Raw genomic sequence first — 56583 nt, forward strand, 5'->3', positions numbered from 1 at the left:
TGGCGGGTTCTTCGACCCGCCCCCGCCCTTTCCCGGCGAGATCCTGACCAGGAGGTGATGGGCGATGCCCATCTACGAATACGAGTGCCCGGTCTGTGGCATCCGCTTCGAGCGCCAGCAGCGGTTCACGGATCCTCCTGTGGAGACATGCCCGGAGGGCCATCCGGGCGTGCGCCGCGTGCTCTCCCCTGCCGGGATCATCTTCAAGGGCGATGGCTGGTATATCACCGAGAGCCGCAAGTCCTGTTCCTCCAGTTCCTCGACTACGGAGGGCGCTTCCTCTGAAAAATCCGACGAGTGAGCCCCTCCGCCCGGACAGCGGGCGGGTGTTATACTGGGGCTAGATATCTTTCCCCGGGAGCCGGATGGATGCGCGGCGTGTTCCGAAGGGTGGGATGGTGGGGCCTGGGGCTGATGCTGGCTTGCAGCGCGCGGGCCGGGACGCTGCCTCCGCCCACGCCGACGATGCCGCCCCCCCTGGCCGTGGGGACCCCGGCGCGGGCGCCGGCGGCGGCCCCGACGCCTTCCCCCCCTCCGCCCTCGCCGACGCCCGCGGAGGCGGCCCCCTTCCCGCCGGATGTCAACCCGCTCACCGGCCTGAAGGTCCCCGACCCCTCGGCCCTGAATCGGCGGCCCCTGGCCATCAAGATCTCCAACTATCCCCCCGTGGTCCGCCCCCAGTCCGGTGTGGATCGGGCCGACCTGGTTTTCGAGCACTACGCCGAGGGCGGGGCGACCCGCTTCACCGCCGTCTTCCTGGGCCAGGACGCCGAGCCGGTGGGCTCCGTGCGCAGCGCCCGGCTGATCGATCTGGAGATCTCGGCGATGTATCAAGCCATCCTGGCCTACTCGGGAGCCAGCGAGGGGGTGAAGGCGCGGATCCGGGCCTCGGACATCTTCCGGTGGGCGCTCAGCCCCGACTTCGGCCTCGGGGCGCCCGCCTTCTGGCGGATCCCCCGGGAGGGCCTGTCCTTGGAGCACACGCTGTTCACCAGCACGCGACGCCTGTGGGAGGAGGCCGCCCGTCGAGGCCTGAACGACCGGCCCCGCTTGCAGGGGATGCGCTTCGCCGAGGCGCCGCCGGCGGGCGGGCGCCCGGTCTCCACGCTGGTCATCCCCTACCGGGTGGAGCCGGTGACCTGGCGCTACGATGCCGCCTCCGGGCGGTGGCGGCGCTGGACGGCAGGACAGCCCCATCGGGACGCCCTCACCGGGCGGCAACTGTCGGCCGCCAACGTCGTGGTCGTCTACGCCCACCACCAGACCACGGACATCCTGGAGGACCGGCTGGGGAACTATTCCATCGAGATCCAGATCTGGGGAAGCGGGCCGGCTCAGATCTTCCGGGACGGCCAGGGGTTTGACGGGCAGTGGCGCCGGCCGCGGCGGGAGGCGATGCTCACCTTCTACGACAGCCAGGGCCACCCCATACCCCTGAAGCCTGGGAACACATGGTTCGAGGTGGTTCCCCTGGAGATGGCCATCGAGGCCCGATAGACACCATGGACGCCCGGACGGCGATGCGCAAGGCGCTGATCCGGATGGCCCTCCGCCGCAGCCGCCCCGGGGGGGGGAGCCGTTGGGACCTGATGGCAGCGCGGAGGCCCTCCGTGGACGAACTCCCCGATCTCCCATCCATCCTGGATCCGCTCCCATGGGCGGTGGTGGGAGCGATGGCCGCTCGCTACTATATGCCGGAACGGGCCACCCGGGACCTGGATGTGGCGGTGCGCGCCGCCGACGGCCTGGAGGCCCGCCGCCGGCTGCAGGCGGCCGGATTCCATTACGCCGGGGAGCTGCTCATCCTGGGATCCTCATGGCGGGCCCCCGGAGGCCTCGCGCTGGATGTGCTGGAGCTGGAGGCGGAGTGGGCGGAGGCGGCCCTGGCGGAGGCCCAGCGGAGCCGGGAGGCCACCGGCTGGCCGATCCTGCCGTTGCCTTATCTGGTCCTGATGAAGTTCGAAGCCGGGCGCTTGCAGGATCTGGCCGATATCGCCCGGATGCTGGGCCAGGCCACCGAGGCCCAGATGCAGGCCGTCCGGGAGGTCTTCCAGCGGTATCGCCCCCAGGACCTGGAGGATCTGGAGAGCCTCCGTCTCCTGGGACGGCTGGAGCGTGGGGAGTTTGGATCGTGAGGGGATGGGCCGATGGTGCTCACCGAGCGGCTGACGGTCTCGACCGGAGGGAAGGATGAGGTGGTGGATCTGACGGAGCCGGTGGCGGAGCGGGTGGCTCGCTGCGGGCTGAGGGCCGGCATCGTCACCGTCTTCGTCCCCGGATCCACCGCCGGCCTGACGACCATGGAGTTCGAGCCGGGGGCGGTGGCAGACCTGCAGCGCTGGTTCGCGGAGATGGTCCCGGCCGACCGCCCGTATCGCCACAACCTGCGCTGGGGGGACCAAAACGGCCATTCCCACCTGCGGGCCTCCCTCATCGGTCCATCCCTGACGATCCCCTTTCGGGACGGCCGGCTGCTGCTGGGGACCTGGCAGCAGATCGTGCTGATCGATTTCGACGTCCGCCCCCGCCGGCGGGAGATCCTCCTGCAGATCATCGGGGAATGAGGCGTGGCCCGCCCCGGGGGCCTCCCAGACCCTTGGCGCCGACGAGGAGGCAGCATGCGGACGTGGCAGGTGATCGAGGGGGACGGGGCGTTGGATCCGCGGCGGGTTCGGGAGTGGGTGGACGTGCGGATGCAGATCGACCCGGACCTGGTGCGCGGGGTGCTGGTCCGCTTCATCCGGGATGAGATCACCAAGTTCGGCATGCGGCGGGCGGTGATCGGCCTCTCCGGCGGGGTGGATTCCTCGCTGACGTGTTTCCTGGCCGCCGAGGCCCTGGGGCCGGAGAACGTGTTGGCAGTGCGCATGCCCTACCGGACGTCCTCCCCCGACAGCCTGCTCCATGCCCATCTGGTGATCGAACAACTGGGGGTGCCCTCAGAGACGGTGGAGATCACCCCTATGGTGGAGCCCCTCTTCGAGCGGTTCCCGGACATGGACCAGCGGCGCCGGGGCAACGTGATGGCCCGCATGCGCATGATTATCCTCTACGACCTCTCCGCCGCCTGGGGCGGGATGGTGGTGGGGACCAGCAACAAGACCGAGATCCTGCTGGGATACTTCACCCTCTACGGCGATGGGGCCTACGCCCTGGCCCCTCTGGGGGACCTTTATAAAAATCAGGTCCGTCAGTTGGCGCGGGCCGTCGGCGTCCCGGAGGAGATCGTCCGGAAGCTCCCCACGGCCGACCTGTGGTTGGGACAGACGGACGAGGGGGAACTGGGCGTCACCTACGACGAGGCCGATCGCATCCTCTATCTGCTGGTCGAGGAGCGCATGACCCCGGAGCAGGTCATCGCCCTGGGCTTCGACGGGGAGACCGTCCGCCGCCTGTGGGGCATGGTCCGTGAGACCCAGTTCAAGCGGCGGACGCCGATCATCGCCAAGTTGACCTCGCGGACGGTGGGGATCGACTTCCGGTATCTGCGGGACTGGGGACATTGATGCGGGTGATCTCCGGCTCGGCCAAGGGCCGCCGGCTGAAGAGCCTCCCGGGCGCCGGCACCCGACCCATCGCGGATCGGGTCAAGACAGCGCTTTTCGACATCCTGGGGGCTTCCGTCGTGGGGGCCCGGGTGCTGGATCTTTTCGCCGGCACCGGGAGCGTGGGCATCGAGGCCCTGAGCCGGGGGGCGGCGGAGGCTGTGTTCGTGGAGAAGGACCCACGGGCGGTCCGGGTCCTGCGGGAGAACCTGCAGCGGACCGACTTGGCGGACCGGGCGCGGGTGGTGCGGGGGGATGTCTTTGTTTTCCTGCGCTCGGGCCGGGTCGAGCCGTTCGACCTGATCTACGTGGCGCCCCCGCAGTATCGGGGATGGTGGCGGCGGACCCTGGAGGCCCTGGATGCGCAGCCGGGGTGGCTGGCTCCGGAGGGGCGGATCGTGGTCCAGATCCACCCCCGGGAGTTCGAAGCCCTGTCCCTGAGCCAACTGGCCCTGGCGGACCGCCGGGATTACGGGAGCACCGTGTTGTGTTTCTATCGCCGGAAAGAAGAGGGGTAGAGCCGATGCCCCGCACCGGGATCGCCGATCTGCCGCTCCACACCGGCCGGGCGCCCCGCTGGCTCTTCGCGCTGAACATGGTGGCGGCGGAAGCGGAGGACGCTCGCCAGGCGGTCGCCGCCCTGGCCCGGGAGAAGAGCTCCGACGCCTGCCGGCCCGCCACGAGATCCTGATCCGCGACATCCATCCGGAGCGCCTGGCCTCGATCCTGGTGCAGACCGACGAGGCCCAGCTGGACTCCTTCGCAGCCCTCCTGGGCCTGCCGGCGGTCGGGGACAAGACGATCCGCGCCTTGGCCCTCCTCTCTTCTACGGGACCCCGCCCGTTTCGCCTTCGCCCCCGGGGGGAAGGATCGCCATCCGTTCCCCGTGGACCGCGCCCTCTGCGATCGGTCGATTGGCTGGACGCGCACGGAACGCTTACAATCGAAGCGGAGACCCCGGATGGGGAGAGGGAAGATGCCCCGGCTGAACCACATCGCCATTGTCGTGGAGGATCTGGAGGCAGCCGTGCCGTTTTTCCGGGATCTGCTGGGGCTGCCTCTGAAGCGGATCGCCGAGGTGCCGGCGGAGGCGGTGCGCGTGGCCTTCTTCCCCACAGAGGGAGGGGAGATCGAGTTGGTCCAGCCCACCACGCCAGACTCGGGGGTCGCCCGCTTCCTCGCCCGCCGGGGGCCCGGCCTCCACCACCTCTGCGTGGAGGTGGAGGACCTCGAGGGCATCATGGGGCGGCTTCGGGAGGCCGGCGTGCCCCTGATCCACGAGGCACCGCTCGTGGGATCCGACGGCACCCGGTATGCCTTCATCCATCCGAAGGGCGCCTTCGGGGTCCTGATCGAACTTTACGAACGGCCAGGCCGCGCTTAGGGGCGGCCATGCGGGTGGTCTTCGACGGCCGGGTGATCAATGATCGCTTCCCGGGCATCGGCCGCTATGCTTACCGCTTGCTGGAAGCCCTGATCCAAACGGGCGGGGAGGACCTGGAGCTGACGGTGCTCTACACCCCCACCCTCCCGAACCGGCGGTGGGCGCTGGAGACCCTGGCCTCCCCCCGCGTCCGGCTGGTCCCCCTGAGGGCTCCCCCTTTCTCCCTGGCGGAGCACGTGGTGGTCCCACGGGCGATCCCGCGGGATCCGGCGGTCATCGTGCACGGGCTCCATTACGCGATGCCGTTGGGGCTGCTGGCCCACCCCGCCCCGGTGATCCTGACCCTCTACGATCTCACCCCGCTGCGCGTCCCCGAGGGGTGGTCGCCGCTCCAGCGGGGGGTGTATCGCCTCTGGCACCGCATCGCGCTGCGCCACGCCCGGGCGCTGATGGTCGTCTCCAAGGCCGCGCGGGACGACCTGCGGCGGGCCTTCGGGGATCTGAGGGGCCCCATCGCCGTGGTCCCCGGCGCCGCCGATCCGGCGTTCTTCCCCCGCCCGCGGGAGGCGGTGCGGGCGGTCCTGGCCCGCTATGCCCTGTGCGCGCCGTATCTCCTCTATGTCGGGATCAACAAGCCCTCGAAAAACCTGGGGCGGCTGCTGGAGGCGTGGCGAGCGATCCGGGGAGGGCTGGCCGAGGAGGGAAGGTTGCCGGATCTGGTCCTGGCAGGGCCGATGGATCCCCGCTATCCCCTGGAGGCGGACGAGGGGGTGCGGATCCTGGGGATGGTTCCCGAGGAGGATCTCCCGGCCCTCTACACGGGGGCGCGGCTCACGGTCCTGCCCTCCTTGTGGGAAGGGTTCGGCCTGCCGATCCTGGAGGCCATGGCCTGCGGGACGCCGGTGGCCTGTTCGGATCTCCCACCGCTGCGGGAGGTGGCCGGGGATCTGGCGGCCTTCTTCAACCCGCGGGACGTGGCGGACATGGCCCGGACCCTCCGGGCGGCATGGGTCCGCGCAGGCCAGGACCCCGACTGGCGCGCGGCAGTCCAACACCACGCCCGCCGCTTCTCATGGGGGGAGTCCGCCCGGCGGGCCCTGGATCTTTACCGGCAGGCCCTGGCGACGGATGCCGCCCTCAGGCGGAGGAAGGGCGCGGGCGCCGCCGGCCCGGACGAAGAGGGGTCCGATAGGGCGGCAGGTCCAGGGTGATGACCGTCACCCGGGCCTCGTCGCTCAGGCGGGCGACCAGGCGGGCGTCCAGGTTCTCCGGCGGGGTGGCCGTGGTGATCACGGTGGGCGCCGCCGCCAGGTAACGGTAGTTGAGCAACTGATACAGTTTCTCCCGGGCCCACGGCGTGGCGCTCTCCGTGCCCAGGTCGTCCAGAACCAGGAGGGGGGCCAGTTTCACCTCGTCGAAGCGCCGGTCGTAGGGCTGGTCGCTGCGCGGATGAAAGGCCGCCCGCAGCCAGTCCAAAAGGTCCGGGACCACCACGAAGAGGGCGGGGATCCCGCGGGCGGCGACGGCGTTGGCGATGGCGGCGGCCAGATGGGTCTTGCCGGACCCGTAGTGTCCGGCCAGGACCAGCCAGCCATGGGGATCCTCGGCGAAGGCCCGGGCGATGGCCACCGCCTCTCGTAAGTTCTCCCGCTCGCGCGGGAGGAGCTCCGGCCGGTCCCGGAAGGTCTCGAAGGTCATCTCCCGCAGCAGGGGGAGGATGTTCAGTTCCGGGCCCCCTGGCCGCCCCCCGCGCCGAAAGTCCGGCGCCAGGATGGTCACGATCTCCACCAGGCGAGCGTCCTGAAGGCGGGAGCGCAGACGGGGCTCGAAGGCCTCCAACGGGAGGTTGGTGGTGATCACGGTGGGGCGGCGGGCGTTGTAGCGCCAGTCCAGCAACTGGAACAGTTTCTCCTGAGCCCACGGTGTGCTCTGCTGGGCCCCCAGGTCGTCCAGGATCAGGACGGGGGCTTCCCGCAGCGCCCAGAACCGCTCCGCATAGGAGGTCTCGGCGTCGGGGGAGAAGGCCGCCCGCAGTTCATCGAGGAGGTCGGGGACGTTGACGAAGCGGACCGGGACGCCCCGCTCCAGCAGGCGATGGGCGATGGCAGCGGCCAGGTGGGTCTTGCCGCATCCGGTTCCCCCGCGCAGCACCAGCCACCCCTGGGGGTCCTCGGCGAAGGCCCGGGCCCGCTCATAGGCCCGCCGCAAGGTCCGGGCCTGGTCATGGCTCAGGCCGATCCCGTCGGGCAGGAAGGTCTCGAAGCGCTTGTCCTGAAGCACCTGCAGAGGGCCGACGGCCAGCGCCCGTTCCCGCTGGGCCGCTGGGCACCCGCAGGGGACGGCGCGGCCGAAGAGGGGATGCTCCGGGGGCACGTCGTAGGAGATATAGCCCAGGCCCCCGCAGATCGGGCAGGCTTCCGCCTCCGGCTCCGGGCCCCTCGGGGTGCCCTCAGGGCGCTCCCTGTCGCCGGAGCCTTTTCCAAGATTCGACAACATGTCGCCGATGGGCTTCATCGGTGCCTCCAGTCTCTCGGCCCTCCGTCGCCCAGCGTTCCAGGATCCGGCGGACGTAGGACCAGCGCCGGACGTTGCGGGAGACGGCGATCCGGATGGCCTCCTCGATCCACTCCGCCGGGTAGGTCCGCGCTGCCTCCTCCAGTTCCTGGGCGATCAGGGGGGTGAGCAGCCCGATGTTCTGCTCGTAGAGGGCGAACAGGTTGGGGCGGTCGGCGACCAGGACCGCCGACTCCCCCAGGTCCAGGCGGGCCGGGCGCCCCCCTTGCCGGATCGCCTCATAGGCCAGGCGGCCGCGGGGGGTGTTCAGCAGATAGAGGTCATCCTCCTGTCCCTCCTCCACCACGCGGATGTGGAGGAGGGTGCCCCGGGCCACCGCCCGGTGGAGCCCCTCCCGGATCTCCTGGACCGAGAGGGCCGCCCGTAGGGCCGGATCGGCCTCCAGTTCCGAGCGCCGCACGATCCGCAGGCTCCCCGTCTTGCGGGTCAGGTGATAAAAACAGGCGAGGGTCACCCGCAGCTCCCCGGGATGGTCGATGCGGGGGAGCAGCTCGGTGAAAAAAGTCTCCGGGATCGGGACGGTTCGGGTTTTCCCGGACGGGAAACCCAGGAAGGACGGCTCTTTCTCCGCGGGCATCTTCCCCTCAGATCGCTTGCTTCTGCAGGTTCATGAACTGGGCCCGGTCGGCCCGGAAATACAGTTCCACCGTCCCCATAGGTCCGTGGCGGTGCTTGGCCACGATCAACTCGGCGATGTTCCGCTTCTCGGTGTCCGGGTTATACAGTTCGTCCCGGTAGATGAAGATCACCACGTCCGCGTCCTGCTCGATGCTGCCGCTCTCCCGCAGATCGGCCAGGATCGGCCGCTTGTCGTGGCGCTGCTCGACGGCCCGGGAGAGCTGGGAGGCGGCGACGACCGGGATGTTCAATTCGCGCGCCAGGCTCTTGAGGGCGCGGGAGATGTAAGAGATCTCTTGGACACGGTTCTCCGCCCGGATGTCGGCAGTCATCAGTTGCAGGTAATCGACGATGAGGAGGTCCAGGCCGTGCTCCGCGTAAAGACGACGGGCTTTGGTGCGCAGTTGCAGGGCCGAGATGGCCGGTGTGTCGTCGATCCAGATAGGCAGTTCAGAGAGGGTGCTGACCGCGTGGACGAAGCGAGGCCACTCGTCCTCCTTCAGGTCCCCCATGCGCAGCCGCTGGCCCTCGATGCCCGTCTCCTGGGAGACCAGGCGGTGGACGACTTGCTCGGCCGACATCTCGAGGGAGAAGATGGCCACGCGCTGGCGGTAGCGTTTGGCTGCGTTCAGGGCGAAGGAAAGCAACAGCGAGGTCTTTCCCATCCCAGGCCGCGCCGCCACGATCACCAGGTCCGAGCGCCCCAACCCTCCCAGCAGACGGTCCAGATCGCGGAACCCGGTGGGGATCCCCAGGGGCTCCCCCCGGTGCTCGTAGAGGTACTCGATGTGTTCGTAGTAGGTTCGCAGGAGGTCCCGGATGGATGAGATCTCGTGGGCGAGGCGGCGCTGGGCGACGGCGAAAAGCGTCGCCTCCGCCCGGTCCAGAAGCTCGTCGACCTCGCTTTGGGAGTCCTCGTAGGCCATGCGGGCGATCTGGGAGGCGGCCTCCAGCAGGCGCCGGCGGATGGCATCCCGCTCCACCAGACGCGCGTAGTCCATGGCGTGGACGGCCGCCGGGACGCGGGCGGCCAGGCCGATGAGGAAACTGCGCCCTCCGACCTCCTGCAGGCGGCCCTGGCCTTCGAGTTCGTCGGCCACCGTCACCGGGTCGATGGCCTCCCGGCGGCCGACGAGGGCGAGATACGCCTCCCAGATCCAGCGGTGCTTCTCGAGGAAAAAGTCCTCGGGCCGGAGCACGGTCGCCAGGGTGTAGATCAGTTCCGGATCCAGGAGCACGGCGCCCAGGACGGCCTCCTCGGCCTCCAGGTTGTGGGGCGCCAGCGGGATCCGTTCCGTGCGTTCCACTTCCACCATCCGGTCATCTTCCTCGATGGATCAGAGGACCGATGCCAGACCCGGCGCCCCCGTGGGGGCGCCGCGCCCTGCGCTCCGATCCAGCCGGGAGGGAGGCCTCGGGGATGGGAGGCGCAGGCCTGCCGAAGGTGAGACATGAGGGCCGCCGGCGAGTCGGGGGAGAGGGTCCCTCACTCCTCGCCGGATTCGCCCAGGTCGTCCAGATCCAGGGACTCGATGAGATCGCGGAAAGGGGAGCGCTCCAGTTTCTCCTCGGGGCTCTCCAGCTCCTCGGCCTCGATCTCCTCCTCCCGCGGGTTCACCCCGGCCCGCTCCATGACGTCCTCGTCGACGTAGATGGGGACCTTGGCCCGCACGGCAAGGGCGATGGCGTCGCTGGGCCGGGAATCGATCTCCAGGCGGCGGGAGTCCATCTGGATGACGATGCAGGCGTAGAAGGTGTCGTTCCGTAGGTCGTTGACGACCACGTAGAGGATGGTGCCCCCCATCTCGGCGATGACGTTCTTGAGCAGGTCGTGGGTCAGGGGCCGGGCGACCTCGATCTGTTGCAGCTCGATGTTGATGGCCTCGGCCTCGTAGGGGCCGATCCAGATGGGCAGGTAGCGCTCGCTCTCCCGCTCCCGGAGGATGAGCACCCGGTGCTGGGACATCAGGCTGGCGCGGATGCTGTCGATCTCCACCTCGATCATCAGAGCCTCCCCCCTTCTCGTTCCGCCGGCGCTATCCTTCGTTCGCCCTGATTATACCACGGACCGCCCCAGCCGACCGGGCAACCCGCCGCGGGGAGGATCCCTGGCGACGGGGTGCGCCCCCTTTCAGCCGGGCTCCCCCTCCGGTATAACGGGGAGGGGAACCATCACCCGGGGGAGGAAGCCGATGTCGGTCCTGTGGCTGGATGGGGAGCATTTGCGTCTGGAGGACGTGGTAGCGGTGGCCCGGGAGGGACGGCCGGTGGACTTGACCCCGGAGGCCTGGGGGCGGGTCCGGCGCAGCCGCGAGGCGGTGGAGCGGCTGCTGGCCCGGGGCGCGGTGGTGTATGGGGTGACCACCGGCTTCGGGCACCTGCGGAACATCCGGATCTCGCCGGAGCAGGCCTCGGCCCTCCAGCACAATCTGCTGCAAAGCCACGCCGCGGGGGTCGGGCCGGCGCTCCCCGAGGAGCAGGTGCGGGCGATGATGCTGGCCCGCCTGAACACCCTGGCCCGGGGCCATTCGGGGGTCCGCCCCCAGGTCCTCCGGCTGCTGATCGAGATGCTCAACCGGGGTGTCCACCCGGTGGTGCCCGCCCAGGGCTCCCTGGGGGCCAGCGGGGATCTGGCCCCCCTGGCCCATCTCGCGCTGCCCATGATCGGCCTGGGGGAGGCCGTGGTGGACGGCCATCGGCGGCCGGGGGCGGAGGCGCTGGCCGCCGTGGGGCTGCAGCCGCTTTGCCTCGAGGCCAAGGAGGGCCTGGCGCTGATCAACGGCACCGCCTTCATGGCCGGGGTGGGGGCCCTGGTAACCTACGACGCGGAGGTCCTGGTGCAGACCGCCGATGTGGTCGGCGCGCTGACCTTGGAGGCCTTGGAAGGCTCTCCCGTCCCCTTTGATGAGCGCCTGCACCGGGTCCGGCCGCATCCGCGGCAGATGGACTGCGCTGCTTTCCTGCGACGGCTGCTGGAGGGGAGCGAGTTCCTGGGCGACCCACGGAGCCCCTCGCAGGTTCAGGACGCCTACTCCCTGCGCTGCATGCCCCAGGTGCACGGCGCGGTCCGGGACGTGGTGGCCTACGCGCGGTGGGCCTTGGAGATCGAACTGAACAGCGCCACGGACAACCCGCTGATCTTCTGGGAGGAAGGCCAGGCGGAGCCGGAGGTGCTCTCGGGCGGGAATTTCCACGGGGAGCTCATCGCCCTGGCCATGGACTACCTGGCCATCGGGCTGACGGAGCTGGCCAACATCTCGGAGCGGCGGCTGAACCGGTTGCTGGACCCCGCGGCGAACGAGGGCCGTTACCCGCCCTTCCTGGCCCTGGAGCCGGGCCTGAACTCGGGCTTTATGCTGGTCCAGTATACGGCAGCGGCCCTGGCCTCGGAGAACAAGGTGCTGGCCCATCCGGCCAGCGCCGACACCATCCCCTCTTCGGCCAACACCGAGGACCACGTGAGCATGGGGGCGACAGCGGTCCGCCACGCCGAGATGGTGTTGCGCAACACCCAACGGGTGGTGGCGGCGGAACTGTTCGCCGCCGGACAGGCCATCGACCTGCGACGGCGCCAGGCGGGGCGGCCCCTGCGGCTGGGGACGGGCACAGCGGCAGCCTACACCGTGCTCCGGTGCCACGTGCCCTTCCTGGAGGCCGACACGGCGATGGCCCCCTGGATGGAGACGGCCTGGCGCCTGGTGGCCGAGGGCGCCATCCTCCGCGCTGTGCGGGAGGCTCTGGGGGAGAGATAAGCCGCAGCGCTCAAGACCCCGCCCGCCGGATGGCGATCCGCCACACGGGAGCGGCCGCGGGGGCGGGGAGGGCAGGGGCAGCGGGGCGGACCCCGACCACCCACAGGATCTCGTCGCGGCCGCTCACCAGCAACGGCCAGCGGTCCCGCCAGACCCGCGGGATCTTCTGGTTGATCATAAACGTCTTCAGCCGCACCGGGCCGGGCATCCCGGCCGGATGGAAGCGATCCCCTGCCCGGCGCGGGCGGAGGGCCAAGCCGCCTTCCGCCGCTCCCGGATCCAGATACAGGGTCCACGGATCCGCGTGCGCCAGCCGTTGGGGATCCCAGCGGGGCAGCTCCTCCCAGATCACCGCCCATCGGCCGTCCGGCCATGGCGTCTCCCCCGGGCGCAGCGCCAGGGGCCCCTGGAGGAGGGGGAGATCCGGCTCCGGCCAGACCGCCTCCGCCCGGGCCACGATCAGGCCCTCATAGGCCACCGCGACGACCAAGCCCTCGGGCCAGGTCGCCTGCCCCCCGGTCATCCGATCCGCTGCCAGGCGGATGGCCTCCTCCACATGGGCGAATCCCAAGTCCCGCAGCCGATGGGCCAGCCGGAAGGCGGCCTCCCGCAAGGCCATCCGCCGCAGGCTCAGCGGCAGGGCCGACCAGCGGCCCAGGTCGAACACGATACGGTCAGGCTCCTCCACGGCCACCACTGTCGGCCAGACCTGCTGCAGCGTCTGCTCCAAAAACGCATAGTCGGCGGCGAGGACCTCCGCCATGCGCCACCAGACCGCCCGCAGGCGGGGGTTCAGCCGCTCCAGGAAGGGCAACACCTCATGGCGCAGCCGGTTGCGAAAGAGGGTCTGGTCGATGTTGGAGCGGTCGAAGCGCGGGGTGAGCCCCTTCGCCTGCAGGTAGGCCTCGATCTCCCGGCGCCAGACCCCCAGCAACGGGCGGACCAACCACAGGTCCGGAGGAGGGCGGCGGAGCAGGCCGTGGAATTCCGTCAGCCGCATGCGGGGGCGCATCCCTCGCAGCCCGGCCAGGCCGCTCCCCCGCACCAGATGCATCAATACCGTCTCCACCTGGTCATCCGCCTGGTGGGCGACGGCGATGGTGCGGCTGCCGACGGCCTCCGCCACCCCCGCCAGGAAGGTGTAGCGGGCCTGGCGGGCCGCCTCTTCCAGGGAAAGCCCTTCGCGGGCGGCCAGCGTCCGGACGTCCTCCTGCCCGATGGTGCAGGGAAGGCCCCACGCCGCCGCCAGCCGGGCCACGAAGGCGGCGTCGGCGTCGGCCTCCGGGCCCCGCAGGCCGTGGTGCAGATGGGCCACGTGGAGGGCGATCCCCAGTTCGGGGGCGAGGTCCCGCAGCACATCCAGCAGACACAGCGAATCCGGACCTCCGGAGACGCCCACCACCACGGTCTCGCCGGGCGGGAACAGGCCGTCGCGGCGGGCGGCCTCCTGCACCGCCCGCCGGACGGCTGCGATGGCACGCTTCCCAGAGGACATGGCCGTCACCGCTCGGCCGGGGCTCAGGCCCCGCCCACCTCGGACAGGAACGCGCGGACGGCCTCGTTGAAGGCATCGGGGGCCTCCAGGTTGGCCAGATGGCCCGCCCGCGGGATCTGGACCAGCCGGGCCCCGGGGATCCCTGCGGCCATCTCCTGGGCCACCTCCGGCGGGGTGACGACGTCCTCTTCCCCGACGAGGATCCGGGTGGGCACCCGGATCGTGGGCAGCAGCGCGGTCCGATCGGGCCGCTCGGCCATGGCCTGAAGGGCTCCGATGAGCCCGACAGCCGGGTTGGCCATCATCTTGCGCCGCAGAGCCTCCACCAGATCCGGGCGCTCCCGCTGGGTGGTCGCCCCGAGCAGCCGCGGGAGGAAGGCCTCCACGGCGGCCCGGGGTCCCTCTTGTCGGATCCGGTCGATCAGCGCGTAGCGGTTGGCCCGGGCCTCCGGCGTGTCCGCCTGGTGGCGGGTGTCGGCCAGGATCAGCCCGCGGACCCGCTCGGGATAGGCGGCGTAGAAGGCGAAGGCGATGTAGCCGCCCATGGAGAGGCCGGCCAGCACTGCCCGCTCGATCCCCAGCGCGTCCATCAGGCCCCGCAGATCGGCCGCGAACTGTTCCATGGTGTAGGGCCCCTCCGGCGCGCTGCTCCCTCCAAACCCCCGCAGGTCCACCGTGATCGATCGGACGCCGTCGGCCAGGGCCCGGACCTGGGGATCCCACAGCCAGCGGCCCAGCGGGAAGCCGTGGATCCAGAGGACCGGGACGCCCTGCCCGTAGACGTCGTAAACCAGCCGGATCCCATCCACCCGCGCGAACGGCATGGTCACCTCCTGGGGTGCTTGGATCGGCCTGGGAGAATTTTATCCCGGTGCAGATCGCGCCTCCATCGGGCTACGGCAGCCCCTCGATGGGGACGGGCAGTTCGATGTGATCCTTCCCATCGTCGGCGCGGACCCGCTGCATGGTGTCCGGATCGTAGAGGACGACCCAGAGCCGGCCGGGGCCGCGCAGGGGCTCGCGGAAGGCCACCGAATGGACGTCCTCGATGTATTCGTCCTTCACCCACGTCACGGTGGGGGCCGCCCCGTCGGCCGGCGGCCGGTCGTCCTGGCCTACCAGCCGGCCCTCCGCGTTCAGCACCTGGACGGAGACCACGTAAGAGCGCGCGATGGGATCCTCGTTCAAGGCCCGCCAGACCAGCCGCACGGTCAGCCCTTCGCCGGGCCGGAGGGCCGTCCGATCGACGCTCACGCCCACCAGTTCGGCCAGGCCGGGGAAGCGTCGGCCCACCGGGAGGTCGACGGTGGGGGCTTCGAACCGGCGCGGGCGCCCGGCGATCTCGATGGTCCCCAGAGAGACCGCAGGGCCGTCGCCCCAACCCAAGCGCACCTCGGCCGGCCCCGGCGGCGTCTGGGGAGGCAGCCGGACCGCCCGGCGGTCCAGGATCGGCACCCCGACGGGCCATTCGGCGGGCGGGTAGCGTCCGTAACCGGGATCGCCGCTCTGGGCACCCAGGATCTCGTCTCCCCGTCGGACGATCAGGCGAAGGGGCCGGTTCGGAAGCCCGGCGGAGGTCGCTTCCAGCAGCAGGGCCACCCGCAGGGACTCCCCGGGGGCCAGGCGGGGATTCTGAAACTGGAAGCCCAGCAGCCGCAGGCCCTCCCCCAGCGGAACCGGATCGGCCAGCCGGGGGAAGCCCCCCAGCGTGCCATAGGGATCTAGGGCCGCCCGGGGCGGGAGGACCTGCACGGGGCCCAGGACCAGGACGCGCCCGCCTGGGTTCTTCGCTGCATCGAGGAGGTCCAGGCCCCGCAGATCCGGCTCACGATACAGCGTCACGGTCAGGGTGTAAGGACCCGGCGGGGTTCCCAGGGGGACCGGCACCACGAAATACGTCGTGGTCTCCTCGCCGGGGGCCCAGCGGGCGGTGTAGCGGTGGAGATCGTTCATCAGCATCCAGTCCATGCCGCTCACCCGCTCCCCCGCGGGGTCCAGCAGGGCCACCGCCGCCTTCAAGTTCTCCCCGATGGGGGCCGGCATCCGCCAGCGCAGCGCCACCGGGATCCCCTCTCCGGCGTAGGCCGTGGTCTCGGTGAAGGTCCCTGTCAGCCAGAGGCGGTCCCCGAAGTTGGCCTCCGCCGGGGAGAGGGAAGGCATGGCCACCGGTCGTTCCAGGGCATAGACCCAGAGGGTGTAGCCGTTGAACTCGCGGCGCTCCAGCAGGCGCCCGGCACGCTCGAGCAGGAAGGGGATGAAGCGCTTGTCGTCGGTCACCGAGCGGAACCAGTGCAGGAGGAACACGCGGCGCTTGCCGGCCGTCACCCTCTGGAGCTCGGCCAGGCCTTCGGCCTCCCGGCCCCGCATTTTGACCCCCTGGATCGGGGCTGGTCCGGTGTAATACTGCTGCAGGGTGTATTCCTCCGAATCCACCACGATAGCGTCTTCGGCGGTGGTGGCGCCGTTCAGGTAGGCGGCCACCCCGCGCACGTCCTCCCGGAAGAAAGCGGGGTCGTAGTAGACGATCCAGAGCCCCTGCAGATCGGTGGCGCCGAGGGTCACGAGCAGGGCGATGGCCATGGCCCGGCCGAGGCGGGCCGACCAGAGGTCGGCCGCCAGCGCGGCGGTGGTGAGCAGCAGGGCGGGCGTTAGCATCAGGATGTAGCGGGGGTGGACGATGGGCTTCCACCGGGTGATCCCGAAGACCAGAAGCAACGGCAGGGCGAAGGCCGAGAGCCAGAGGAGGGGGAAGGCGATCCCCCGTCCGCGGCGGCGCCAGGCCCGGAGGCCGGCCCCGAGCAAGGCGAAGGCGAAGGCCGCCCCGTAGGCGCTGGAGGCCGTCACGAACCCCGGCCGGGGCGGCGGCTCCCCGGTCTTCCCCAGGACCTCCCGGATGCCGATGTTGAAGAAGTGCCAGGTGAGGGCGAGGAACTCGGGGAAGGTGGGGAAGGTGGCCCGCTCGTCGCTGTGCTGGCCCGTCTGCCGGTAGGCGGGGGGCAGCCACGGCCCGTAGGCCAGGACCACCAGGGCCTGGGTGAGAAGCCAGGCCCGGCGGTTGGGGCGGCGCTGCGCGGCGGGCTGGCGCTGGAGCAGGACGAAAGCGGCGATGTTGAGGAAGGCCACGGCCACCACGGAGAAATAGTGGGTATACAGCATCGCTGCCTCCACCAGCCCCATGGCCGCGAGGGTGCCGGGCGGCCACGTCGGGCGCCGCATCAGGCGGCCCAGGAGGGCCAGGGCGGCCAGATATTCCAGGGCGAAGAGGGTATACATCCGGGTCTCCTGGGCGTAATACACATAGGCCGGGGCCAGGACCGCCAGCCCGGCCGCCAGCAGCCCGACCGCGGGGCCGACGCCCTGTCGGCCGACCCGGTAGAGCAGGGGGAGGAGGAGGAGGCCGAAGATCGTGGATAGGAACCGGGAGGTGAACTCTGTGTAGCCTGCGAGGGATCCCCAGAGGGAGAGCAGGATGTAGTAGAGGGGAGGATGGATGTCCACCGCGGTCATGCGGATGGCGGTGAGGATCCCGTGGCGGGCCAGATAAGTGCTATACCCCTCATCCCACCACCAGCTCTGGACAGCGATGCGGTGGAGGCGGAGGGCGAAGGCCATGAGGATCAGGCCCAGCAACAGCCCTTCCCGACGACGGATGCCTCCCATCGGCGTGCCTTGACCTCCTTCCGGTCGTTCCCTCGGGGCGCTGGCCGGGAGGGAGCCCCCGCTGGTCTGGGCTTGGTTTTCGGCCCTTCCGTCCCGGAGGGCCAGCCCCCCAGGTCGGTCCCTGCCGGACTTTCTTCCTATGCCGCAGGGCCGCACCATCGATCATGATAAGTTTCAAGCCAAATATTTTGAATCAAGGGAAGGCCGATGACGTCCACCATACTGGTGATCGAAGATGAAGAGGGAATCGCCCAGCTGTTGCAGCGGCTGCTGGAGGGGGCCGGATATCGGGTGCTGGTGGCCCTGGACGGGGAGACCGGCTACCGGATGGTGTTGGAGGAGCGGCCGGATCTGGTGCTCCTGGACATTATGCTGCCCGGTATAGACGGCTGGGAGGTCTGCCGGCGGATCCGGCAGGTCTCCACGGTCCCGATCCTCATGCTGACGGCCAAGACGATGACCAGCGATGTGGTCTATGGGCTGGAGCTGGGGGCCGACGATTACGTCACCAAGCCCTTCGAGAAGGATGTTCTGCTAGCCCGGATCCGGGCGCTGCTGAGACGGGCGGGGGCGCCCCCGGCGACGGAGCAGAGGGTCTACCGGTGCGGCGAGATCGTGCTGGATCTGGATCAGCACACGGTCACCGTGGCTGGGCGCTCCATCGCCCTGACCCCTCTGGAGTTCCGCCTGCTCAGCGTGATGATGCGCAACCCGGGGCGGCTCCTTCCCCACCGCTACCTGCTCACCCAGGTGTGGGGCCCGGAATACGCGGAGGATATCGACAACCTGAAGTTATACATTCATTACCTGCGCCGGAAGATCGAGCCGGATCCCCGGCATCCCCGCTACATCCTGACAGAGTGGGGGATTGGCTATCGGTTCAACTGCGAGTGACCGTTCTGGGACATGGTTTCCACCTGGCCAGATGATCATCGGTCGCTTCCGGCTTCCTGGACCCGTGGCGCGTAACCGCCTGTAGCGGCGCCGCACGCTGCGCCCTTATCCCCTTGGCGCCCTCATATCCCAAGGACGCGCGGTCCAGGCCTCCGTTCGGGAACCCCGCGGGGCGATGGCCCATCCGTTGTCCCGTCGGGCCCACGAAGCCCTCTCCGGACGGGCGCGGCCGGCTTGCGTTGGCCTGCGCCTGTTTTTTACCTCCGGCGGCCCTCCAACAAATTCAAACCAAGATCTTCACCTTTTCAAACCTTTTTTCGATACAGTGGGGGAGAAGGTGATCAGACCAAGCCGGCGTTGGGGGGACGGCGATGTGGTCCGGATTCTAGTGGTGGATCCCAGTCTGGAGCTGCAGCGCATGCTGCAGCAGGAACTGGGATCTGAGCGGATGATGGTCTTCTTGGCCTCTCGGCCTTCCGAGGCGCTGGCCATGCTCCCGTTGGTGGCTCCCCACGCGATCCTCACGGAGATCGCTTTCCCCGAGGATGACGGCCTTCAGTTCTGCCGGCGGCTGCGGGCGGCGGCCTCCTGCCCGATCCTGGTGATCTCCGCCGCCCCGACCGGAGGGGAGGTCATCCAGGCCCTCGATGCGGGAGCGGATGATTTCATCTGCAAGCCCTTCGCCTTCATCGAACTGAAAGCCCGCCTTCAGGCCCATTTGCGGCGCTGGGGGTGGCACGGCGGGCGCATCGTCCCCAGTTATTATGCTGATGACCACCTGGTTATCGACCTGCGCCTGCAAGAGGTCCGCGTGTGCGGCCGGCGGATTCGCCTCTCCCGGATCGAATACCGCCTGCTGGCCTGCCTCCTCCAGCACGCCGGCCGCGTGGTTTGCCACGAGGTCCTGCTGCGGGCCGGCTGGGAGGATCGGGGTTGGGATCCCCATTACCTCAAGCTTTACATCCGCCATCTGCGCAGCAAGATCGAGCCGGACCCCGCCCGGCCCCGCTACATCCAGACAGTGTGGGGTGTGGGCTACCGGTTCTGTCCCTATCCCTCCGCGCCGGAGGCAGGGGTGGAGGGCTCCCAGGAGGCTGAGCCATGAAGTGTTTGGTCACCGGCGGGGCGGGTTTCATCGGTTCCCACGTGGTGGACGCGCTGATCCGTGCGGGCCACGAGGTGGTTGTGGTGGACAATCTGAGCACTGGGCGGCGGGAGAACCTGAACCCGCGGGCCCGCTTTTATGCGGTGGACATCCGAAGCCCTGACCTGGCGGAGGTGTTCGAGCGGGAGCGGCCCGAGGTGGTGAACCATCACGCAGCCCAGATGAGCGTCCGGGTCTCCATGGCCGATCCGATCTATGACGCGGATGTGAACGTGCTGGGCTCCCTGAATCTGATCCGGCTCTCCCTGCGATATGGGGTCAAGAAGTTCATCTATATCTCGAGCGGCGGCGCGGTCTACGGGGAGCCCCAATATCTGCCGTGCGACGAAGATCATCCGATCCGGCCGCTGTGCCCTTATGGGGTGACCAAATTCGTCGTCGAGCAGTATCTGGACCTGTTCTATAAGCACTACGGGTTGCACTACACCGTGCTGCGCTATCCCAACGTTTACGGTCCCCGGCAGGATCCAGAGGGGGAAGCAGGGGTGGTGGCCATTTTCATTGGGCGGATGCTGCGGGGGGAGGAGGTAATGATCAACGGGACAGGGGAGCAGATGCGCGATTTCGTTTATGTGGAAGACGTGGTGGCGGCGAACTTGATGGCGCTGGAGGATGGAGAGGGGGAGGTGTTCAATCTGGGGAGCGGGCGGGGAACAACGGTGAACCAGATCTTCCATCTGCTGGCTGCCATCACGGGGTATCGGCGGGAGCCGGTTTATGGACCGCCCAAGGCGGGGGAGACCTTCCGCATCTATCTGAGCGCCGAGCGGGCCTTCCGGGCGTGGGGATGGCGTCCCCAGGTGGATCTGGAGGAGGGCCTCGAGCGGACCGTGGCCTTCTTCAAAGGCCGGATGTAAAGGAGAGGCCCATGGAGCGCATGCAGCCCTACCTGGAGGTCCTCCGGCGCTGGTGGTGGTTTCCGCTGCTGTGCGCGGTGCTGGCCGCCGCCGGGGGCTATCTTTACACACGACAGCAACGTCCGGTTTACGCCGCGCGGGTCACCCTGATGGTAGGCAGCAGCCTGGCGAATCCCAGCCCCGACCCTCAGGAGATCGGCCTCAGCCGGACCTTGGCCCAGGTCTACGGGGAGATGGCCCGTCGGCGCCCGGTGCTGGAGGAGACGCTGAAGCGGCTCCGCCTGGATCTGCCGGCCGACGCCCTGGCGCGGGCGGTGGAGACCCGGGTGGTGGCCAACGCCTCGCTGCTGGAGATCTACGTCTATGACTATGACCCGGAGCGGGCGGCGGCCCTGGCCAACACCCTGGCTCAGGTCCTTATCGAGCAGACCCCCGCCGCGCGGACGCGGGCCGATGAGCCCTTCCTCCAGAGCCAGTTGGCGGACGTCCGGTCCCGGCTGGAAGACATCGATCAGCGGATCCAGGAGCTCCGCCGACGAATGGGCACCCTCACCTCGGCGGCGGAGCTGCGGGAGGCCCGAGATCAACTGCAGACCCTGGAGCAGTTGAAGCGGGATTATCAACAGACCTATGCGCAACTGATCACGGTGATGCGCCAGCAGGGGGTGAACACCCTCAGCCTTTTGGAGCCCGCCCTGCCGCCCACCCGCCCGGTCTCGCCCAGCGTGATCCGGAACGTGGCCCTCGCCGGCGGGGCTGGCCTGTTGCTCAGCGTCGCTGTTCTGATGGCCCTGGAGCGCTTCATGGGGCGGGCTGTTCGCTGGGACGGGAGCCTCACCATGTTCAATCTCCCGGTCCTGGGGGCTGTGCCTCGCTGGCGTAACCGGCGGGACTCCCTCATCATCCGCGCCGCGCCGGATTCCCCTGAGGCAGAGGCCATTCGCTCGCTGCGCCTGCGGCTGCTCCAGGCCCTCGCCTATGAGGAAGGCTTCTCGGCGAAGGTTGTGTTGGTGACCAGCCCGATGCCGGAGGATGGGAAGTCCTTCGTGGCCAGCAACCTGGCGGCGGCCGCCGCCGAAGCCGGCCTGCACACCGTGCTGGTGGAGACAGATCTGCGCGGAGGTGTGGTGGCTCACCTGTCCCCTCACGAACTGAAGGGCGGCCTGGTGGATTACCTGGAGGCGGAGGATCCGCCTGACCTCGACCGCTTGTTGATCCTGGTGGATGGGGGGTTCACGATCCTGCCGATGGGGCGGATCCCACGGGATCCGGGCCTGTTGTTGAGTTCGCCCCGGTGGCGGACCCTGCTGGATCGTCTGCGGGAGCATTTCGCATTGGTGATCCTGGATGCCCCTCCCACGCTGTTCCTGGCCGAACTGGAGGTCCTGGCCCGCTCCGCTGATGGCGTTCTGTTGATCCTCCGGGATGGGAAGACGCCGCGCCGGCTGGTCGGACAGGCCCGCTATGCCCTGCGGGGGCAGCGGGTCCTCGGCGTGGTCGTCAACGATGTCCCCCGCCGCAAACTCGGGATAGGTTACGGCTACGGGTATGGATATGGGGGCGTGCGGTATCCTCGCGCTGGAAGCCGGGGGCCTGCGGCCCCCGCGCCCGGGTGGCGGGAAGGTCTCCTCCGAGGGCTTTCGATCGGGCGGGCCCGCCCTCCCCAGTCCGAGGAGGCGGTCGGCCCTCCGGCGTGGCCGCTGCTGCCCCGCCCGGTGCGCGAGCAGATGGCTCGGAGCCTCCTTCGGCGCCCCCCCACAGGGGCTTCGGCCGCTGCAGCGTCCGCGTCGGAGGTCCCAACCCCCTCTTCTATCCCACCGATCTCCCCGATGGCGCCGGAGCCAGCGCTGGAACCTGCTTCAGAACCTCCGCCGGAAGGGATTACGCCGTTCATTGGGGTCTTCGCCCTCGAAGAAGATGCTGCGGGAGCAGCGATCGGCATCCCACCTGCCTCTCCGGAACCGCCGAAGGCCGAGCGCCCCACTACGATCCCGCCCTTCGTGGAGATCGATCCGGAGTTGCTGGCGGAGATCCCTGATACGCTAGAGCCTATGGAGGAGCCTTCCTCTTCCGTGAAGGAACCGAAGGCCCCGCAGACCGCGGAAGGATGAGCCGGATGAGCGGCGTGGCCCTCGTCGTGATTCGGAATGCCCTTTTCGGCCTGGGCGGACGGTTGGCCATAAAGGCCCTGGCCTTCGCTTTCTCGGTGTGGGTGGTGCGCCGGCTCGGCCAGGAGGCGTATGGGCTGTATGCGACGGCCCTCGCCTATGTGGCAGCCTTCGCGGTCCTCTCGGACTGGGGTCTGGCTCCCTATCTGGTACGGGAGATCGCGCGGGACCGCCGCCAAGCCTGGGAACTGCTCCCCGAGGCCATCGGGCTGCGTTTCCTCCTCGCCACGGGGACGATAGGGTTGATCCTGGGGGTGGCCCGTTGGAACGGTCAGCCGGCTGTGCTCCTGATCGGCATCGCCCTCGCTTCCCTCACCCTGATCCTTTACGCTGTCCAGGGCCCTCTGGAGGCCGCCCTCCAGGGCTTGCGCCGCCTAGACCTGGTGTCGGCGGCCGGCGTGGTGCAGCAGATCCTGTTCGTGGGGCTGGGCACGGGGGCGTTGCTCGCCGGTATGGGCTTCTACGGGCTGATCGGCGCCTCGCTGATCGGGCTGGGGGCGGCTCTGGGCGTGACCGCAGGGGCCGCCAGGGCCATGGGACTGGTCCGGATCCGGGCGCCCCGCTGGCGGACCTGGCCTCTTCTGCTGCGGGCAGGCCTGCCCTTCGGCCTGATCGGGCTGGCGGTGAACCTCTCCTACAAGGTGGACACCATCCTGCTCAGCCTATGGTGGCCGCCGGGGATCGTTGGCTGGTATAGCGCCGCCTACAACCTGATCTTCTCTATCGCCATCCTATCGAACGCTATCAACGTGGCCCTCTACCCGTCGATGGCAGCCCTGACCGATCCTGTCGCCCTGGGCCCGGTGATCCGCCGTGCCCTGGGTTATCTCTGGGCCCTCTCCATCCCCTTCGCCGTAGGCGGATGGATCCTGGCGGATCGCTTGATCCCCGCCCTCTACGGCCCGGCCTTCGTCCCTTCGATCCCGGCCTTCCGGGTTTTGATGGGGGTGGTCCCATTGATGTTCCTATCCGAGTATCTCGGGTATGTGATCCTGGTCCGCGACCGGGAATGGGTCGCAGCCCGCTCGCTGATCCTGAGCACCGCTTTCAATGTGACGGCGAACCTGATCCTGATCCCCCGCTATGGGCTGATGGCTGCCGCTTGGATCACGGTGCTGACCGAACTGCTCCTGGTCGGGCAATACGCGGTCCTGCTTCACATCGTGCGCGAGGCCTTCTGGGATCCGAACCGTTTCGGGAAGCCGTTGCTGGCGGCGGCGACGATGGGGGTCACCCTCTGGATGGGGCAGGGGCTTCCGTTGCCGGCCCTGGTGGCGGTCGGGGGCCTGACCTACGGCCTGGCCCTCTGGGGGCTGGGGGTCATGGGGCCTGCCGAGTGGCGGCTCCTGGGGCAGGCCCTCCGACGGGCTCCCACGCTGCGGGAGGTGGGTTAAGGGATGTTCATCGTGCTGGCGGCACCCCACTATCCCCCGCGCAACATCGGCGGGACGGAGTTCTTCGTCCAGGCCCTGGCCCGCTGGCTGCACGGCCGTGGGCACCGGGTGGAGGTCGTCTGTGTGGAGCAGATCGCCTCCGGGCTCTTCCCGCGAGTCTCGGCCCGGGTTGACCGGTCAGAGGGCTTCCCAGTGCACCGGTTGACGGTGCGCTGGCGGGCAGGGCCCCTGGGCTTGCGGGACCGCTTCGACAACCCAGCCATGGGGCTGTGGTTCAAGGCCTTTTTCCACAGCCGCCAGCCCGATCTCTTTCACCTGCACAGCGGGTATTTGCTCACCGTGGCTCCGCTCCGGGCGGCGATGAAGGCCGGCCTGCCCACGGTGGTCTCCCTGCACGATCTGTGGTTCCTCTGTGCCCACCACACGCTGTTGCGGCCCTCGGGACGGCTTTGCCCTGGCCCGGAGGAGCCGGCCGGCTGCGCCTACTGCTGGCTGAGCCAGAGCCGTCGCTACCGCTGGCTGGAGAGCGCCCTCGGCCGCCTGGGGAGGCCGCATCCGCATCGGGCAGCAGGCCGCCTTCTCAACGCCTGGCCGCCCTTCGGCTCCTGGGTTCGGACTATGGCGGAGCGCCTGCAGACGACAATGGGGCTCTTGAACAGGGTCTCGGCCATCCACGTCACGTCGACGTTCCTAGAGCGCCAGCATCGGGCCTTCGGGATGCGCTCGGAGCGCGTATATCGGATTCCCGGCTTCCCCCCCGCGGAGGTCCGTCCGGGGCCGGATCGCCGGGACCCGACGGGCCTGCACGTGATCTACCTTGGACAGATCGCGCCCCACAAAGGGGTTCACGTGCTGGTGGAAGGGGTCCGCCGGGCGAAGCGGATGGCCCCACCCGGACGGACGCTCCGCCTCACCCTCTACGGGAACGATCAGGCCTTCCCTGCCTACGCCCGGTCCCTCCGGAAGGCGATCGGGGAGGATCCAGAGATCCGGCTGGCCGGTGTGCTTCCCCGGGAACGGATCGGGGAGGCGCTGGCCGAGGCCGATCTGCTGGCCGTGCCGTCGATCTGTCCGGAGAACATGCCGCTGGCGGTTCTGGAGGCCCTGGCCGCCGGCGTCCCGGTTTTGGCCAGCGAGATCGGCGGCCTGCCCGAACTGATCCAACACGGCGTCAACGGCTGGCGGGTTCCGCCGGGCGACGCTGATGCGATCGCGGCGGCGCTGGTGCGGTTTCTAGAGGCGCCTGAGGTGCTGGAGGCCTTGCGTGCCGGTGCCCGTCCTGTCCATACGATGGAGGCGGCCATGACGGCAATGATGGTGCTTTATCGGGATGTGGTGGGAAAGCAGGAGACGGCCGCCTGGGTTCCGGAGCCTGTGGGAAGCCGGGAGGGGTGATGGCAGGGATCCTGGTGGCCATCCTGGCCCACAACCGACGGCACGATACCCTGGCCTGTCTGGAGTCGGTGCGGCGGCTGGAGGGGCCCGTCGCCCAGGTGCTCGTCCTGGACAACGGGTCCACGGACGGCACACCGGAGGCGGTGCGTCGGGCTTTCCCCGAAGTCCTGGTCTGCGAGTTGGGGGACAACCGGGGTTACGCCGCCGGGAACAACGTGGCCCTCCAGCAGGCGCTGGCGGAGGGGCAGGAGGGGGTCTTCTTGTTGAACAACGACACGCTGGTCGATGCCGGATGTCTGATCGCCCTGCTGGAGACCGCCCGCGCCCAACCCCGGGTGGGAGCGGTGGGACCTCTGGTTTGGGCCTGGCCGCCGACCCATGGCATCTGGGCCCTGGGCGGCGCTATCGACTGGAGGCGGGCGTTCACCGTGCATCGCGACGCCGGGCGGGCCCAGCCCTCGCTAATCCTTCCGCACCCGGTGGACTTCGTCCCCGGTTGTGGGATCCTCCTGATGCGGGAGGCCCTGGAACGGGTTGGAGGCTTCGACGAACGCTATTTTATGTATTGGGAAGAGACAGACTGGTGCTGTCGGGCCCGGCGGGAGGGCTTCTCCATCTGGGTGAACCCGCGGGCCCAGCTTTGGCACAAGGCCCCGGTCCACCCGGAGGATCTGTCTCCCCTCGTCCTGTATTACATGGCCCGCAACCGCCTCCTTTTCTTTTGGGAGCACAGCCAGGGGCTTCGCCGCTGGCAGGCCACGCTCCACGCGCTCCACGGTGCGGTCCGGCTGGCCCGGCGGTATCAGCAGGCCGACCAAGAGGCCCACGCCCAGGCCATCTGGGAGGGGATCCGCGATTTCTTCTACCGCCGATGGGGGAGGTGGGAGGCTCACTCGCCCGGCCCTGGATCCGGAAGGGAGGCGTTATGGCCCGCATCCTCTGGGTGATGGGATGGTTCCCCCTGCCGCCGGATAAGGGGGTTCGAATCCGCCTGGCCCAGATTCTGGACACGTTGGCCGCTCATCACCGGCTGACCCTTATAGTGCTGGCGGATCCGGAGGCGGAGGTGGAGCGCTACCGGAGTGACCTGGCTGCCCGGTGCGAGGCCCTTTATGTCTTCCCGCGTCGGGAGTTCCTTCCGACCCGCTGGCGGGCGCTCTGGGGGTTCCTCTCGCCGACCCCGCGCTGGCTGGTGGACACCATGCTCCCGGAGGTCCAACGGCTGGTGCGCCGGCTGGCCCGAGAGCAAGCCTTCGATCTGATCCTGGCCTCTCAGCTCCCTTCCGCCCTTTACGTGCGCTCCCTGACCGGGGCGCCCAAGATCCTGGATGAGGTGGAAAGCGGCCTATTCGTGGACCAGGTCCGCCGCGCCTCGAACCCGGCGGCCCGGCTGCGGCGGTGGTTGACGTGGTGGAAATACGCCCGCTTCATGCGCCGCCTGCTGACGGACTTCGCCGCGTGCACGGTGGTCTCGGAGCCCGAGGCCCGCCTGGTGCAGCGGATTGCACCGGAGGCGCGGGTGGCTGTGATCCCCAATGGGATCGACCTGGGGCGCTATGCAGGAACTTGGCCGGAGCCGGAGCTGGACACGCTGATCTTCACTGGGTCGCCGACTTATTGGGTGAACCGCGACGCCCTGGAATGGTTCGCGGCGGCGATCTGGCCGGAGATCCGACGGCGGCGCCCGAGGGCCCGCTTCTGGGCCACCGGGCGGCTGCCGGCGGAGACCGCGCTGCCCCAGCCGCCGGGGTGGATCTACACCGGGTATGTGGATGACGTGCGGCCTTGGGTGGCCCGATCCTGGGCGCTGGTGGCGCCGTTGCGGTTCGGCGGGGGGACGCGGCTGAAGATCCTGGAGGCGATGGCCCTGGGGACGCCCGTGATCGCCACCCCCAAGGGGGCCGAGGGGTTGACCTTCCGGCATCTGGGAGGGCTGGTGGAGGCGGAGGCCCCTGGGGCCTTCGCGGATGCGGTGGTGCGTCTGCTGTCGGATCCGGAGGAACGGCGCCGGCGGAGCCGCCTCGCCCGGGCGGCCGTGCAGGACTACGACTGGGTACGGATCCAGGAGCAGTATCTCGCCCTGATCGATCAGGTGCTCCATGGGCATCGGGTCGCTTAGACGCTTCCCGGTTCGGATCCCCGCGATCCCGCCGACGGCCTGGGTGGTAGGGGGGACCGCGCTCTTGGCCCCTTGGGTGGGGATCCTGGCGCTGACCGCGCGGGGGCGGTGGGTGGCGCTGGGGCTGCTGGGCCTCCTCGCCTTCCCCGCGTTGCTCTCCCTCAGCCGTTATGCGGTGGAAGGAATCCTGTTCGCTTCGCTTTTCGTTCCGCTTACCCTGTCCACCGGCTCCCAGAGCCCCCTGGTCTCCAGCCTGCTGTTGACGGCCCCTTTCGGGGGGCTTTGGCTGCTTCGGCTGGCCTTCGGGCGGGAGACCGTAGGCGCCACGCACGGTACCCCTACTTGGCCCCGGACGGCGGCCACGGTGCCGTTGCTGGGCTTTATGGCTGTTTCGGTGCTCTCTTTCTTCTGGGGCGAGATCTGGCGGGATCCGCGGATCCCTCCCTGGTTCCTGTTCCGGGCGCGGCTGGGCGGGCTGGGGGTAATGCTGCTTTCGCCGCTGGCCTTCTGGCTGGCCGCCGCCCATCTGCACCATCCCCGACAGGTGGACCGCCTGGTGGGCATGTTCTTCCTAGCTGGCAGCCTAGGGGCCGTCGAGATCCTGGCGGGGCGGCCGCTGTTTCCCTTCCTGAACACCCGGGGCTTGTTCTCGCTGTGGCTGGTGAGTTTCGGGACAGCCTTCCTGCTCTTCCGGCCGATGTCTGTTTGGCTTCGGGCTGGTCTGCTGGGGACACTGGGGATCTGGGGCTGGCGGGTGCTCATCCCTGGGATCTCGTGGATCAGTGGGTGGCTGCCGCCGCTGGCCGCCCTCCTGGTGGTGGCATGGCTCCGCTCCCGGCGGCTCTTCTTCCTGTTCCTCCTGCTGCTGTTGATCGCGGGCGCGCTCTACTGGGGACCTCTCCAATACTGGGTGTTCGAATACAACTACGCCGAGAGCGGCGTCACGCGCTTCGAAGCATGGCGCCTGAACTGGCAGGTGACGCGGGACCACCTGTTGTTCGGCACTGGCCCAGCGGGATACGCGGCGTATTACATGACCTACTATCCGGACCGGGCGATGGCGACCCATAACAACTACCTGGATGTGCTCTCTCAGACCGGCGTGGTCGGCCTGGTCTTCTTTCTGTGGTTCCTGGTCGTCCTGGGCCGAGAGATCTACCGGATCTGGAGGTGGGCGCGCGTCGCGGACCATCAGGGACGCTCCCTGGCCGCTGGGCTGATCGGAGGGTTCACCGGGGTGCTGCTGGCGATGGGGCTGGGGGATTGGTTCCTGCCGTTCCCCTACACCCAAACCATCGCCGGCTATCAATACACCGTCTGGGGATGGATCTTCGCGGGGGCCGCCCTGGCCATGGGGCGCTATTACCGTTCTCTCCGGCGGCATTCCCTCTACGCCTCGCGGGTTCGGAGCCGACGACAGCATGAACCCGACGCTATCGGTCATCCTGGTGACCTATAACACGCGGGAGCTGTTGGCCCGCTGTCTGGAGGCCCTCCCGGCCGCCCTGGCCGGGGTCTCCTATGAGGTCTGGGTGGTGGACAACGGCTCCGCCGACGACACGGTCCGGTGGCTGCAGGCGCAGCACCCTGAGGTCCAGGTGCTGGGGAACGCCACCAACCGGGGGTTCGCGGCGGCGTGCAACCAGGCTATGGCCCGGGCCCGTGGGCGCTACTTGCTCTTGCTCAACACCGATACGATCCCGCTCCCCGACGCCCTGACGGCCCTGGTGCGCTATCTAGAGGCCCATCCGGAGGTCGGGATCGCCGGCGGGGCGCTGTTGAACCCGGACGGCAGCCCGCAGGGGTGCGCAGCCGACTTCCCGACTCTCTGGACGGAGTTGTTGCTGCTGACGGGACCGATCGGCCATCGGGTGCTGGGCCCCGCCTTCCCGTTCCATCCCCCTGCCGCGGCGGCCCGTCAGGTGGATTGGGTCTCCGGAGCCTGCCTGATGGTCCGGCGGGAGGTCGTCGAGGCCATCGGAGGGCTGGACGAAGGCTACTTCATGTATTCCGAAGAGGTGGACTGGTGCTGGCGGGCCCGACAAGCCGGCTGGGCGGTGGCCGTGGTCCCAGAGGCCCCGGTGATCCATCTGGGCAGCGCCACGGCCCGGCGTATGGAGGGCGCCCGACGGCGGTGGCTTTACCAGAGCAAGACCCGCTTCCTCTCACGGGCTTACGGCCCGCTGGCGGGAGAGATCTACCGCCTCGCCGTCTGGCTGACCACTCTGCTGAAGTGGATCGCCGCCCTCCTCCTCCGGCGGCCCGCCGCCCCCGCCTATCGCCAGGTCCTTTTCTCCGAGGGCTTCGCTCGCTGGGCCGCTACTTTCTTCACGCCCACGGGGTGCTGGCTCTTCCTGCTGGTGCTTTTGAGCACAGTGTGGATCTTCCCAAGGTGGGCGGACTGGAACCAGAACTCCCGCCTGGATCTCGTGCTGGCCCTGGTGGAGCAGGGGACCTTCCGCATCGATGCCTATGTGGAGAACACGGGGGATTATGCATGGGTGGGCGGCCATTTTTACAGCGACAAGGCGCCAGGGCTGGCCTTCGCCGCCGTCCCGCTGTATGCCGGGCTGCGCCTCCTGATCGCTCCCTTGGCTGACCCCCTCGCCGGCTTTCTGGAGCGCTTGTCGGCTTTCCGAGCCACCCTCGACCCGGAGGGGACGGGGGTCGCGCCGTGGAAGGTCCGTTTCGCCATCGCCCAGGTGGTGTTGAGCGCGCTGGTGGTGGCCGTTCCCTCCGCGACCATCGGGGTGTGGCTCCATGGGCTGCTGCGGGCGCGGTTCGGCGATCACCCGATGACCTGGGGGCTTCCGCTGGCGTATGCGCTGGCTACGCCGGCCTTCGCCTATGCCAACAGTTTCGTTGCCCATCAGTTCGTGGCCGCCCTGTTGATGGCAGCCTTCGCCCTAGCATGGGGTATGCATCGGGGATGGCTGGGGGAGCGATGGGCCCTGCTCGTCGGGTTCTTGCTGGGATACACGGTGATCTCCGAGTATCCGACGGCGTTGATCGCCGCCGGCCTCGGGGTGTATACGCTGGGAGCTCGGCCCCTGCGGGCCCTCTGGCTGCTGCTAGCGGGGGCCTTTCCTCCAATGCTGTTGGCCGGGCTTCACAACGCTGTGATCTTCGGATCCCCGTTCCAGGTGGGCTACGCCTACTCGGCCCTCTGGCAGGGGGTCCATCGTCAGGGTTTCTTCAGCCTGCGCGGCCCCTCCTGGGAAGCCCTGTGGGGTATCACCTTCAGCCCCTACCGGGGCCTCTTCTTCCGCGCGCCGTTTCTGCTGCTGGGGTTCGTAGGGCTCTGGCAGATGCTGTGGCATCCGGCTTGGCGGAAAGAGGGTGGGATGGTCGGGTGGTCCGTGGGGAGTTTCTTGGCCTTCAACGCCTCATCGGTGATGTGGGATGGGGGATTCGCGGTGGGTCCACGTTACCTCCTGCCGATGGTGCCTTTCTTGGCCCTGGCGGCGGGTTTCGCCTTCCCCACTTTGGGCCGCTATCGCGCCGGCCGTGGGGTGCTCTTCCTCCTGTTGCTGTGGAGCCTGGCGATGACCATCTTAGAAAGCCTGGCCGGCCAGCAGTTCCCACAATACCAGCGCTTCCCGCTGGTGGAGTATGTCTGGCCCCAGTGGCGTGCGGGAAACGTCGCCCGGAACGTGGGCCTGTTGCTCGGCCTGCACGGGCCGCTCGGCCTGCTCCCGTTGTTCGGGCTGTGGGGCGGGGGGCTCTGGCGGCTGGCCGCACGATCCGCTCTGCGGCGGGAGGCCCTGCCGGAAGCGATGGGGGGGGAGCCGATGAGCCCGGCCCAGGGTTTTTCAAGGAAGGCGCTCCGGTGGGGACGCGAGCAGGTCTGGCGATGGGCGGGATGGCCCGCAGCCCTCTGGGTCCTCCTGGCCGTGCTGAGCCGTTGGCCGCTGCGGGGGCGCTGGCTCTACCACTGGGACTCGGTGAACTTCGCTCTGGCGCTGGATCATTTCGATGTGGCGAGGGGCCAGCCCCACATCCCCGGGTATCCGCTCTATGTAGGCATGGGACGGATCAGCCGCTGGATCTTCGGAGAGGCTCAGACGGCCCTGGTGGCCCTCAGCGTTCTTGGGACCGCCCTGGGGGCGATCCTGATCGACCGTCTGGGCCGGGAATGGGGCGGGCCCCGGGTGGGCCGATGGGCGGCCCTCTTCTGGCTGAGCAGCCCCCTGGTTTGGTTCTACGGGGACGTGGCGCTCCCCCACGCGCTGGACGCGGGGCTCATCCTGCTGGTGGTGTGGCTGGCGTGGCGGTGCACCCAGGGGGAGCGGCTGCACCGGCCGCTGGCGCTGGCCCTGGCCTTCGCCGCTGGGCTGCGGCCCCAGAACCTGGGTTTTCTGGGCCCGGTCTTTCTGTGGGGGCTTTCCGGCCAGCCGTGGCGGCGCCGGGGGGAGAGCCTCCTGTGGCTGGCCGCCTTCACTTTGGCGTGGCTGATCCCCCTGCTGGCGCTCAGCGGGGGTCTCCAGGCTTATCTGGCCATCTCCCGGGCTTACAACGCGCATTTCTGGTCGGCGACGCTGGTCTTCGGGCCGGCTGGCTTGGCCGCATTGCAGCGCAACGGCACCAAACTGATCGCCTATACCGCCTATGGGCTGGCGGGGGCCGGTCTGGCCCTCCTGGCCCTTCGGCAGGCGCTTCCGGCGATCCGGCTGCCCTCGCCTGCCTTCCGCAGGATTGGCATCGGCGTCCTCCTTTGGGTCACGCCCAGCCTCGCCTTCTATACCTTGATCCACATGGGACAGCAGGGCCTGGTCTTGGTCTTCCTGCCGGCGCTCCTCCTGGGGGCGGCGGCCGCGGTGGAGCGAGGAGGACGATGGGGGCGGTCCTTGGGGATGATCGGAGTGCTGATGAACCTGCTCCTGTTCCTAGCGGCCCCGGAGCGCCCGCTGGGCCCGAACGGGATCCGTCTGCTGAACCGGGAGGCCCTGCGCCGTCATGACGCCACGCTGGAGGCCCGGTTCGCCCTTCTGCGGGAACAGTTCCCCCCCGAGCGGACGTTGGTGATCGCCTCCCAGTGGCGGTTTTTCGATGCCTACGCGCCGGCCTATCGCGTCCTGCCTTTCGGGCTGGACGATCCCGCCGAGCGTCCTTCGGAGACCTGGGTCTTTTTCCGAACGGAGGCCATGGGGACGGGCGCGGTGGTTCTGTTCGAGCCGGAACTGGTGCGCTGGGTGCGGTCGGGATCCCGGCCCTGGGAATGGTTCGAGGGAGCAGGCACCCGCCTGCCCGGATGGCGCTGGCCTCCTGGAACGGAGTGGGTGTATGGCCCCCAGGGCTTCGGCCTGTTCGAAGGCGTCGGGGCCTCTGCGCCATAAGAGGGGGCAACACCGTTGTGCCCTGCGGGGCTTCGACCGGCCCCATCCGTTCTCCCACGATACGGGCGGCCGCGTCCCCCAGCAGGCGGCTTTCCAATCATCTTCCTAGGAGGCATCGCCGATGCGGCGTTTGGGAGAGGACTGGCGAAGACCCAATGCTCCCCTCGGGTGGGGGGAGATCCTCCTTTGGGCCATGGGGATCGGGCTGGTCGCCAGCGTGCCCTACGCTGTCGGCTACCTGCTGGTCGGGCCGGAGCGGCGCTTTATGGGCTTCGCCTTTAACGTCAGTGACCATGTCCAGTATTTCGCCTGGTGGCGGGCGTTCCAGGAACGGCTGCTCGCGCCCAACCTGCTCACCCCCGAACCGACGCCGGGCTCGTATTTCAACCTGCTCTGGTGGCTCCTGGCCCAGATCTCCCGATGGGCCGGGCTGGGGTATGCGGCGACCTATCAGATCCTACGGGCCGGGGCGATCCTGATGGCCGTTGGGACGCTGGGGGCGCTCTACCGCCGGATCGCCCACTCGTCTGGGGAAGCCCGGGCGATGCTGGCCATGGTCCTGGTGGGAGGCGGGTTCGCCTGGTTGCACCCGTTGATCAAGCGCCTGCAGGCCTTCTGGCCGATCCCCTCCCCCATGGCGCCCTATGTCCCCGCCATCGCCGAGCCTAACACCTTCTTTTCGGCCATCGCCTACCCCCATTTCCTGGTCGCCCTGGCGTCCATCGTTGCCATCTTGGCCTTGACGGCCCGGGGGATGTTCCGGGGGGATCTGCGCTTCAGCCTGGGGGCCGGCCTGTTGGCTTTCACCTTGAGCCTGCACCACACTTACGATCTCCTCATCCTCGGCGCGGTGCTGGGGGGGCTGGTCCTCTGGCGGACAACGGTCGATCGGCGGCCGGCGTGGGGTTGGATGGCCCACGCCGCCCTGGCCCTGGGGCCTGCCCTCCCCGGGGCCCTTTATATGACGTGGCTCACCCAGCAGGATCCCACGTGGCGGGAGGTGCTCGCTCAGTTCGTGAACGCTGGGGTGTTCACCCCGCCTCCCGGGGCCCTGCTGCTGCTGCTGGGCCTTCCCTTCGGGCTGGCGCTGGTCGGCTTGGGAGATCCTCGGCGCTGGAGGAGCTGGACTCCGGTGGAGGCATGGATGGGGGTCTGGTTCCTGGCCCATGGGCCGCTGGCGTATCTGCCGGTCAGTTTCCAGATCCATCTGCTCAACGGCTGGCAGGTCCCCATGGCCTTCTGGGCCGTGCGGGGCGCTCAGCGCCTGTCCGGGTGGATCCCTCGGCTCTCCCCGGGGGCAGCGATGCAGTGGGCGCTGGCGCTGTCCCTGCCAGCCAACCTCTACTTGTGGGGCTGGCGCATCCTGGATCTGAGCCGGGGGCAGCCGCCCTACGCCTTGCACCGGGATGAGGTGGCGGTGCTGGATGCGCTGGCGGCCCGAGGGTGCGACGGCGGCGTGGTGCTAGCCCCCGAATCCGTGGGCGCCTTCGTCCCGATGTGGACGGGCTGTCGTGCGTTTCTGGCCCACTGGACGGGGACGCTGCGCTTCTTCGAGCGCCGAGAGCAGGTCCAGGCCTTCTTCAGCGGCGCGATGGGGGAGCCCGAGCGCCGGGCCCTGGTCCGGGCGCATGGGATCACCTACGTGGTGGTGGGCGCTGGGGGAGGGACCGATGGGGTGGCATGGGACGCCATCCCGTGGCTAGTCCCGATCTTCCGACGTCCGGGGGCGGCCGTGCTGGCCGTGCGCTGGGAAGGGATAGGGGGCATGGAGGGAGGGTCGCGATGAAGCGCCTGGGATCCTGGGGGGCGATCGTAGCGGGGCTGTTGGGGCTGAGCGCCTTGGCCCTTTACCGGCTAACCATCTACCCCCCGACCTGGTTCGACGAGGGCTCGCACCTGCACGTGCCCAAGGCCCTGGTTCGTTGGGGGGTTTACGCTGATTACAGCAGCGAAGGCTTCCGGTTCCACGGGCCGATCCTGGGGGTGGGGCCCACCGTGTTGCTGCCCATCGCCGGGGCCTTTCGGATCTTCGGGGTGGGGCTGTGGTCCGCCCGCTGGGTGATGGCGATGTTTCTGCTGGTGACGGTCTGTCTGTTCGCAGCGGTGGCCCGTCGGTGGGTCCCAGGGATCGGGGCGATCTTCGCGGTCCTCTGGTTTGTGTTCGCCCGCAGTGCTGACACCCTGACCTATGGCCGGCAGGTCCTGGGGGAAGTGCCGGGGATGGCCTTCCTCCTGATAGGGATGCTGGGATGGGAAGGGATGTGGCGGAATCGGCCTTGGGGGGCTGGGCTGGCCGGCCTCGGCTTCGGGCTGGCCGGGATCACCAAGGGGCCCTGGTGGATGTTCCTGATCCCGGCGCTGGTCGGGCTGTCCGTGGCCGGCCGGTTCTATTACCGGCAGCCGGGCTGGGCCGGGAATCTGAAGGCAGCAGGGATCGCCCTTGCGCTGGGGCTGGCCTGGCAAGGGATGCTGTGGGGGCTGCTGAACCCGAACCCGCTGCGGGACCTGCAAGAATTGCGGCAGATCGCGGGGGGGAGCGTGGCGGTTTTCCCCTCCCCCCGGATGGGGGCGACGGCGCGGAACTTATTGACGGTCTTCGATGGTGCCTTCCTGCCCCTTTTCCTCTACGGGGCGTGGCGGGCGCTGGAGCGGTCCCCTCAGGGGTATCGCTGGGGGCTGGTGATGGCCATCGTCGCCCTGAACCTCGGCTGGCTGGTGACGGCCTCCAACGGCTGGCTGCGTTACGCCTACCCGGCCCTCGCTCTGCTCAGCCTGAACGCTGGAGATCTGCTGGCTGTCCTGCGGGCTCGGGAGGCTCAGGCCCTGCAGGCAGCCATGGGGCTGTGGCTGGCGATCCTCCTGCTGGGCTCGGCGGGCATCCAGGTGGTCCGGGTGCTCCGGCATGGAGACGACGCCGCCTTTCAGATGGCTCGTTACCTGCAGGCCCACGTCCCGGAGGACGCGCTGATCGAGACCTGGGAGCCAGAGATGGGGGTGTTGACCGACCATCGGTATCACTATCCGCCGCAAGCCTTCCTGGACGTGGCCTCTCGGTTCGTATGGTTCGGAGGTCCCCCGCCGGCGCGCTTCTACCATTGGGATGAGGCCCGGCCCGATTATGTGTTGGTCGGCGCTTTCGGTCGCTGGGTGGAACTCTACCGCGAGGTGGAGGAGAGATGCCCTGAGCTGACGGCGGCCTTCGGGCCCTACCGCCTGTATCGGATCGCGACATGTGCCCCACAGGCCGAGGAGAGTGAGAGGGAAGGAGGCGAGAGGCCATGAGCCGACGGATCCTCGGCATGGGCCTGGTTCTGCTCTGGAGCCTGGCGGCGTCGCTGCCGGCAGCCACTGCCCAGGGAGTCGTGGTGCGGTGGGAGCGTCCCATCCGGCTGGGGGAGCCCTTCGCCTGGTTCCCGGACGTGGTGGCCGATGATGCCGGGCGGGTGGTGGTCGTATGGGCGGGGGGCGTGCGGCGAGGGCCAGACCGTTACGATGCGCTGATGTTACGGTTCGGGGTCAACGGCCGCTGGTCCGATCCGGTGGACATCTACGCCGGGCGCATCGAGGAGGGGCGGAGTTACGCGGTGCGAAACGCCATCGCGCTGGATGGGTTCGGCGACCTGGTGCTGACTTATAAGCATCCGGACGCTGTGTATTTCACCCGGGCGCCCATCGCGCGTCCGAACGCCGCCCTCTCCTGGGCGCCGCCATGGCGGCTCAGCAACACGCCGGCCTATTACACCGAACTCCTTGTGGATGCAGAGGGTAACCTCCACGTCGCCTGGACAGCGTTGGTGCCCATGGATCCGCAGCAGCCGGACCTCCCTTGCAACGGTTGTTCCGACGTGTTCTACCGGCAGTCATGGGACAACGGGCAGACGTGGTCCCCGATCGTCAATCTCTCCCGTTCCCCCTGGGGATCGATGAAACCTTTCCTGTGGGCTTCGGAGAGGGAGAGGTGGCTGTATGCGGTCTGGCAGGAGGGCTACGACACGTGGGCGGGGCGTGGAAGCCCAGTGGGGGTGGGGCTGGCCCGTTCGGCGGATCGAGGGAGGACATGGGAGGCTCCTCGGCTGATCACCGCAACAGTGGGCACGCCCCAGCAGCCGGTGATCGGGGAGGACGGGAAGGGCCAACTGCTCCTGATCTGGCGGACGGTGGAGGACGATCGGCTGTATTTCCAGCGGTCCTCGGACCACGGGGCGACCTGGAGCGCCCCTCAGTCAATCCCGGGTTTCCGGACCCGCCCATGGCGCCATCCACCGTTCGATGCCTACGATCTGGCGGCCGACCGCGCCGGCCGGCTTCACCTGGTGGCCGTGGGCGCGATCTCTGAGGAGACGGTGGGCCTGTTCCACCTGATGTGGGACGGGGACCGTTGGCTCGGCCCGGACCTGGTGTGGGCCGATGGCCAATTTCCCGAATGGCCCCGGCTGGCCGTGTCGGAGGGACGCCGGTTGCATCTGGTGTGGTTCGAGCGGGATCCCCCGCATCTATTCGACAGCGACGCGGGCCAGTATACGGTTTGGTATACCACGGGCCTCACCGACGCACCGCCGGTGACCCGGATCCCACGGCCGCGGCCCCCATCGCCCGTGCCCGGTAGGGACACAGCGCTGCCGCATCCCTATCCTTCGCCCGAACCGACGCCCACGCTCCCGGTCATCCCCACCGCCCCCGCGGAGCTCCCGGTCGAGCAGCCGAAACCGGACCGTGAGGCCCTCGGGTTGCTCATGATCCTGGCCTTTGCCATCGCCGGATTGACCGGGTTGGGCTGGTGGGCGGCCCGCCGGCTCTCCCGGTGACGGGCGGAGGGATCCGCATGCGCGTCCTGATGCTCACTCAGGTGCTGCCCTACCCGCCGGTCAGCGGCCCCCAGATCAAGACGTATTACACATTGCGTTATTTGAGCCGACGGCATCGGATCACCCTGGTCTCTTTCCTCCGTCGAGTCGAGGAGGAAGCCTACATCCAAGCCCTTCGCCCTTATTGCGAGGCGGTGCACACTGTCCGCCTCCGGCGCTCTCGCGAGCGGGATCTCATGGCGCTGATGCGCGCCGTCTACTCTGGGGAACCCTTCCTTATCGCCCGGGATCACGCGCCGGCTTTCTACCGGCTGATCGAACGGCTCCACCGGAAAGACCCCTTCGACGCCGTCCATGCTGATCAACTGAACATGGCGCCCTATGCCCTCTCCCTGCCGATCCGGCGGGTCCTGGACGCCCACAACGCCGTCTGGCGGATCCCGGCGCGGCTGGCGGAGACGGCCCGCTGGCGGCTGATCCGGTGGTTCGCGCGGTGGGAAGCCCGGCGGCTGAAGGCCTACGAGGGGGCGATCTGCCGAGCCTTCGACACGGTGCTGGTGGTCAGCGCGGCGGATCGGGAGGCGCTCGAGGAAGCGGCCGGCGGCCCGTTCCATGCGGTGGAGATGCCGATCGCAATCGACCCAGGGGAGTTCCCGCCCATCCCGCGGGAGCCCGGGTCGAAGGGGCTGCTGCACATCGGCGGGCTTTACTGGCCCCCGAACGCGGAGGGGATCCGTTGGTTCCTGCGGGAGGTGTGGCCGCGTCTCTGCGCCGTTGAGCCCGATGTCCGGCTCTTCGTGGTCGGGGCGCGGCCCCCGGCGGATCTCCAGCGTTGGGCGGCGCGCGATCCCCGGATCCATCTCCTCGGGTTCGTGGCCGATCCGACCCCCTACTGGCGGCAGAGCGCAGCGCTCATCGTCCCGCTGCGCGCCGGCAGCGGGATCCGGGTGAAGATCCTGGAGGCCTGGTCCCGGGGGATCCCCGTGGTGAGCACCTCTATCGGCTGCGAGGGCCTGGCCGCCCGCCCCGGGGAGAACCTCCTGGTGGCCGATGATGGACCCGCCTTCGCTGAGGCCCTCCTGGGCCTCCTGCGGGATCCAGCGCGGGCGGACCGCATCGGGCGGGCCGGCCAGGAGACCGTGCGAACTCTCTACGATTACCGGACGGCCTGCCGACCGCTGGACGGGGTCTATCCTTGAGCAAAACTCAACGCCCCTGAGCGATCTCCGCAAGGGGATCTAGAAGGCGGATCTGGGAAGGGCTGTGCACAACGATCACGGGGACCCCGTGATACCACTCGATGCGCCCGGTGACCTGAACCCGCTGGCCGGTTCGGTAGAGGCGATCAGGGAGCTGCTGGGGGAAACGCGCCCAGTCGGCCCTCGGGATCCGAACCTTGAAGCCCTCGACATAGGGGCGCTGGAGCCCCAGATAGACCGCCTGACGGTTGTTGAAGACATCGTAGATGGTTCCCTCTACTGTTTTCACCCGGCCCACGAAGCGCCCCGCCTCGAAGGGGGAGATCGGGGTCGGGTCCTCGTCCCGGATCGCCGCCGGCGGATCCTCGCTGGGGGCCGCGGATGAAACGGCCGGGGATCCGGCGGGAACCCTGGAGACCGAGGTGGGATCGCCGTGCTCCAGGGCGACCAAGGCCCCATCGCCGCTCACAAAGTAAATCGTGTTCTGGCTGACCACCCAGGTGGCGTATTCCGTCCAGTATTGATCATAAACCTGCCCTTGGCCGTAGTAGATGTAAAAGCCGCCGGGGATGGTGCGAGGGTCTCCATCCTGGACCAGGCGATCGGGGCAGTAATGGCTGGGGCTGAAGGGACAATTGCTGGCCGAGACGATGATATGGGGGAGGTTGCGGGTGGTGATGGGATTCGCCCCCGTCCCGCGGTCGGGAGAGCGGTCCAGGATCTCATGGGCTAGCCCGAACATCCAGTGGCCGCCGAAGATGAAATCACCGGCCATCGACAAGTTGGCCTGCTCGTCGGTGGGGAAGAAGGTGTTCTGCATGAAACGGACGTATCCGGCCCGGTATCCGGGGACGGTGGTGTCGTCCAGCACCATCTCCCCCAGGCGGGAATCCCACTGCCCGTTGCAGGGGTCCTGCAAGCAGGGGGAGCCGCGCATCACCACATAGGCCACCTCCTGGCCGTTCGGGAACCGCTTGATCACCGGCTGGGGTCCCATCGGGAGGTAGCCGCCGTTGCCCCACCCCCCGTGGCCGACGTTGGCGATGAAGGCCGGCACTCCGTCCTGGAGACGCAGGGCCAGCAAGGCCTGCCACTCCGGCTGCCGGGCGAGGCCGTCGCGCATCGTCGCGTTGTCCCTTGGCCACGGATTCCATGGGTTCCACATCGCCTGCCAATCCAGCCGTAGTTTGATAAGCACCAGGCCATGGCCCTCGGCGATCACCGGCCAGCCGTTCCTCACTTCAGCGAAATATGAGGAAGCGCCAGGATCACCGGGGGCCCGCGGGGTCGGTTTCACACGCCACGCCCGTGAGCCGTCGGTGTTGCGGATGGCATGGACGTAGAGGTTGGCGTCGGCGGCCACCACGAGGTTCCAGGTGGGCGAGTAGGCCGGCGGGGTGTGGACCGGGACCCCGGCGTCGTAGGACCAGATCACGCGCAGGTCGGTTTTGGAGAGGGCGTAGACCCGGTTCCCCATGGAGAAGAACACGCGGTCCCCCCAGAGGGCGGGCGGCAAGGGCAGGTCGCTGGAGGCGCCAGTGGCGAACTGTCGACGGACCTCGCCGGTGGCGGCATCGAGTTGATAGAGGGTGCCGTTGGTCGAGAGGATGAACAGGGAACCGGTGTCTGGATCGTAGGCCGGGGTGGAGCGGATCTCGGCGCCGCCGGGGTTGCGGTTCCAGATCACCGCCCCATTGCGATTGTCCAGGGCGAAGACCCCCCGGGAGCCCGCTGCGATGTAGACCCGCCCGCCGCCGGTGACGGGCTGGCTGTTGCGAGGGAGGCGGAACTTGCCTGGGGCGACCCGGCCTTGGGCGTCAGGCCCGTTCCATGCCCATTTCCAGCGCCAGGGGGGCGGGACGACGGCGTTCGTAAAACTGGTGCGCTGGGCATCGTGGGCGTGCTGGGTCCACTCATCCGGAGGGGAGTTGAAGAAATTCCGGAAAACCTGTGGGAGGTAGAGCCGGAAGGGCTGGCTGGCTGTCCCTGTCAGCGAACTTTCTGCTGGGCCGGAGGGGGACGGCACAGGGGGAGCGACCCAGGTCTCGACCGTGGGCCCCATCGGCGAAGGCCCTCCGACCGGAGAGCGGTCCATGGGCGCAGGCGTCCGGGCGGGCGTCGGCATCGCCGAAGGCTGCCCCCGACACAAGGCCAGAGCCACCAGCATCGCGAGCCCCAGGCCACCATTCTGCCAGCGCATCCGGCTCTCCTTTCAATTGAAATCAAACCAACCATATTCTAACTAAGAGGAAGACCGTTTGTCAACGGCTGGTGGAATGGGGTGAGGCTCACCCGTATTGTGCCTGGAGAACCCCTGCACCGCCGGGGAAGGGGACCCATGCGTAGGGATCCCCCCGCCATGTCCATTCCCGCCATATGACTGGCAGCCGGTCGACCGCCATTTGCACCAGGCGACCCCCCGGGATCTCAGCCGGGATTCCGATCCAGACCGAGGCTGGCGGTGGGCGATCTGCACGGATTCCTATAGAGAGCCGCTTCCCCACCGGATCCCAGCGGATCGGCTCCAGCCGGAGGGCCTCCCGGGCTTCCAGAAAGGCCAGCCAGCGCTCGGCGGACCAGATAGGGATCCCGTGTTCGACGGCGGCGTCCAGGATCCCTTCCAGCCAGGCGGCCTGGCGGGCGGCGGGCTCCCCGCCGATGGCGAAGGGGTCCACGTGGGCCTGCAGGCCCACAGCCCCCCACACGCCCGCCCGGCTGTCCGCGAGCAGGCGCCGGACGATCGCCACCGCCTCCGGGATCGGGAGGCGCGGGGCCTCGGGGATCGTCCAGCCGATCAAGTGTTCGTCTACCACGTTGGTCAGTTGCTGGAAAATGTCCAGCACCCGCCCCTGGGCGTCGACGAACCGCATGGGCAGCCCGCTGCCGGTGAAATACCCGAAGGCCCATTCCCCGTCGGCCTTTCGGAACGTGGGACCGATGTGATAGAAGTCCAGGTTCATGCGGATCCCAAGGGCTGCCTGCACCCGTGCCGTCTCCACCCACCCGCTCCACAGGACGCGATGGGTGCGCACGGTCGGCGGCACGGGCCCATAACCCATCCCAGTGAAGACCTCCCAATACCGACGCCACCCCATCTCCAAACCTTCCTCGACATACGGATGCAACCCGAACTCATGGCCCCGCGCCCGCCAGCCGCGGACGTGTTCGGGGAGGACGATGTGGGATCCCGCGCGCTCGATTGTATAGAGAAGGCGCTGCCATGCCCGTTGCAGGGAGTTCCGCAGCAGCGGCGCATAGTAGACGCTGAAGGTTCCGCCGCGGGCTTCTACCCGGCCCAGGACCTCCTCAACGGCCGATGGCGGCATGTTGTGGGCATCTCCGGTGGCAACCAGGAGGCCGAGGGCTCCCTCGGGGAAATACCAGAGGCGCGGGAGCGGGAGCCGGTCGGCAAGCATCCGGGCGATCATCCGGCTCAACAAGCGCATCTGCTCATCGGCCTGGGGGATCTCGATGCGATCCAGGTCGATCCAGCCGGCGAACCGCTCGTGGGCACGCACGCCGCGCAGGCCGTCCCGCTCCTGGTCAGCCCGCAGCGGATCTCCCTGGCGGGTGAGGGCCACGCTCCACGCCAGGTCGAAAGCCCACATCCCAGCCTGTCCCCTCCCGAAGGGATGCCATGCGACGGCAGGGAAGGGGAGATCGCCCGTCTTGCTGGAGAGCCACGCCAGGGTCTCGGCGCCGGCCGGCCGGTAGTGATCGGCGGTTCCGTGGAACTGTAGCCGTTCGCGGGGAAACCCCTGTCCGAAAGCAGGCGTGGGGTCGATCCGTATGTAGCCGTCCACGGTTTGGCCGGCCGCCGGCTCCACTCCGAAGAGGTCAGCTAGGGAGGCTGGGGGACGCATCGCCACCAGCCGCCCGCCCTCCGCCACGTAGCGACGCAGGGTTTCCCCTTGGGAGGTATCCAGAGGCCCCGCGCTCAGCAGCACGAGGGAGAACCGCGCCAAGACCTCTTCCCGTAGGGCGGACAGCGGGGCCGCCCGGAAGACATTCAAGCCTTCCGTCCGCAGGATCTCCGCCAGGTAGGCACCGGTGGACGGATCCGCCCGTTCGTTCAGGATCAACAGGATAGGCGCTTCCCCCGCGCTGAATGGCCAGCGTCGATCTGGGGGCTCCTGGAAGGGCGAATGGAAGGGAGGCGTTGTGCCTTCCACCTGCGCCCACAGCCGGTAGCCGCCCAGGACGCCCGCTGCAGCAACAGTCAGCCCCGCTGCCCCGCCCAGTTTCAAGAACTGCCGTCGCGTGATCGGCTTCATCGTCCCTCAGACCTGTAGAAGAGGGGAACGCCCGCCGGGGCCTTCCCCTCTCCAGCCTGCGCTTTGGATGTGCTCTGTTCGATGGCTCAGCCGCCCCGGCTGACGAACGGTAAGAACAGCCGGAGCCACACCGCCGTCGGGACCTCCGCGGTTGCCGGTGTCGGGTCCATCCCATCGGACCGTGCCTCCGCCCGCATCACCACCGTGGACGCGGTCCACCGCTCCGCCCGCACCTCCAGAGTGATCGTGATCTCGCCGCCCACCGGCAGCGTCCCCAGGTTGCAACGGGCGGTTTCCACCGAACACAGCGAGGAGGCTCGCTCCACACGCATCCCCGCTGGCAGGGTGAAGCTGATGGTGGCATTCGGGGCGGCCGAGGGGCCGGCATTGGTCACAACAAGAGTGTAAGTGACGATCTCGCCGACGAAGATCCGATCGGGCGTGCCGGACATCGAAAGATGCAGATCCGCCTCCACCGTGACGGTGGTGGTGGCGGTGGCGGTGTTGTTATTGGGGTTGGGGTCGGTGGTGTCGGTGGTGGCCTGGGCCTGGGCGTTGGAGGTTCCTGGCGGGACGCTGGGGTTGACGCGGGCACGGACGACCACGGTGGCGGTGCTGCCGGCAGGCAATGTCCCCAGGTTGCAGGTGGTTCCGGTGCAGGACCCCTGGGAGGGGGCAAAGCCGAGGATCGTCAGGCCGTCGGGCAATGTGAGCAGGATGCGGGTGTTTTGGGCGTCGGAGGGACCGGCGTTGGTCACCTGGACGGTGTAGGTGAGGGGATTCCCGGCGATCACGGGATCGGGGTCGTCGGCCATGGCCACCGCCAGGTCGGCCTGGGTCTGGATGGTGGTGGTGGCGGTGGCGGTGTTGTTATTGGGGTTGGGGTCGGTGGTGTCGGTGGTGGCCTGGGCCTGGGCGTTGGAGGTTCCTGGCGGGACGCTGGGGTTGACGCGGGCACGGACGACCACGGTGGCGGTGCTGCCGGCAGGCAATGTCCCCAGGTTGCAGGTGGTTCCGGTGCAGGACCCCTGGGAGGGGGCAAAGCCGAGGATCGTCAGGCCGTCGGGCAATGTGAGCAGGATGCGGGTGTTTTGGGCGTCGGAGGGACCGGCGTTGGTCACCTGGACGGTGTAGGTGAGGGGATTCCCGGCGATCACGGGATCGGGGTCGTCGGCCATGGCCACCGCCAGGTCGGCCTGGGTCTGGATGGTGGTGGTGGCGGTGGCGGTGTTGTTCGCCGGGTCATCTGGCGTGTTTGTCCCCACGACGACGGTGTTCGTCAGCGGCCCAGCCGGCGTGTTCGCGTTCATCCGGGCGGAGAGGGTAACCACGGCCGTTGCACCGGCGGCTAGCGTCCCGAGATCACAGACCGGCCCGCTGCAGGTCCCCTGGGAGGCCGAGGCGCTAAGGAGGGTCACACCGCCGGGCAAGGTATCCGTCACCCGCACGGCGGCCGCGGCCAGGGGGCCGTTGTTGGTGATCCGGATCGTGTAAGTCAACCACTCTCCTGCGAGGACCGGATCGGGGGCAGCGCTTTTGCTCACCGCGAGGTCCGCCAGTTCGTTATAACCGATGGCGATCTCACGCACCTCTGGCGAGAACATGGGGTTGGTCGTGGTCATCTCCACCCGATACTGAAGGTAGCGGGCGAAGGCGAGGGCCGCCGGGATGTTATTCGGCCCGGAGGGAAGGGGATTTGACCAAGAAGACCAGCTCACCCCGTCCGAGGAGGTGCGGACCCGGACGGCCAAAGCGGTCACACCCGTAACGGTCGCGTCCCATGAGATGGTCGTCCATTGCACCTGCTGCCCCGCATCTTGAGGACAAGATGTATAGGTCCCGTTGAGAGCATACTGACCGGCCCGCACCCAGTCGATGTCCATAGGGGTTGTGCCATAGGAGATGGGCGTTTGATGGTAGAGGAAGACCCATGATGTGACCACCGTGGTAACCGAGGGGATCACTGTCGCGAGACTGCCGTCGATATAGTAGCGGGTTGCGCCGGGCTCCCACTCGATCCGGAACACGTGGAACTGGGTCACATCGGGATCCGGGATGTCGACATCGACGATATCTCCCCCGTCATCCCGAGCCCGTGCGATCAGGTTGTTGGGATCACCGTTCCCCAGGATGAACAGGCGGATCGAGCTGGTGCGACTGGGGGGATTGTAGAGCGGGCCCCTCTCCCGGTAGAATCCCAGATCGACGGATCCGGAGGTGTTGGGGGCCTGCATCAAGCGGGCCCGCGCTTCAAAGAAGCGGGGGAGCTGGGTGAGGGTCAGAACGGACCGAAGGTAAACACCGTTCAGGGTGATGCGGCCGTTGGCTATTAGCAAAGATTGAGTTGGGCCGGCAGCGGGGTTCGAAATATCGGTGATCCAGCGGGTGGTGTCCACGGTAGCCCCGTCGAAGTCGTCCTCTACACTGGCGGTGAGGTGGAGCTCGCCGCCGGCGACGTTGCCTACCGAGATGTTGCTGGATATGGCGCATGGGGCTTGGAAATCGGCCACGGTCGTGTGGGTGATGAGGCCGGGTCCCTGGGCTCTGGCGGCCGGAGTCTCACGGCTGGCCATGGCCAGCATCCCGGCGGCCAGGAGCCCCACCAGCAACAACCCCGAGCCGATGGGAAGGCTGCTGCGAATGGCAAAACGGGCAATACGCATGGTTGTCATCCTCCTTACTGAAGCGGGTTCTGAGGCGAGATCTCCAGCCGTTCGGCGCTCCCCAGGGCCGGGGCGATGGCGTAGGGCCCCGGCGGCGGGAAGACACGGCTGAGGGGCGGGCGTTGGAGGAGCCAATTCACCCCGGATTCCACGACGGCGGATCCGAGGGCGATCCCCGCCACCACCACGCCGATGGCCAGCAGGCGAACGGGTAGGGAGAGGGCCAGCGGCCAGGTCCCTACGATGAAGGACCACAGGATGGGCTGATGGAAGACCATGATGCCGTAAGAGTATCTTCCCATCCCAGCCAGCAGGTTCTGCAGCGGCGACAGGCGCGGGAGCAAGTCGCGGCAGATCCAGATCATGAACCCGCCCATGGCGATCGTCAGAAGCGTGGGGGCGAAGACGGCCCCGAGCCGGGTGAAGGAGAGGGCCAGGCCGGCCCCATACAACAGGGCCAGCGCCGCCATAGACGTTCGGGTCCGGAAAAGGCCCTCCACACGGGCGAGGTCCCCGGCGGCCCACCAGGCCAGCCCCATCCCCAGCCCGAACTCCGCCAGCCGAGATGTGAAGAGCAGCCCGCGGGACCACATCTCGCGATCTACGGGGAGAAGGAAGAACCCCACCCACCGACTGGCGAAGGCGATCAGGGCAGCGCCGATCCAGAAGCGGAGCAGGCCGAACCGCCGCAGGGCGGCCCAGAGCAGGGGGAAGACAGCGTAAAGTTGCATGATCAGGACGATGAACCACCAGGCCGGCGAGATGAAATGAAACACATCGGGCAGGAAGCGCAGGCCCAGGAGGCTGAGGGCGAAGCGGGGATCGAGGGGCGAGAAAGGCCGCCATCCGCTCAGGTTGTTGAAGATCAAGAAGAAGAGATGGCCGACCCAGTAAAGCGGGAACAGGCGCAAGAACCGCCGCATATAGAAGGCCCGCAGGTCAATGGCTGCCGACCGGGAGCGGCTGACCAGTGCCCAGGTGAGCCCGAAGCCGCTGATGGCTAGGAAGACCCCTGTCCCCTGGTAACCGATCCAGCCCAGATATCGGAACAGGTTGGCCAGGATGAAATGGAGAGGGCTTTCCTGGGGGAGCGGGCGCAACTGGGCAACCCGGGCGGCCAGATCCGGCCAGTCGTTCCGCGGATGGGCGAACCACGGGATCCCGTAAATGGGGATCACCACATGGTAGAAGACAATCATAGCGATGGCCAGGCCCCGCATGGGGGTCAGCCAAGGCAGCCGCGGGGCGCCCGTCGGGGTGAAAGAAGATCGCAGATCCGCAGATTGGAGCCCCATCGGATCAGTCTCCGCGCCGGGATGCCGAGCGGTCGGCCCTGGAGGACCCGCCGGCTCACTCCATCCCCAGCAGCCATCGGACGTGCCGGGTGGCCACCTCGAGGGCGGAGCCCAGGACCGCCGGATCCATCGCCCCTTTCAGGAACGTGAGGATGGGCCCGGGGCGCAGGGCCCATTCCCGGAAGGCCCGCTTTTGCCAGTATTCCAGCCGCTCCGCCGACAACCCCGGGTAATCCAGGACGGTCGAACGGTCCATGTCCACTTCCTCCCAGGCCGTCCCCGGCCGGAACCAGTTGTTCTCCACCACCTGGAAGAAGAAGGGCGTCCCTGGGTACGGGGCGGCAATGTGGAAGAGGGCGAGATCTAGGGACAGCGACTTGGCGAAGTCGATGGTCTGGCGGATGGTCTCCTCGGTCTCTCCGGGGAGGCCGATGATGAAGTAGCCCCAGTTCTTGATCCCTGCCTCCTTCGCCCAGCGCAGGGCCTGCGGGGCCTGCTCCAGCCGGTAGCCCTTGCGCACCCCCTTCAGGATCTGTTCGTTGGCCGACTCGATCCCCCACGAGATCAGCCAGCAACCGGCCCGGGCCATCTTGTGCAGCATCTCCCGATCCACATAATCCACGCGGCTGTTGCAAGTCCACCGGATGCGGATCCCCTCGCGGATCAGCAGGTCGCACAGCCCTACCACCTGCTCGCGGCTGATCGTGAAGAGATCCGCATACATATGGATGTTGCGGATCCCCAGGTCGACCAGGTGACGGATCTCCTCGACGATGTTCTCCGGGGAGCGTAGGCGGATGGAATATTGATAACTCACGTGCTTGATGCAGTAGGTGCATCCTGCCGTGCACCCCCGGCTGGTGACGATGAAGGTATAGGGGCCGCGGATCAGCGGGGCCCGGTAATGGTAGAGAGGGAGCAGGTGGTGGAGAGGCAGCGGCATGTCGTCCAGGTTCCGGATGAAGGGGCGATCTGGATTGACGATCACCTGGCCCTCCCGTCGCCACACCAGTCCCTTGATGCGGGCGAGCTTCTCCTCCAGGGGCAGCGCCGCCGTCTCCCCTGCGTTGAGCGGCTGCCACGTCGGATCGCTGTCCACGAACAGCCGGTGGATCTTCCCCTCGGGGACCCGGCCCTCCAGCGTGTCGATCAGTTCGCGCAGGGTCAGTTCCGGCTCGCCACGGAGGACAAAATCGAGGGCGGGGTAGGCCTCCATCGTCGGGATGGGCATGGGAGTAACGTGGGTGCCGAAGGCGATGGTCTTCGCCCCCAGGCTCCGGGCCAGGAAGGCCCCATACATATCGTTGGTGAGGGTGGGAGCGGTCACCTGCGTGATGTAGTATTTGGGCTGCTTGCGCCGGAGCAGCGCCTCGAACTCCTTCCAGTCCATCCGCATAGCGATGGCGTCGACGATCTCCACGCTGTAATCCGGATGGAGCATGGCAGCCATCTGGGCCAGGCTGACCTGAGGCCAGATCATGTTCTCCCGGGAGCGGCGTCCCACCCGATGCTGGCTGCGGATCCAGATCGCCCCATCCGGGGAGGGCGGATTCGCCAGGAGGACATCCACGGCTTCGGGGGAGCGCGGCGGCCGCAGCCGCTGGATCACCGGGCTTGCGTCCGGGAAACGCGGCGGGGGCAACGGCGGGATCCGTCGCGTCCCGAGGTTCCGCCGCAATTCTTCTTCTGGGATGATCTCAACCGGCGTGTGTGTGGCCATCCTCAGCCCTCCTTTGCAACGACGTATGAGGCCCTCTCCCCTGATCTTCCCCGATACAGGTTAGGTGGCGGGGATCAAATGGATAGGAATTTGTAAGACATGACTGTAAGACATGACGGCAGACCGAGCAGAGAGGGGCGATTTAAGGTGGCCCGATCCGATAGCACGGCACATCTTCCTCTGGACAGCCCGGCCGGCGCAGGAAGGCCCCCGGAGGGCCCGCTGCGCTGAGGGCCGAGGTGGGCTGCGGGGTGAGGGGGGTGAGGATCACCCACCAGGAGCCAGGGGGCAGGGTCAGCCGCAGGCGGCCGTTGAGAGAGATGCGGACGAAGGCGGCATACTCGCTGCCCCTCTCGGCATCCAGGATCTGCACCCGGACCCGGGCGCGACGCGGATACAGGGAGGGTGTGATCACCGTCAGGGCATCGTGGGTGCGCACCATGAATCCCTCCGGGGAGGCCTGGAGGATCTCGGACCAGACCTCAGGGCGGGTCTTCACCAGCGTCCATCCGTAAATGGTCCGGCGGAGGGCCATAGCGAACCGGTAGCGCCAGGCGGGCGGTGGCGGGCGCGGCTCCCGGAGGGCCTTCCCCAGCATCGCGAAGGCGCGGGCGAGGGCCGCGGGGGGGATCTCATGGCCAACGCCGGGGATCTCCTCCCAGTGGTGGGGATAGCCCAAGGCGCTCAGGGTCTCGTGCATCCGGCGGCCCTGCTCGGGGCTGACCTCAGGGTCGGCGGCGCCGTGGAACAGGAACAGCCGCACTCCCATCAGGTTGGGGGCGAGATCCAAGGGGTTGTCGGCCGCGTAGCGTATCGCCTCCTCCGGCGGGCCGTAGACCATGCGCACCGCCTGGGAGCCATGGGCCTGGAGATCCATCACCCCACCGAAAGAGACAGCGGCGGCGAACAGGTCCGGCCGGTGGGCGGCCAGGGAGAAGGCTCCCTTTCCTCCCATCGAGAAGCCCAGCAGGGCCCGTCCCCCAGCCTCCCGGCGCACCGCGTAGCGGCGCTCCACCCACGGGACCACACCGTTGATGAACCAGTCATAGAACGAAACCCGCCACTCCGGCCCGTCCGGCCAAGGCAGGCGGGCATAGATCGCGTAATAGGAGGGGACACTCCCTTCCCCTTCCACCGCCACCAGGAGCAGCCGCTGGGCCTCGGCCACCTGCTCCACCTCAGGCCGCTGCCACATCCCCGGCCCCATCGCCCAGCCCGGGAGAAGATAAACCACCGGGTAGGGTGCGTGGGCCGGATAGCCAGCAGGGCGGTAAACCCAGACCGCATGGGCTTCACCCTGCCACGCCACGGTGAAGGCCTCCCACCGACCCGGGATGGAGGCGGACTGGGCCCTGTCGTTGAGGGCCCCCTCGGCGAGGGCGACCCCAAAGGGGTTCGGGCTGGTGGGGGAGATCACTAGGGTGAGACGCACCGTGGCTGTCTGGGCATGCCCGGTCCATAACGGTAGCCCGCGCCCGAGGGCCAGGATGGCGAGCGCAGAGAGCAGAAGGGCCAGGCCTCTGAGCTGGGGGATCCAGTGCACGGTGTTCTCCTCACGAAGAGAGAGGCGTCGGCGCCTCGATAACGGGCCTGGCGGTGGGGGCCGTCGCCGTTGGGTCGGGCGCTAGGTCCCGCTGGATCTGCAGTTCCCGCCGGCTCAGTTCGGAAAGGGCCCGGACCAGCAGACCGGCGGTGATCAGGTCGACCCCCATCACCACGGCCAGGGCGCTGACCGCGGGGACGAACCACGGGGCCGGGGAGGAGGGGGCGGTCAGCCCGGCCAGGGTCGCCCATCCGTAGAGGGCAATGCCCAGGGCGATGCCGAGCAGCCCCATAGGCAGGAAGCATTGCTCCAGCGGGCGCCGGAGCAACGGACGCCCGAACAACCCCTGCCGGATCGGCCGCTTGTGGAAGAGAGAGACCAGATAGTTGAACAGGGCGCCCACGGCGAAAAGGTGCAGCCCAAGGGCCATCAGGATCACAGCGGCGAACAGGCGGGGGAAGGGCCATCCCGTGGAGCCCGGCCACAGGACGGCGCTGCCGGCCAAGGCCAAGCCGATCATCCCCAGCCCGAAGCCGGTCAACCCCAACACCCGCACCGGGTTGTAGGTCATCACCGTCCAGACGATGGCATGGAGGAAGCGCAGCCCGTCCCGCAGGGGATGGAGTTTGGATTGCCCCATGCGCTCCCGATAGGGGATGGGCACCTCCACCATCCGGATGTTCTCGTAAACGGCCCGGGCGCTCATGGCCGGGGTGAAGTTCAGGCCATCCGGCAGCGGATACAGGCGCTCCAGAGCCGACCGGCGCAGCACCCGCATGCCGCTGGCGCTGTCGCTGATCGCCGCGCTGCCCAACACCCGCAGGAGGGCGGCGAAGATCCAGTTGCCCACCCGGCGCACCGTCGGCATCTCCGAATCCCGTCCGGACATGCGGGAGCCCACTACCAGGTCGGCCGCCGTCGACTGGGCGATCTGGTAGAGCATGGGGAGGGCCTCCGGCGGGTAGGTGGCGTCCGCGTCCAGGAAGGCCAGCCACTCCCCCCGAGCGTGGGCGAAGCCGGTCTTGAGGGCTGCTCCGTATCCTCGGTTCACAGGGTGACGGATCAGGCGCACCCCGGGGTAGCTGGCGGCCTCCTCGGCGGTCCGGTCCCGGGAGCCGTCGTCCACCACGATGACCTCCCATTCCTCCAGGCCGACCTCCCGAAACGCGGGCCCCAGGGCCAGCACCCGCTCCAAGACGGTTCCAATGGCTCCTGCTTCGTTGTAGGCAGGGATCACGATCGACAGCGAACTCATGGGACCTCCTTGCGAGCCAGGACCAGGGATTGGGCCACGGGCAGTCCCCCGTGGAAGACAGGTCCCTCCACGGGGGGCGCCCCCTCCAGGCGGCTTCCGATCACCCGCGCCGGGACCCCGACGGCGATGGCGTAGGGGGGGAGGTCCTGGGTCACCACGGCCCCCGCGCCGACCACCGCCCCCCGGCCGATGCGCACGCCGTCCAGCACGATGGCGCCGCCCCCCAGCCACACATCGTCCTCAATGGTGATGCCCTGGGCGGTGATCCCCTGTTCCGCCATCGGACGGTGAGGATCCTGGAAGACGTGATTGACGGCCAGGATCTGGACCATGGGCCCGGTGTAGACGAAATCCCCTATGATCACGCCGCCCTGGCCGCGGATGACGGTGTATTCCCCGAGGAAGCACTTCCGCCCGATGGAGATCCCGGCCTTCGGCAGGCCCCGGAAGTTGTAGACGTGCAGCACCGAGCCGTGCATGATCACAGTCCCATCCCCGATGGTGATCCCGTTGGGACAGGCGTGCAGATATACCTCCTCGTCCAGATAGACCCCGCGGCCGAGGGTGATGCGGCGGGGCTGGGCCAGCCGCACCCCTCGGGCGATGTAGGGGAACCCGCGGGCGTTCAGGATGAGCCGATAGGCCACCCCCCGCAGGGCGATGCCTAGGAGCCCCGGCAACCCTCCCAGGAGGGCCATCAGGGCCTGCTCCAGGAAATAGGCGCCCCATCCGGTGGACTGGGAACGGATGTAGAGATCCAGGGCCTCAACCCAGGGGAGCCGGCTCATGGATCCCTCGCAACGTTGGGGCAAGGACCCTGAGGGCCTCCCGGCCCATGATCCAGGCAACCGCCTCAGGGAGGTCGTGCAGGATGGGGACTGAGGGATAGCGATCGGCCACCAGGGCGCGATGGGCCGCTCCCCGTCCGGTTTGCACCAATATCGGCTAGCATCCCGCGGCCAGGGCGGCCTCCACATCGGTCACCGCGTCGCCGATGAAATAGGAGCCCTCCAGATCGATCCCCAGGTCCTGCGCCGCCCGGAACAGCAGGCCGGGGCGTGGCTTGCGGCAGAAACAACCCTCCTCGGGGAGGTGCGGACAGTAGTAGATGGCGTCCAGGCGCCCGCCGGCCCTGCGGACCTCCTGGAGCATGCGCGCGTGGATCTCCTCGACGGCCGCTGCGGAGACCAGGCCGCGCCGCACCGCCCCCTGGTTGGTGATCACGACCAGGGGCCAGGGCTGCCGCGCCAACCGCCGCAGGGCGGCCAGGGTGCCCGGCAGGAACCGAAACTCCGCCCAGCCCTTCACGTGGTCCGGGCGGTTCTCGCAGATCACACCGTCACGATCCAGGAACACGGCGCGCATCGGCCAGCCGCTCCTCCTCCGAGATCGACGCGACGAGTACAGGCTGCTCCCACGTCCGACGTAACACGGTGGTGATGGTGTGGTGCAGGATGAGATGGACGTCCTCGATCTGTTCCATGCACGTGCTGGGAACCACCAGGCATAGATCCACCTCTTCCCGCAGGCGCCCGCCCTGGAAGCCGGTGAGGCCGATGGTGAAGGCGCCGGCCTCCCGGGCCGCCCGCACCGCCTCCAGGACGTTGAGGGAGTTGCCGCTGCCGCTGATGGCGATGAGCAGGTCCCCCGGCCGCACCAAGGGGCGCAACTGCTCGGCAAACACGTGGCGGTAATCGGTGTCGTTGGCCCACGCCGTGAGCAGCGGAACATTGTCGGTGAGGGCCACGACGCGCAGCATCGGGGCGCCAGGCCGTCTCGTCCCCTTGGCCAGATCGCATGCAAAATGGGAGGCAGTGGCCGCGCTGCCTCCGTTCCCGCAGAGGAAAATCATGCGCCCCTCCCGGGCGGCGGCCTCCACCTGGGCGATGACCTGCAGCAGCACATCGCGGGGCAGGACCTCCAGCGCGCGCCGGACCCCGTCGAAGTATTCCTCGATCCATTCGCTCCACATGGGCCTTTCCATCATTCGATCCGGAAGACCTGCACGCCCTGGGCCTCGAAAGCCACATCCATGGGCTTCAGGCCCATCGCGGCCATGACCTCGGTGACCCGCTCGATGGCCTCCTCCGGGCAATAGAGGAGAAGGAAGCCGCCGCCGCCGGCCCCCGTGATCTTGCCCCCGATGGCCCCGGCCTCCCGGGCCGCGGCGTAGCAGCGGTCGATGAAGTCGTTGGAGATCGCCGAGGCCAGTCCTCGCTTGAGGATCCAGGCCTCGTGGAGCAGGCGGCCGAAGCCGTCCAGGTCGCCCATCGTCAGGCAGTCCTCCATGTCCTCCGCCAGGGCTTTGAGCAGGTGCAACCGGCGCAGGACCTGTGGATCTTCCTCCGTGGTGGCCTGCTGCTGGGTTTTCAGGATGGTCGCCGAGGGCCGGGCCTGGCCGGTGTAAAACAGGCGGAGCCGTCGCTCCAGAGCCTGTCGGACCTCCAGGGCCAAGGGCACCCGCTCCACGAAGACGCCAGACGCCTCGAACCGGATCCGGTTCAGGCCTCCGAAGGCGGCTGCATACTGGTCCTGCTTGCCGACCGGCAGCCCCATCCGTTCGATCTCGATCTGGCAGGCCAGTTCCGCGATCTCATACCGGGTGAGGCTCCATCCGCTCCACGCCGCCAGGGCTGCGATCATAGAGACCGCTAGGCTGCCCGAGGAGCCCAGCCCGGTGCCCGGAGGGACCTGGGCGGCAATGAACAGGTCGATCCCACCGGGGTTCCCGAAGGCCTCCAGGATGGCCCGGGGGAGGGAGAGGTTCCCGTCCCACAGTGCATCCCGGTCCGGCGCGTATTGCTGGAACAGGCTGTAGTTGGCCGAGATCAGATGGGCCGCCCGTGGCGCCGGGGAAAGCATCGTGTAGACGTAACGGTTCAGGGTGGCGCTGAGGACCTGCCCGCCATATTTGCGGAAATAGGCCGGGAAATCCGTCCCCCCTCCGGCGAAACTGATCCGCACGGGCGCTCGGGCGATCAGCAACATCGGCGGCTGGCTCCTGGATGGACGAGGATCGCTGTTCTGACAACACTGTAGCGAAGGGGGGTTTGGTGGGGATAAACAGAAAGTTAGGAAACCGTGGAGGACCGGGGCGCGCGCTGTCCACGATGGTTTAAAAACGATGACCGAGAGCCCAGCGGCATCCCGCCGCCATCACTGGGCAGGTGAGCCCCGTGGCGAGGGGCTACAGGTGCCGTGGGGGTGGGACCCGAAGGCGTGGAGGCCGGCTGCTTCTTATGGATCCCCCCAGAGGATCCGCAGCGTCGGCCGGCCTTCGGCGTTCCAGTCCTCGACGTCCGAGGAGACGAAGGATTTTCCGGAGTGATACGCCCCGTCCGCCGAATAGAGGACCAGGCGCAGCGGTTGCCCGCTGGCGTAGGCCCGGGCGACGGCGTAGGTCACATCCCAAGTGTAAGGGATGCCGGGCCAGCCTGGCCATTGGCGGACCGGGTCGACCCAGGCGCCCCCCACGTTCTCGGCCGCCAAAGGGGCGTTGTTCCAGGTCAGCGTCCGGTCGTCCCAGTCTTCATTCACTGTGAGGACCTGGATCCAGGAACGGGGTGCTGTCTCTGCGGATCCTCCGTTCCCCATCAGGTGCAACGTGAGGGTGGCAGAGAGGATGGCCTTCCCGGGTGGAAGCCCGTCCAGCGGGAAGGTCACATAATACTTCGAGAAGCAGGGCCAGTCAGCGACGTCGACCTGGTTCTGGATGTTGAAATCCGAGCGCTCGGGGTTGTAGAAGGCCTCTGTGGTCTCCCCCCACTGGGCCCAGAGGTCCTGCAGACCGCTGCCGCACCTCGTATAGCCGCCCACGGCGGCATCGCGGACGGTGGCGCCGTTCAACCGATGTCGGACGGTGAGGGTCCCTCCCGGCCGGGCGGCCGGCGGCGCATAGACGGGCAGGCCGAAGCGCAGCCGGCCCCAGGAGGCCGGGCGGTCCGGGCTCGCTCGCTCCGGCCAGGTCGTCGCCGGGATGGGGGTGCCGGTCGCGTCATCCCGGTCGTGGACCATGAGGGCCAGCCCCCAGAGGGTTCCCTCCGGCGGCGGGCCGTTCCGGCCCAGGGCGGCGAAGGGGATCTCGAAGGTCATCGCCCATCCCCGATCGTCGCCGTTGTTGTTCAGCGCATCCCCTCGCCATCCGGCGAGGGCGCCGAAGGGGAGGGAGACACGGGTCCAGCGGACCCCATCCCCACGGAAGGCCGCCTGATAGCGCCCGGAGCGGTCGGCATTGCTCAATCCGCCGATGAAGTGGAACGCGGCGGCGGTCGGCGCGCTGCCCACCGGTCCATCGAGGTTGAGGAAGAGGGAGACAGCGTCCCACGCGGTCAGGGACGTCGGGGAGGGATCGGGGTCCATCCACAAGCGGCGGTCGAAGACCGCCACGTAGACAACAAGTTCAGTGTCGGTGTAAGCCACCCGCACGTCCGCATAATTGGCGGTAGGGGTCACCCGGCCGAACCAGAAGATAGCCATACGCGCAAAATCCGTCCCCAGCGGATCCGAGAGCCGAGGGGCGTTCACCTGCCGGGAAGCCGCGGGTCCCCACTCCTGCAAGAGGAGCGGCAGATAGAGCCTGGAGGTCCCCGCCGCCGCTGCCTCGGCGTCCCCAACCCGCACCATCGGGGCTAAGGACGAGGCATGCGGGCGCCCCAGGGCGATGCTGAGGGCCACGATCCACAACCCCACGCCCCGCCAGGGTGGCCGTCGTCTCTGCACAGAAGGTCTCTCCAGATGGTCTAACAACATTCTAACCGTCAGCGCCGGGGTTGTCCAGATCGATAGATCCTCCGGCCCCCACCGGGAACGCCCGCTTTCAGACAGTCGATGTCATGGCAAAGTGTCCGGGGCGGAGAGGGGGAGCGGATATAGAAGTGGTGCGCGATCGGCGCGAGGTGGCGCGCCGCGTGGAGGCGGCCTTGGAGCGTCTGGGGCTACAAGAGGTAGCTGATTGGAGGCCGCACCTGCTTTCGGGTGGCATGGCCCAGCGGGTCGCCTTGGCCCGCGCCCTGGTGCGGCGACCCCGCGTGCTGTTGCTGGATGAACCGTTCTCTGCCTTGGACGCGCCCACCCGCCAGGCGTTGGGAACGCTGGTGCGCCGGCTGGCCGAGGAAGACGGCATCTCCGTGGTGATGGTCACCCACGATATCGGCGAGGCCCTGTCGGTAGGCCACCGGGTGCTGGTGCTTTCCCCACGACCTGCCCGCACGCTGCTCAGCGTCAAGCCCGACGGCAACGGACGGCTTCAGGAAGCTCTCTTGGCCGCCCTGGGTCCGGGGGCCCTTGCCGCCGGCATGGCCGGCGCCGCCTGCCTGGCTGGCTGTGCCTCCTTCGGCGGGCAAGGCCCGACGACCCACCCCTCCTCGCCGTCTGAGGGCGGTTCCGACCAGCCCCTGCGTATCGGCTACTTGCCCATCACGGATGCTTCGCCCCTGCTGATCGCCGATGCCTTGGGTTACTACTGGGTTACTAC

44 protein-coding genes are annotated in these 56583 nt (G+C 68.5%); 25 read left to right on the top strand and 19 right to left on the bottom strand.

The window, feature by feature from the left end; all coding sequences use genetic code 11:
- Nucleotides 1-64 precede the first annotated feature (64 nt).
- The 9 genes from C4313_RS00515 (at nt 65) to C4313_RS00555 (ending at nt 6140) form a co-directional block, all read left to right on the top strand.
- Entirely contained in the window at nt 65-301 is a 237-nt protein-coding gene (locus C4313_RS00515; RefSeq protein WP_352427919.1) for an FmdB family zinc ribbon protein, read from the top strand.
- A 68-nt stretch (nt 302-369) separates the two neighbouring features.
- The gene (locus C4313_RS00520) at nt 370-1497 is read left to right on the top strand and encodes a DUF3048 domain-containing protein (RefSeq protein WP_352427920.1); all 1128 of its coding nucleotides are present in this window, start codon (nt 370-372) and stop codon (nt 1495-1497) included.
- Nucleotides 1498-1502: 5 nt separating this feature from the next.
- A complete protein-coding gene (locus C4313_RS00525) occupies nt 1503-2135 on the top strand; it encodes a hypothetical protein (protein WP_352427921.1) in 633 nt (210 codons plus the stop codon).
- Nucleotides 2136-2147: 12 nt separating this feature from the next.
- Nucleotides 2148-2564, top strand: coding sequence for a secondary thiamine-phosphate synthase enzyme YjbQ (locus C4313_RS00530; RefSeq protein ID WP_352427922.1), 417 nt, complete (start codon nt 2148-2150; stop codon nt 2562-2564).
- A gap of 129 nt (nt 2565-2693) precedes the next feature.
- Nucleotides 2694-3506 carry an NAD+ synthase gene (locus C4313_RS00535; protein ID WP_352427991.1) on the top strand — a complete coding sequence of 271 codons (813 nt, stop codon included), beginning with the start codon at nt 2694-2696 and terminating at the stop codon, nt 3504-3506.
- The gene (gene rsmD, locus C4313_RS00540) at nt 3506-4063 is read left to right on the top strand and encodes a 16S rRNA (guanine(966)-N(2))-methyltransferase RsmD (RefSeq protein WP_352427923.1); all 558 of its coding nucleotides are present in this window, start codon (nt 3506-3508) and stop codon (nt 4061-4063) included. Before C4313_RS00535 ends, rsmD begins: the two co-directional genes overlap by 1 nt.
- Before the next feature lie 5 nt (nt 4064-4068).
- Nucleotides 4069-4236, top strand: coding sequence for a hypothetical protein (locus tag C4313_RS00545; RefSeq protein ID WP_352427924.1), 168 nt, complete (start codon nt 4069-4071; stop codon nt 4234-4236).
- Between the two features lie 285 nt (nt 4237-4521).
- A complete protein-coding gene (mce, locus tag C4313_RS00550) occupies nt 4522-4929 on the top strand; it encodes a methylmalonyl-CoA epimerase (RefSeq protein ID WP_352427925.1) in 408 nt (135 codons plus the stop codon).
- Between the two features lie 8 nt (nt 4930-4937).
- Nucleotides 4938-6140, top strand: coding sequence for a glycosyltransferase family 4 protein (locus C4313_RS00555; protein ID WP_352427926.1), 1203 nt, complete (start codon nt 4938-4940; stop codon nt 6138-6140).
- Here C4313_RS00555 and C4313_RS00560 read toward each other — a convergent pair.
- From C4313_RS00560 to C4313_RS00575, 4 genes are all read right to left on the bottom strand, one after another.
- Complete coding sequence (locus C4313_RS00560; protein ID WP_352427927.1) at nt 6067-7443, bottom strand: ATP-binding protein; 1377 nt, start codon at nt 7441-7443, stop codon at nt 6067-6069. The genes C4313_RS00555 and C4313_RS00560 overlap by 74 nt on opposite strands.
- Nucleotides 7379-8080: a DnaD domain-containing protein gene (locus tag C4313_RS00565; protein ID WP_352427928.1), complete on the bottom strand. Its 702-nt coding sequence runs from the start codon at nt 8078-8080 to the stop codon at nt 7379-7381. Before C4313_RS00565 ends, C4313_RS00560 begins: the two co-directional genes overlap by 65 nt.
- Before the next feature lie 7 nt (nt 8081-8087).
- Nucleotides 8088-9437, bottom strand: a complete 1350-nt coding sequence (dnaB, locus tag C4313_RS00570) for a replicative DNA helicase (protein WP_352427929.1) — start codon at nt 9435-9437, stop codon at nt 8088-8090.
- A 170-nt stretch (nt 9438-9607) separates the two neighbouring features.
- Complete coding sequence (locus C4313_RS00575; protein ID WP_352427930.1) at nt 9608-10126, bottom strand: bifunctional nuclease family protein; 519 nt, start codon at nt 10124-10126, stop codon at nt 9608-9610.
- A 187-nt stretch (nt 10127-10313) separates the two neighbouring features.
- On the opposite strand from C4313_RS00575, the gene hutH reads away from it, so the two are divergent.
- Nucleotides 10314-11873, top strand: coding sequence for a histidine ammonia-lyase (gene hutH / locus C4313_RS00580; protein WP_352427931.1), 1560 nt, complete (start codon nt 10314-10316; stop codon nt 11871-11873).
- Between the two features lie 10 nt (nt 11874-11883).
- Here the strand turns inward: hutH and tilS are convergent, their stop codons facing one another.
- The 3 genes from tilS to C4313_RS00595 all read right to left on the bottom strand — a co-directional run bounded on the left by tilS (nt 11884) and on the right by C4313_RS00595 (nt 17028).
- The gene (gene tilS, locus C4313_RS00585; RefSeq protein ID WP_352427932.1) at nt 11884-13368 is read right to left on the bottom strand and encodes a tRNA lysidine(34) synthetase TilS; all 1485 of its coding nucleotides are present in this window, start codon (nt 13366-13368) and stop codon (nt 11884-11886) included.
- 23 nt (nt 13369-13391) lie between these two features.
- Entirely contained in the window at nt 13392-14192 is an 801-nt protein-coding gene (locus C4313_RS00590) for an alpha/beta fold hydrolase (protein WP_352427933.1), read from the bottom strand.
- 70 nt (nt 14193-14262) lie between these two features.
- Nucleotides 14263-17028, bottom strand: a complete 2766-nt coding sequence (locus C4313_RS00595) for a glycosyltransferase family 39 protein (RefSeq protein ID WP_352427934.1) — start codon at nt 17026-17028, stop codon at nt 14263-14265.
- A gap of 207 nt (nt 17029-17235) precedes the next feature.
- Between C4313_RS00595 and C4313_RS00600 the strand changes: the two genes are divergently transcribed.
- The 14 genes from C4313_RS00600 (at nt 17236) to C4313_RS00665 (ending at nt 38360) form a co-directional block, all read left to right on the top strand.
- Nucleotides 17236-17922, top strand: a complete 687-nt coding sequence (locus C4313_RS00600) for a response regulator (protein ID WP_352427935.1) — start codon at nt 17236-17238, stop codon at nt 17920-17922.
- A 337-nt stretch (nt 17923-18259) separates the two neighbouring features.
- Entirely contained in the window at nt 18260-19027 is a 768-nt protein-coding gene (locus C4313_RS00605; RefSeq protein ID WP_352427936.1) for a response regulator transcription factor, read from the top strand.
- Nucleotides 19024-19944 carry an SDR family oxidoreductase gene (locus C4313_RS00610; RefSeq protein WP_352427937.1) on the top strand — a complete coding sequence of 307 codons (921 nt, stop codon included), beginning with the start codon at nt 19024-19026 and terminating at the stop codon, nt 19942-19944. The genes C4313_RS00605 and C4313_RS00610 overlap by 4 nt, the downstream gene beginning before the upstream one ends.
- Nucleotides 19945-19955: 11 nt before the next feature.
- Nucleotides 19956-22055, top strand: a complete 2100-nt coding sequence (locus C4313_RS00615) for a hypothetical protein (RefSeq protein WP_352427938.1) — start codon at nt 19956-19958, stop codon at nt 22053-22055.
- A gap of 5 nt (nt 22056-22060) precedes the next feature.
- Complete coding sequence (locus tag C4313_RS00620; protein WP_352427939.1) at nt 22061-23506, top strand: flippase; 1446 nt, start codon at nt 22061-22063, stop codon at nt 23504-23506.
- 3 nt (nt 23507-23509) lie between these two features.
- Nucleotides 23510-24901: a glycosyltransferase family 4 protein gene (locus tag C4313_RS00625; RefSeq protein WP_352427940.1), complete on the top strand. Its 1392-nt coding sequence runs from the start codon at nt 23510-23512 to the stop codon at nt 24899-24901.
- Nucleotides 24901-25848, top strand: coding sequence for a glycosyltransferase family 2 protein (locus tag C4313_RS00630; protein ID WP_352427941.1), 948 nt, complete (start codon nt 24901-24903; stop codon nt 25846-25848). Before C4313_RS00625 ends, C4313_RS00630 begins: the two co-directional genes overlap by 1 nt.
- Nucleotides 25827-27020, top strand: a complete 1194-nt coding sequence (locus C4313_RS00635; protein ID WP_352427942.1) for a glycosyltransferase — start codon at nt 25827-25829, stop codon at nt 27018-27020. Before C4313_RS00630 ends, C4313_RS00635 begins: the two co-directional genes overlap by 22 nt.
- A gap of 64 nt (nt 27021-27084) precedes the next feature.
- Nucleotides 27085-28479: an O-antigen ligase family protein gene (locus C4313_RS00640; RefSeq protein ID WP_352427943.1), complete on the top strand. Its 1395-nt coding sequence runs from the start codon at nt 27085-27087 to the stop codon at nt 28477-28479.
- Entirely contained in the window at nt 28442-32356 is a 3915-nt protein-coding gene (locus C4313_RS00645) for a glycosyltransferase (RefSeq protein ID WP_352427944.1), read from the top strand. The genes C4313_RS00640 and C4313_RS00645 overlap by 38 nt, the downstream gene beginning before the upstream one ends.
- A gap of 121 nt (nt 32357-32477) precedes the next feature.
- On the top strand, nt 32478-34142 hold the full coding sequence (locus C4313_RS00650; protein ID WP_352427945.1) for a hypothetical protein: 1665 nt from the start codon (nt 32478-32480) through the stop codon (nt 34140-34142).
- Nucleotides 34139-35638, top strand: a complete 1500-nt coding sequence (locus tag C4313_RS00655) for an ArnT family glycosyltransferase (protein WP_352427946.1) — start codon at nt 34139-34141, stop codon at nt 35636-35638. Before C4313_RS00650 ends, C4313_RS00655 begins: the two co-directional genes overlap by 4 nt.
- Nucleotides 35635-37161, top strand: a complete 1527-nt coding sequence (locus C4313_RS00660) for an exo-alpha-sialidase (RefSeq protein WP_352427947.1) — start codon at nt 35635-35637, stop codon at nt 37159-37161. Before C4313_RS00655 ends, C4313_RS00660 begins: the two co-directional genes overlap by 4 nt.
- A gap of 17 nt (nt 37162-37178) precedes the next feature.
- Nucleotides 37179-38360 carry a glycosyltransferase gene (locus C4313_RS00665; protein WP_352427948.1) on the top strand — a complete coding sequence of 394 codons (1182 nt, stop codon included), beginning with the start codon at nt 37179-37181 and terminating at the stop codon, nt 38358-38360.
- A 7-nt stretch (nt 38361-38367) separates the two neighbouring features.
- Here C4313_RS00665 and C4313_RS00670 read toward each other — a convergent pair whose 3' ends face one another.
- The 12 genes from C4313_RS00670 to C4313_RS00725 form a co-directional block, all read right to left on the bottom strand.
- Nucleotides 38368-40422, bottom strand: a complete 2055-nt coding sequence (locus C4313_RS00670; RefSeq protein ID WP_352427949.1) for an outer membrane protein assembly factor BamB family protein — start codon at nt 40420-40422, stop codon at nt 38368-38370.
- A gap of 226 nt (nt 40423-40648) precedes the next feature.
- The gene (locus C4313_RS00675) at nt 40649-42634 is read right to left on the bottom strand and encodes a twin-arginine translocation signal domain-containing protein (RefSeq protein ID WP_352427950.1); all 1986 of its coding nucleotides are present in this window, start codon (nt 42632-42634) and stop codon (nt 40649-40651) included.
- A gap of 86 nt (nt 42635-42720) precedes the next feature.
- A complete protein-coding gene (locus C4313_RS00680) occupies nt 42721-45297 on the bottom strand; it encodes a hypothetical protein (RefSeq protein WP_352427951.1) in 2577 nt (858 codons plus the stop codon).
- Between the two features lie 14 nt (nt 45298-45311).
- A complete protein-coding gene (locus tag C4313_RS00685) occupies nt 45312-46592 on the bottom strand; it encodes an acyltransferase family protein (RefSeq protein ID WP_352427952.1) in 1281 nt (426 codons plus the stop codon).
- 55 nt (nt 46593-46647) lie between these two features.
- Nucleotides 46648-48312, bottom strand: coding sequence for a B12-binding domain-containing radical SAM protein (locus C4313_RS00690; RefSeq protein ID WP_352427953.1), 1665 nt, complete (start codon nt 48310-48312; stop codon nt 46648-46650).
- 142 nt (nt 48313-48454) lie between these two features.
- The gene (locus tag C4313_RS00695; protein WP_352427954.1) at nt 48455-49855 is read right to left on the bottom strand and encodes an alpha/beta hydrolase; all 1401 of its coding nucleotides are present in this window, start codon (nt 49853-49855) and stop codon (nt 48455-48457) included.
- Nucleotides 49856-49865: 10 nt separating this feature from the next.
- Nucleotides 49866-51110, bottom strand: coding sequence for a glycosyltransferase family 2 protein (locus C4313_RS00700; protein ID WP_352427955.1), 1245 nt, complete (start codon nt 51108-51110; stop codon nt 49866-49868).
- Nucleotides 51107-51898 carry an acyltransferase gene (locus C4313_RS00705; protein ID WP_352427956.1) on the bottom strand — a complete coding sequence of 264 codons (792 nt, stop codon included), beginning with the start codon at nt 51896-51898 and terminating at the stop codon, nt 51107-51109. Before C4313_RS00705 ends, C4313_RS00700 begins: the two co-directional genes overlap by 4 nt.
- A 157-nt stretch (nt 51899-52055) precedes the next feature.
- Nucleotides 52056-52475, bottom strand: coding sequence for a D-glycero-alpha-D-manno-heptose-1,7-bisphosphate 7-phosphatase (locus C4313_RS00710; protein WP_352427957.1), 420 nt, complete (start codon nt 52473-52475; stop codon nt 52056-52058).
- Nucleotides 52450-53082, bottom strand: coding sequence for a D-sedoheptulose-7-phosphate isomerase (locus tag C4313_RS00715; protein WP_352427958.1), 633 nt, complete (start codon nt 53080-53082; stop codon nt 52450-52452). Before C4313_RS00715 ends, C4313_RS00710 begins: the two co-directional genes overlap by 26 nt.
- Nucleotides 53083-53093: 11 nt before the next feature.
- On the bottom strand, nt 53094-54098 hold the full coding sequence (locus tag C4313_RS00720; RefSeq protein WP_352427959.1) for a GHMP family kinase ATP-binding protein: 1005 nt from the start codon (nt 54096-54098) through the stop codon (nt 53094-53096).
- 249 nt (nt 54099-54347) lie between these two features.
- On the bottom strand, nt 54348-55829 hold the full coding sequence (locus tag C4313_RS00725) for a DNRLRE domain-containing protein (RefSeq protein ID WP_352427960.1): 1482 nt from the start codon (nt 55827-55829) through the stop codon (nt 54348-54350).
- Nucleotides 55830-55987: 158 nt separating this feature from the next.
- Between C4313_RS00725 and C4313_RS00730 the strand changes: the two genes are divergently transcribed.
- Nucleotides 55988-56583 (top strand): ATP-binding cassette domain-containing protein (locus C4313_RS00730; protein WP_352427961.1); only part of this gene is annotated, 596 nt, incomplete at its 3' end.

Origin of the sequence: Thermoflexus sp. (assembly GCF_040289485.1) — a bacterium.
Classification (GTDB): Bacteria; Chloroflexota; Anaerolineae; order Thermoflexales; family Thermoflexaceae; genus Thermoflexus.

Coding starts and splice junctions, on each gene's coding strand:
- C4313_RS00515 (WP_352427919.1), top strand. CDS start 65: ATGCCCATCTACGAATACGAGTGCCCGGTCTGTGGCATCCGCTTCGAG.
- C4313_RS00520 (WP_352427920.1), top strand. CDS start 370: ATGCGCGGCGTGTTCCGAAGGGTGGGATGGTGGGGCCTGGGGCTGATG.
- C4313_RS00525 (WP_352427921.1), top strand. CDS start 1,503: ATGGACGCCCGGACGGCGATGCGCAAGGCGCTGATCCGGATGGCCCTC.
- C4313_RS00530 (WP_352427922.1), top strand. CDS start 2,148: ATGGTGCTCACCGAGCGGCTGACGGTCTCGACCGGAGGGAAGGATGAG.
- C4313_RS00535 (WP_352427991.1), top strand. CDS start 2,694: ATGCAGATCGACCCGGACCTGGTGCGCGGGGTGCTGGTCCGCTTCATC.
- rsmD (WP_352427923.1), top strand. CDS start 3,506: ATGCGGGTGATCTCCGGCTCGGCCAAGGGCCGCCGGCTGAAGAGCCTC.
- C4313_RS00545 (WP_352427924.1), top strand. CDS start 4,069: ATGCCCCGCACCGGGATCGCCGATCTGCCGCTCCACACCGGCCGGGCG.
- mce (WP_352427925.1), top strand. CDS start 4,522: ATGCCCCGGCTGAACCACATCGCCATTGTCGTGGAGGATCTGGAGGCA.
- C4313_RS00555 (WP_352427926.1), top strand. CDS start 4,938: ATGCGGGTGGTCTTCGACGGCCGGGTGATCAATGATCGCTTCCCGGGC.
- C4313_RS00560 (WP_352427927.1), bottom strand. CDS start 7,443: ATGAAGCCCATCGGCGACATGTTGTCGAATCTTGGAAAAGGCTCCGGC.
- C4313_RS00565 (WP_352427928.1), bottom strand. CDS start 8,080: ATGCCCGCGGAGAAAGAGCCGTCCTTCCTGGGTTTCCCGTCCGGGAAA.
- dnaB (WP_352427929.1), bottom strand. CDS start 9,437: ATGGTGGAAGTGGAACGCACGGAACGGATCCCGCTGGCGCCCCACAAC.
- C4313_RS00575 (WP_352427930.1), bottom strand. CDS start 10,126: ATGATCGAGGTGGAGATCGACAGCATCCGCGCCAGCCTGATGTCCCAG.
- hutH (WP_352427931.1), top strand. CDS start 10,314: ATGTCGGTCCTGTGGCTGGATGGGGAGCATTTGCGTCTGGAGGACGTG.
- tilS (WP_352427932.1), bottom strand. CDS start 13,368: ATGTCCTCTGGGAAGCGTGCCATCGCAGCCGTCCGGCGGGCGGTGCAG.
- C4313_RS00590 (WP_352427933.1), bottom strand. CDS start 14,192: ATGCCGTTCGCGCGGGTGGATGGGATCCGGCTGGTTTACGACGTCTAC.
- C4313_RS00595 (WP_352427934.1), bottom strand. CDS start 17,028: ATGGGAGGCATCCGTCGTCGGGAAGGGCTGTTGCTGGGCCTGATCCTC.
- C4313_RS00600 (WP_352427935.1), top strand. CDS start 17,236: ATGACGTCCACCATACTGGTGATCGAAGATGAAGAGGGAATCGCCCAG.
- C4313_RS00610 (WP_352427937.1), top strand. CDS start 19,024: ATGAAGTGTTTGGTCACCGGCGGGGCGGGTTTCATCGGTTCCCACGTG.
- C4313_RS00615 (WP_352427938.1), top strand. CDS start 19,956: ATGGAGCGCATGCAGCCCTACCTGGAGGTCCTCCGGCGCTGGTGGTGG.
- C4313_RS00620 (WP_352427939.1), top strand. CDS start 22,061: ATGAGCGGCGTGGCCCTCGTCGTGATTCGGAATGCCCTTTTCGGCCTG.
- C4313_RS00625 (WP_352427940.1), top strand. CDS start 23,510: ATGTTCATCGTGCTGGCGGCACCCCACTATCCCCCGCGCAACATCGGC.
- C4313_RS00630 (WP_352427941.1), top strand. CDS start 24,901: ATGGCAGGGATCCTGGTGGCCATCCTGGCCCACAACCGACGGCACGAT.
- C4313_RS00635 (WP_352427942.1), top strand. CDS start 25,827: ATGGCCCGCATCCTCTGGGTGATGGGATGGTTCCCCCTGCCGCCGGAT.
- C4313_RS00645 (WP_352427944.1), top strand. CDS start 28,442: ATGAACCCGACGCTATCGGTCATCCTGGTGACCTATAACACGCGGGAG.
- C4313_RS00650 (WP_352427945.1), top strand. CDS start 32,478: ATGCGGCGTTTGGGAGAGGACTGGCGAAGACCCAATGCTCCCCTCGGG.
- C4313_RS00655 (WP_352427946.1), top strand. CDS start 34,139: ATGAAGCGCCTGGGATCCTGGGGGGCGATCGTAGCGGGGCTGTTGGGG.
- C4313_RS00660 (WP_352427947.1), top strand. CDS start 35,635: ATGAGCCGACGGATCCTCGGCATGGGCCTGGTTCTGCTCTGGAGCCTG.
- C4313_RS00665 (WP_352427948.1), top strand. CDS start 37,179: ATGCGCGTCCTGATGCTCACTCAGGTGCTGCCCTACCCGCCGGTCAGC.
- C4313_RS00670 (WP_352427949.1), bottom strand. CDS start 40,422: ATGGGGCCCACGGTCGAGACCTGGGTCGCTCCCCCTGTGCCGTCCCCC.
- C4313_RS00675 (WP_352427950.1), bottom strand. CDS start 42,634: ATGAAGCCGATCACGCGACGGCAGTTCTTGAAACTGGGCGGGGCAGCG.
- C4313_RS00680 (WP_352427951.1), bottom strand. CDS start 45,297: ATGCGTATTGCCCGTTTTGCCATTCGCAGCAGCCTTCCCATCGGCTCG.
- C4313_RS00685 (WP_352427952.1), bottom strand. CDS start 46,592: ATGGGGCTCCAATCTGCGGATCTGCGATCTTCTTTCACCCCGACGGGC.
- C4313_RS00690 (WP_352427953.1), bottom strand. CDS start 48,312: ATGGCCACACACACGCCGGTTGAGATCATCCCAGAAGAAGAATTGCGG.
- C4313_RS00700 (WP_352427955.1), bottom strand. CDS start 51,110: ATGAGTTCGCTGTCGATCGTGATCCCTGCCTACAACGAAGCAGGAGCC.
- C4313_RS00705 (WP_352427956.1), bottom strand. CDS start 51,898: ATGAGCCGGCTCCCCTGGGTTGAGGCCCTGGATCTCTACATCCGTTCC.
- C4313_RS00710 (WP_352427957.1), bottom strand. CDS start 52,475: ATGCGCGCCGTGTTCCTGGATCGTGACGGTGTGATCTGCGAGAACCGC.
- C4313_RS00715 (WP_352427958.1), bottom strand. CDS start 53,082: ATGTGGAGCGAATGGATCGAGGAATACTTCGACGGGGTCCGGCGCGCG.
- C4313_RS00720 (WP_352427959.1), bottom strand. CDS start 54,098: ATGTTGCTGATCGCCCGAGCGCCCGTGCGGATCAGTTTCGCCGGAGGG.